This is a genomic window from Cytobacillus sp. Bac17 (assembly GCF_024519925.1).
Classification (GTDB): domain Bacteria; phylum Bacillota; class Bacilli; order Bacillales; family Cytobacillaceae; genus Cytobacillus; species Cytobacillus pseudoceanisediminis.
The window spans coordinates 57672-115342 of sequence record NZ_JALJRC010000015.1 but is presented as its reverse complement, the minus strand read 5'-3'; the positions used below and the strand labels follow the sequence as shown (position 1 = coordinate 115342).

At 44.0% G+C, this 57671-nt stretch carries 49 protein-coding genes (2 of these 49 cut by a window edge); 41 read left to right on the top strand and 8 right to left on the bottom strand.

What is annotated here, in order from left to right:
• From NR125_RS17555 to NR125_RS17500, 12 genes are all read left to right on the top strand, one after another.
• On the top strand, window positions 1-47 hold the 3' portion of the coding sequence (locus tag NR125_RS17555; protein ID WP_009332153.1) for a PRD domain-containing protein. The gene continues 328 nt to the left of window position 1, outside the view; only the last 47 of its 375 coding nucleotides appear in the window; its start codon lies off the left edge, out of view; the stop codon is at window positions 45-47.
• Between the two features lies 1 nt (window position 48).
• Window positions 49-408, top strand: a complete 360-nt coding sequence (locus tag NR125_RS17550) for a DUF2620 domain-containing protein (RefSeq protein ID WP_071156324.1) — start codon at window positions 49-51, stop codon at window positions 406-408.
• A 27-nt stretch (window positions 409-435) separates the two neighbouring features.
• A complete protein-coding gene (locus NR125_RS17545; RefSeq protein WP_071156322.1) occupies window positions 436-1728 on the top strand; it encodes a YhfT family protein in 1293 nt (430 codons plus the stop codon).
• Window positions 1729-1761: 33 nt separating this feature from the next.
• The gene (locus NR125_RS17540) at window positions 1762-2679 is read left to right on the top strand and encodes a phosphotriesterase family protein (protein WP_009332150.1); all 918 of its coding nucleotides are present in this window, start codon (window positions 1762-1764) and stop codon (window positions 2677-2679) included.
• The gene (locus NR125_RS17535; RefSeq protein ID WP_009332149.1) at window positions 2679-3821 is read left to right on the top strand and encodes an aminotransferase class V-fold PLP-dependent enzyme; all 1143 of its coding nucleotides are present in this window, start codon (window positions 2679-2681) and stop codon (window positions 3819-3821) included. Before NR125_RS17540 ends, NR125_RS17535 begins: the two co-directional genes overlap by 1 nt.
• 34 nt (window positions 3822-3855) lie before the next feature.
• Window positions 3856-5016 carry a YhfX family PLP-dependent enzyme gene (locus NR125_RS17530; RefSeq protein ID WP_009332148.1) on the top strand — a complete coding sequence of 387 codons (1161 nt, stop codon included), beginning with the start codon at window positions 3856-3858 and terminating at the stop codon, window positions 5014-5016.
• Window positions 5017-5018: 2 nt separating this feature from the next.
• Window positions 5019-6212, top strand: a complete 1194-nt coding sequence (locus NR125_RS17525; protein WP_009332147.1) for a phosphopentomutase — start codon at window positions 5019-5021, stop codon at window positions 6210-6212.
• 123 nt (window positions 6213-6335) lie between these two features.
• Complete coding sequence (locus tag NR125_RS17520; RefSeq protein WP_071156318.1) at window positions 6336-8072, top strand: methyl-accepting chemotaxis protein; 1737 nt, start codon at window positions 6336-6338, stop codon at window positions 8070-8072.
• Between the two features lie 241 nt (window positions 8073-8313).
• Window positions 8314-8931, top strand: coding sequence for a cell wall hydrolase (locus tag NR125_RS17515; RefSeq protein WP_071156316.1), 618 nt, complete (start codon window positions 8314-8316; stop codon window positions 8929-8931).
• Window positions 8932-9126: 195 nt separating this feature from the next.
• Window positions 9127-9693, top strand: coding sequence for a LysM peptidoglycan-binding domain-containing protein (locus NR125_RS17510; RefSeq protein WP_009332144.1), 567 nt, complete (start codon window positions 9127-9129; stop codon window positions 9691-9693).
• A 226-nt stretch (window positions 9694-9919) separates the two neighbouring features.
• The gene (locus NR125_RS17505) at window positions 9920-12700 is read left to right on the top strand and encodes a DUF6359 domain-containing protein (RefSeq protein WP_256815834.1); all 2781 of its coding nucleotides are present in this window, start codon (window positions 9920-9922) and stop codon (window positions 12698-12700) included.
• 81 nt (window positions 12701-12781) lie between these two features.
• Complete coding sequence (locus NR125_RS17500) at window positions 12782-14764, top strand: bifunctional metallophosphatase/5'-nucleotidase (protein WP_071156335.1); 1983 nt, start codon at window positions 12782-12784, stop codon at window positions 14762-14764.
• Between the two features lie 62 nt (window positions 14765-14826).
• On the opposite strand, the gene NR125_RS17495 is transcribed toward NR125_RS17500, so the two are convergent.
• Window positions 14827-14982 (bottom strand): hypothetical protein, encoded by a 156-nt coding sequence (locus NR125_RS17495; RefSeq protein ID WP_009332136.1) that lies wholly within the window; start codon window positions 14980-14982, stop codon window positions 14827-14829.
• A gap of 42 nt (window positions 14983-15024) precedes the next feature.
• Between NR125_RS17495 and NR125_RS17490 the strand changes: the two genes are divergently transcribed.
• Window positions 15025-15597 (top strand): hypothetical protein, encoded by a 573-nt coding sequence (locus NR125_RS17490; RefSeq protein WP_071156313.1) that lies wholly within the window; start codon window positions 15025-15027, stop codon window positions 15595-15597.
• A gap of 101 nt (window positions 15598-15698) precedes the next feature.
• On the opposite strand, the gene NR125_RS17485 is transcribed toward NR125_RS17490, so the two are convergent.
• A complete protein-coding gene (locus NR125_RS17485) occupies window positions 15699-16742 on the bottom strand; it encodes a C40 family peptidase (protein WP_009332134.1) in 1044 nt (347 codons plus the stop codon).
• 330 nt (window positions 16743-17072) lie between these two features.
• On the opposite strand from NR125_RS17485, the gene NR125_RS17480 reads away from it, so the two are divergent.
• The 19 genes from NR125_RS17480 to NR125_RS17390 all read left to right on the top strand — a co-directional run bounded on the left by NR125_RS17480 (window position 17073) and on the right by NR125_RS17390 (window position 41312).
• Window positions 17073-17963, top strand: a complete 891-nt coding sequence (locus tag NR125_RS17480) for an acyl-ACP desaturase (RefSeq protein WP_009332133.1) — start codon at window positions 17073-17075, stop codon at window positions 17961-17963.
• Between the two features lie 264 nt (window positions 17964-18227).
• Complete coding sequence (locus NR125_RS17475) at window positions 18228-18584, top strand: SpoIIAA family protein (protein ID WP_009332132.1); 357 nt, start codon at window positions 18228-18230, stop codon at window positions 18582-18584.
• 441 nt (window positions 18585-19025) lie between these two features.
• Window positions 19026-19910, top strand: a complete 885-nt coding sequence (locus tag NR125_RS17470) for an alpha/beta hydrolase (protein WP_071156311.1) — start codon at window positions 19026-19028, stop codon at window positions 19908-19910.
• 156 nt (window positions 19911-20066) lie between these two features.
• A complete protein-coding gene (locus NR125_RS17465) occupies window positions 20067-20198 on the top strand; it encodes a hypothetical protein (protein WP_256815831.1) in 132 nt (43 codons plus the stop codon).
• A gap of 14 nt (window positions 20199-20212) precedes the next feature.
• Window positions 20213-21481 (top strand): cytosine permease, encoded by a 1269-nt coding sequence (codB, locus tag NR125_RS17460; protein WP_009332129.1) that lies wholly within the window; start codon window positions 20213-20215, stop codon window positions 21479-21481.
• Window positions 21471-22736 (top strand): cytosine deaminase, encoded by a 1266-nt coding sequence (locus NR125_RS17455; RefSeq protein ID WP_009332126.1) that lies wholly within the window; start codon window positions 21471-21473, stop codon window positions 22734-22736. The genes codB and NR125_RS17455 overlap by 11 nt, the downstream gene beginning before the upstream one ends.
• 355 nt (window positions 22737-23091) lie before the next feature.
• Complete coding sequence (locus NR125_RS17450) at window positions 23092-24708, top strand: ABC transporter substrate-binding protein (protein WP_009332124.1); 1617 nt, start codon at window positions 23092-23094, stop codon at window positions 24706-24708.
• 60 nt (window positions 24709-24768) lie between these two features.
• Window positions 24769-25836, top strand: coding sequence for a M42 family metallopeptidase (locus NR125_RS17445; protein WP_256815830.1), 1068 nt, complete (start codon window positions 24769-24771; stop codon window positions 25834-25836).
• A 427-nt stretch (window positions 25837-26263) separates the two neighbouring features.
• On the top strand, window positions 26264-27205 hold the full coding sequence (locus NR125_RS17440) for a 3-hydroxyacyl-CoA dehydrogenase family protein (RefSeq protein WP_256815829.1): 942 nt from the start codon (window positions 26264-26266) through the stop codon (window positions 27203-27205).
• Window positions 27206-27217: 12 nt separating this feature from the next.
• Window positions 27218-27979: an SDR family NAD(P)-dependent oxidoreductase gene (locus NR125_RS17435; RefSeq protein ID WP_071156308.1), complete on the top strand. Its 762-nt coding sequence runs from the start codon at window positions 27218-27220 to the stop codon at window positions 27977-27979.
• Window positions 27980-28036: 57 nt separating this feature from the next.
• Window positions 28037-29320, top strand: coding sequence for a histidinol dehydrogenase (hisD, locus tag NR125_RS17430; protein ID WP_071156306.1), 1284 nt, complete (start codon window positions 28037-28039; stop codon window positions 29318-29320).
• 51 nt (window positions 29321-29371) lie between these two features.
• On the top strand, window positions 29372-30376 hold the full coding sequence (locus NR125_RS17425; protein ID WP_192907932.1) for a LacI family DNA-binding transcriptional regulator: 1005 nt from the start codon (window positions 29372-29374) through the stop codon (window positions 30374-30376).
• Window positions 30377-30569: 193 nt separating this feature from the next.
• Window positions 30570-31880: a GntP family permease gene (locus NR125_RS17420; protein ID WP_217026472.1), complete on the top strand. Its 1311-nt coding sequence runs from the start codon at window positions 30570-30572 to the stop codon at window positions 31878-31880.
• Window positions 31881-32187: 307 nt separating this feature from the next.
• Window positions 32188-33972 carry a sigma-54-dependent Fis family transcriptional regulator gene (locus NR125_RS17415; protein WP_019380715.1) on the top strand — a complete coding sequence of 595 codons (1785 nt, stop codon included), beginning with the start codon at window positions 32188-32190 and terminating at the stop codon, window positions 33970-33972.
• Between the two features lie 151 nt (window positions 33973-34123).
• Window positions 34124-35320 carry an iron-containing alcohol dehydrogenase gene (locus NR125_RS17410; RefSeq protein WP_256815827.1) on the top strand — a complete coding sequence of 399 codons (1197 nt, stop codon included), beginning with the start codon at window positions 34124-34126 and terminating at the stop codon, window positions 35318-35320.
• 15 nt (window positions 35321-35335) lie between these two features.
• Window positions 35336-36688, top strand: coding sequence for a GntP family permease (locus NR125_RS17405; protein ID WP_256815826.1), 1353 nt, complete (start codon window positions 35336-35338; stop codon window positions 36686-36688).
• A gap of 37 nt (window positions 36689-36725) precedes the next feature.
• The gene (locus NR125_RS17400) at window positions 36726-38183 is read left to right on the top strand and encodes a CoA-acylating methylmalonate-semialdehyde dehydrogenase (RefSeq protein ID WP_071156298.1); all 1458 of its coding nucleotides are present in this window, start codon (window positions 36726-36728) and stop codon (window positions 38181-38183) included.
• 142 nt (window positions 38184-38325) lie between these two features.
• Window positions 38326-39294: a methyl-accepting chemotaxis protein gene (locus NR125_RS17395; RefSeq protein ID WP_285838757.1), complete on the top strand. Its 969-nt coding sequence runs from the start codon at window positions 38326-38328 to the stop codon at window positions 39292-39294.
• A 20-nt stretch (window positions 39295-39314) separates the two neighbouring features.
• Complete coding sequence (locus tag NR125_RS17390) at window positions 39315-41312, top strand: methyl-accepting chemotaxis protein (protein ID WP_071156295.1); 1998 nt, start codon at window positions 39315-39317, stop codon at window positions 41310-41312.
• A 504-nt stretch (window positions 41313-41816) separates the two neighbouring features.
• On the opposite strand, the gene NR125_RS17385 is transcribed toward NR125_RS17390, so the two are convergent.
• The 6 genes from NR125_RS17385 to NR125_RS17365 form a co-directional block, all read right to left on the bottom strand.
• On the bottom strand, window positions 41817-42092 hold the full coding sequence (locus tag NR125_RS17385) for a hypothetical protein (protein ID WP_019380720.1): 276 nt from the start codon (window positions 42090-42092) through the stop codon (window positions 41817-41819).
• Window positions 42077-42220 (bottom strand): hypothetical protein, encoded by a 144-nt coding sequence (locus NR125_RS30235; protein WP_483863889.1) that lies wholly within the window; start codon window positions 42218-42220, stop codon window positions 42077-42079. The genes NR125_RS17385 and NR125_RS30235 overlap by 16 nt, the downstream gene beginning before the upstream one ends.
• Complete coding sequence (locus NR125_RS30230) at window positions 42204-42338, bottom strand: hypothetical protein (RefSeq protein ID WP_483863888.1); 135 nt, start codon at window positions 42336-42338, stop codon at window positions 42204-42206. The genes NR125_RS30235 and NR125_RS30230 overlap by 17 nt, the downstream gene beginning before the upstream one ends.
• A gap of 63 nt (window positions 42339-42401) precedes the next feature.
• On the bottom strand, window positions 42402-43367 hold the full coding sequence (locus tag NR125_RS17375; RefSeq protein ID WP_256815825.1) for a nuclease-related domain-containing protein: 966 nt from the start codon (window positions 43365-43367) through the stop codon (window positions 42402-42404).
• 103 nt (window positions 43368-43470) lie between these two features.
• On the bottom strand, window positions 43471-43857 hold the full coding sequence (locus NR125_RS17370) for a hypothetical protein (RefSeq protein ID WP_256815824.1): 387 nt from the start codon (window positions 43855-43857) through the stop codon (window positions 43471-43473).
• Window positions 43858-43968: 111 nt separating this feature from the next.
• On the bottom strand, window positions 43969-46476 hold the full coding sequence (locus NR125_RS17365) for an NEW3 domain-containing protein (RefSeq protein WP_256815823.1): 2508 nt from the start codon (window positions 46474-46476) through the stop codon (window positions 43969-43971).
• Window positions 46477-46787: 311 nt separating this feature from the next.
• On the opposite strand from NR125_RS17365, the gene NR125_RS17360 reads away from it, so the two are divergent.
• The 9 genes from NR125_RS17360 to NR125_RS17320 all read left to right on the top strand — a co-directional run.
• Window positions 46788-47999: an ROK family transcriptional regulator gene (locus tag NR125_RS17360; RefSeq protein WP_232292475.1), complete on the top strand. Its 1212-nt coding sequence runs from the start codon at window positions 46788-46790 to the stop codon at window positions 47997-47999.
• Between the two features lie 17 nt (window positions 48000-48016).
• On the top strand, window positions 48017-49111 hold the full coding sequence (locus tag NR125_RS17355; RefSeq protein ID WP_256815822.1) for an extracellular solute-binding protein: 1095 nt from the start codon (window positions 48017-48019) through the stop codon (window positions 49109-49111).
• A gap of 14 nt (window positions 49112-49125) precedes the next feature.
• Window positions 49126-50232, top strand: a complete 1107-nt coding sequence (locus NR125_RS17350; RefSeq protein ID WP_256815821.1) for an ABC transporter ATP-binding protein — start codon at window positions 49126-49128, stop codon at window positions 50230-50232.
• The gene (locus NR125_RS17345) at window positions 50229-51920 is read left to right on the top strand and encodes an ABC transporter permease (protein WP_019380725.1); all 1692 of its coding nucleotides are present in this window, start codon (window positions 50229-50231) and stop codon (window positions 51918-51920) included. Before NR125_RS17350 ends, NR125_RS17345 begins: the two co-directional genes overlap by 4 nt.
• A gap of 15 nt (window positions 51921-51935) precedes the next feature.
• Window positions 51936-53426 (top strand): argininosuccinate lyase, encoded by a 1491-nt coding sequence (argH, locus tag NR125_RS17340; protein ID WP_256815820.1) that lies wholly within the window; start codon window positions 51936-51938, stop codon window positions 53424-53426.
• A gap of 224 nt (window positions 53427-53650) precedes the next feature.
• On the top strand, window positions 53651-55768 hold the full coding sequence (locus NR125_RS17335; protein ID WP_256815819.1) for a BglG family transcription antiterminator: 2118 nt from the start codon (window positions 53651-53653) through the stop codon (window positions 55766-55768).
• Between the two features lie 13 nt (window positions 55769-55781).
• A complete protein-coding gene (locus NR125_RS17330; protein WP_009332100.1) occupies window positions 55782-56051 on the top strand; it encodes a PTS sugar transporter subunit IIB in 270 nt (89 codons plus the stop codon).
• Window positions 56052-56172: 121 nt separating this feature from the next.
• A complete protein-coding gene (locus NR125_RS17325) occupies window positions 56173-57435 on the top strand; it encodes a PTS ascorbate transporter subunit IIC (protein WP_009332099.1) in 1263 nt (420 codons plus the stop codon).
• A 119-nt stretch (window positions 57436-57554) separates the two neighbouring features.
• Window positions 57555-57671: the 5' portion of a penicillin-binding transpeptidase domain-containing protein gene (locus tag NR125_RS17320; protein ID WP_009332098.1), read on the top strand. The gene runs 1890 nt beyond the window's last position; the window shows 117 of its 2007 coding nt (coding positions 1-117); the start codon lies at window positions 57555-57557; the stop codon falls past the right edge of the window.

Sequence of the window (57671 nt, the reverse complement as noted above, 5' to 3'; positions counted from 1 at the left end):
TCATACATTACACAAATGTACTGCAAATCAACAAAGGAGGAAATTAAGATGAAAATTGTAGTTGGCGGACAGGTTGATAAAAAAGAGATTGAGAGCTTGATAAAAGAGATTGATAGCAGCATAACGACGATGGTCAAGTCGGATTTGGAGGCTGCGATGGCTGTTAAGACGGGACAGGCAGATTATTATGTGGGAGCCTGCCACACAGGAGGCGGCGGAGCTTTGGCCATGGCGATTGCACTACTCGGCAAGCCAAATTGCGAGACCGTCTCCATGCCAGGAAAAAAGCCTGTTGAGGAGAAAATTGTAATCGCTGTCAATGAGGGGAAGAAAGCGTTTGGATTTACAGCTGACCACAAAGAGACCGCAGTGCCTATGATTATCAAAGCTTTAAAGAATAAAAGTTAATCCATTTTATCTGAGGGGGAAAAAGAAATGGAAATGACGTTAATTATCCTGATTGGTGCCGTTGCTGCTGTTTTGGCCAATATGAATATTGCGGTTTTCAATGATGGGCTTCGTCCAATTGTTTCCGAACATGTGGAAGGCAGGATGACGAGAAGGGATCTTGCCTTCACTGCCTTTGCGATGAGCTTCGGCCTTGTAATCGGATTTGGAATACCTTTTACACTCTCGGCCAGTATCATCCTCGTTCACAGTATCCTGCTGGGAACAGATATTATCGGTTTGCTGACACCGAAAAATAAATGGGGAACACCGCTTGCGGCTGTGATTGGCGGTGCTTATGGAGCAGGGCTGTTAATCGGACTCGAAGGCTTTGTGAAGCTGTTTGATTATCTGCCTCTTAATTTCCTTGAAGCTATGGGAGCGGTTGGAACACCGGTTGTCGTAACGTTTATGGCATTCCCGGCGCTTGCGGTTGCCATGCAGTTCAGCGTGAAAAAAGGGGTTATTACGTTTATCGTATCAGCATTGATCCGCCAGCTCGCTGTCTGGCTGAATGAAAGCGGAGTCCTTACGATTTCAGGAACCACTGTAACACTGAACCAGGAAGGAATGGCCCTTATTACAGGAATGATTTTCCTTCTTGTATTTGCCATGAAGGAAAAGGCAGAAGAAGGCTCTTCCATCGACCTTGCCGCAGTATTCAGTGACAAAGTGGCGAAAATCAGAAAAAATGTCGTGTTCTTTATGATTATTGGCGGTCTTATTGCTGCTGCTACGAATCTATGGATCATGGCAGGAGATCCGATTTCTCTAAATCTATTAGCGGAAGGCAAAGCAACAGATGCCGGAATTGCAGCAGCTGCCCGTGCACTCGGTTTTATTCCGCTTGTAGCCAGTACAGCAATTGCAACAGGCGTATACAGCCCGGTCGGATTTACGCTCATTTTCGTCGTCGGATTTTTCTCCCCGAATGTTTGGGTGGCTTTAATCGGCGGGGTCATTATTATTTTCATTGAAGTTATGCTATTAAGTTCAATTGCGAGATTCCTTGATAAATATCCCGGTGTCCGTAATTCCGGAGAAAATATCCGCAGTGCGATGACCAAGCTTCTGGAAGTAGCCCTATTAATCGGCGGAGCAAATGCCGCCAATGCGATTGCGCCGGGGTTCGGATTCTTCTTCATCGCCGGATTCTATTTGCTGAATGAAGCGGCAGGACGTCCGATTGTCCGCATTGCGGTCGGCCCTGTGGGTGCCATTGCAGTCGGAATCATTGCCAATATCCTGGTTGCACTTGGAATCATGAACATACCTCAGTAAAGGAACCAAATAAAGAGAACGGAGTGGACAGCCATGATACAAACCGTACTTGGAAAAATTGCTCCGGAAGAATTGGGGATTTGCTCGGCTCACGAGCATCTCTCCATTGACCTTTCGCGAGTGAAAAAAGATCCGGATACCATACTGGATGATGAACAGGGCATGCGTGAGGAACTGGAGGACTTCTATCGTCTCGGCGGAAGGTCAATGGTGGAAGTGACGAATGACGGCATGGGCCGGGATGCTCATGTGCTAAAAAGGCTGAGCGAGGCAACAGGGGTTCACCTTATTACATGCACAGGCTTCTATAAAGATCCTTATATCCCCCATTTTGCAGACGGCTGGAATGCGGAGCAGTTTGCACAGCATTTTATAAAAGAAGCCAAGGAAGGGATTGCCGAAACGGGCATTCTCCCGGGTGTCATCGGGGAAGTGGGCACTAGCAAAAATGAAATGAAGCCGATTGAACGTGAGCTCTTAATTGGTGCCGCTATGGCCGGAGCCGAAACCGGCCTTCCGGTGACCACTCATACAACGCTCGGAACACTCGGGCTTGAGCAGGTGCAGCTGCTGACAAAGCATGGCCTTCCGGCTGATCAGATCATCATCGGCCATCAGGACCTTAACCCGAATAAAGACGAGGTTCTCTCTGTTTTGGAAACGGGAGCCTATATCGCTTTTGATACGATCGGAAAAAATAATTACCGCCCTGATGAAGAAAGAGCTGCTTTTCTCCTTGAATTCATAAACCGCGGCTTTGAAAAGCAAATTCTTCTTTCAGCAGACTTAACCCGCAAGTCGCATTGGAAAAAGCACGGAGGACCGGGATATGGACTTGTGCTGGAGACCTTTATTCCAAGATTGAAAGAATCAGGAGTTCCGGAAAGCATTCTTCATCAATTCCTGACCGTTAATCCATCCAGAGCTTTTTCAATAAGGGAGCGATCATAGTGTCCACATATAACCGAGCTGAATTAAAGTACGCAAAATCAGTTTTGCCAAGCCTATCGATACAGGAAGCACAGGAAAAACAATTCAAATTGGTAGACAGAATGAGCCGCTATTTCAAAGGCAGGCAATTTCTTTCAATGGGAGACCTTGGTGTTTCTCCAGCTTATAAGCGTCCGGAACAGACGTATCTTGTGGAAAGAGTTCTGGCGGATTTCTTTGAAGCAGAAGACTGCGCCCTTGTCAGGGGAGCCGGAACAGGCGCGATCCGCAATATTCTAAGCATGCTTTTGTCTCCTGGAGATGAAATGTTCATTCATACTGCACCTGTTTATACGACGACAAAGGAAACGTTAAGGATATTGGGCATTAAAACCGTCCAGGCAGATTACAACCATCTTGAGGAGGTCAGAATGACCATCAGAAGTAATCAAAATCCTAAAGTTTTCTACATTCAGCATGCACGCCAGCAGCCGACAGACCATTATCAATTAGCCGAAGTCATCAAAGCCGTGAAGGAAGAACGCCCGGATCTTCCAATCGTCGTGGATGACAATTATTGCGCGTTGAAGACAAAGGGAATTGGCGTGGAATTAGGAGCGGATTACTCAACCTTTTCCGGATTTAAGCTTCTCGGGCCGGAAGGAATTGCGGTCATTGCCGGCAAAAAAGAGGCCATCGAACGGGTGCATCACTATAACTACTCGGGCGGCGGCCAGGTTCAGGGCTACGAAGCCATGGAGCTTTTAAGAATGATGACATTTGCACCTGTATCGCTGGCTATTCAAAACGAACAGGTGGAAGAGCTCTGCCGCCGTCTGAATGAAGGGACTGTGAACGGGATTCGCGCCGCCTACATGACGAATGCCCAATCCAAAAATGTCATTGTAGAACTCGAAGATCCGATTGCCCAAAGAGTGATCAGCATCAGTGATGAGCATGGGGCGGCCACTCATCCGGTTGGGGCGGAATCAAAATATGAAATTATCCCGATGATTTACCGAGTTTCCGGCAGCTTTTTGGAAGCACAGCCCGAGCTGAAGGAATATGGACTGCGCATTAATCCGATGAAATCAGGAGCGGGCACGATCATCGGCATTCTGGAAAAAGTGATACCTCTTGCAAAAGAAGTGCAGCATCGTTGATACCCGTAAATAAAGGGGGAAGGGGGAAGCTTCAATGTTTTTAGATGTAACAAAGCGCAGAAATCCTAAGCTTATTCAATCAGGTGTCACTTTGCACCAAAGCGGGCAAATACCCCCGAATACGTACGTGATTGACCTCGATATACTCGGAGAGAATGTAGAAGCTCTGGCAGAAACGGCAAAAAATCATGACTTTACGCTTTATTTCATGAGCAAGCAGCTTGGAAGGCTTCCGTTTATAGGCCAGTTTATTGCAGAGCACGGAATCGAAAGAGCGGTTGCTGTTGAATTCGACGAAGCCAAAACATTGGCAGAAGGCGGCGTTAAACTAGGAAATGTCGGCCACCTGGTTCAGCCGGGGAAAAATCAGTGGCCGGAAGTGCTGTCGTGGAATCCGGAAGTCATTACCCTATTTTCCCTTGCGCGTGCCAGACAGCTTTCTGATGCAGCTGTTCAATCAGGCATGGTGCAGGATGTACTTCTCAGGGTGTATGCAGAAGGCGATATGATTTATCCCGGACAGCAGGGCGGCTTTCGATTGGAAAGGCTGGATGAAGAGCTTCTCGAACTGGCCGGGCTTCCAGGGATTAACATAGCAGGCGTCACGACCTTCCCGAACCTTCAGATATCTCAGGACAGGAGAAGCATGGAGCCGACTCCTAACTTTAAAACCCTCCTAAAAGCAAAAGAGGTTCTGGAGAAAAAGGGCATTATTGTAAAGCAGGTAAACGGTCCAAGTGCGACCAGCTGTGAAACCATACCGTTCCTGGCAGAACAGGGTGTAACACATGGAGAACCGGGACATGCCCTCACCGGAACGACCCCGCTGCATGCTTACCGGAATCTCCCTGAGAAACCTGCCATTGTATATGTAACGGAAGTGTCCCACCAGGATCAGGAGCATTATTACGTCATTGGCGGCGGCTATTACGGACGCTCCCATTTAACCGGGTGTCTGGTCGGAAACAATGAAAAAGACATATTAAGGCAGTATGTAAAAGCAATCGAACCGGCTCCTGAAGCGATTGATTACTATGGCGCGATTGAGAAACCGAACGGCTGTAAGATTTCTGAAGGTGATACAGCTGTTTTCTCTTTCCGTACCCAGGTGTTTGTCACGAGGGCCCATATTGCCCTGGTAAAAGGAATTCAGAGCGGAAAGCCGGAATTGGTTCACTTTGAGAGGAAGTGGTAAGGATGGCAAAAGCAATTCTGCTGGTGATTGACAGCTTTGGCATCGGGGCAATGGAGGATTGTGGAGAGTACAGCCCTGGTGACTGCAGGGCCAATACCTATAAGCATATCCGGGAATCGGTTGATTTCTTAAACATACCAACTCTATATCAGCTTGGGCTGGGAACGCTTGTCGATGGCAAGGCAGCCCCTGCCAATGCTTACGGATGCTCGGCACTGGCCCATCACGGGGCAGATACGTACCTCGGGCATCAGGAAATTGCCGGAAGCTGCCCGAAGCGCTCAAATAAAAGGTTGATGAAGGATATTCATCCGGATTTGGCACAAGCATTAACAGAAGCAGGCTGCCAGGTTGAATACCCATGGGAAGACAGGCCGGTGCTGCTTGTAAACGGTGCCTGTGTCATTGGGGATAATCTTGAATCTTCATTAGGAAATATCATCAATTTAACCGCTGATTTTAATAAAATGCCTTTCCAGGAGTTAAAGAAAGTCGGAAAGATTGTCCGCCAGAACGTAGACACCAGCCGTGTGATTGCTTTTGGAGGACCCTATACAACCATCGAACATATCCTGTCAGTTGTTCATGAAAAAAATTCCGGCCAGTGGGGAGTGGATGCCCCGAAGGCCAAGGTGTACGGCAAAGGCTATGAAGTCTATCACATGGGCTACGGTGTAAACATAGACGGACAATTTCCGATGATAGCTGCCAGACATGGCCTTAAAGTACATCGGATTGGCAAAACGGCAGATGTTTTGCATGGAGAAGGACCTGCAGATCCGATTGTGGATACCGAAATGGTTTTGCGAGTTTTAGAGAAGTCTTATTTGGAAGAAAAAGAGGACGCGGCGTTTCTGGTTAATGTACAGGAGACAGACCTGGCCGGACATGCTGAGGATGCTGAATGGTATGCCAGACTGCTGAATACAACCGACCAGTGGCTCGCAGAATTCCTGCCCAAGATGGCAGAGGAGGATCTAATAATTATTATGGCCGACCATGGCAACGACCCGACCATTGGACATTCCAACCATACAAGGGAATACGTTCCAATACTCGCTGCCGGGAAGCGGGTAAAATCGGTGAACATAGGGAAGCGTAATTCGATGGCTGACGTTGGGGCGACATTTAGCGAGTTTTTTAGATTGCCTGCGACTGAGGAAGGCGATAGTTTTTTGGAAATGATTATGGATTGAGAGAAATGCTGGAGCCAAAATGGTTTCAGTATTTTTTGTGTATTTCCTGATTTTACTAGTGCTATTTTACTGGGTTAAAAGTTATAATCCATTTATGAAATATTTACTAATGGAGTGAAATATATGAAAAAGCTCAGCACTAGAATTGCAATGGTTATGGCACTTGGAATGGCAGTTGTTTTACTCGGTAATATTACCATGCTTTATTTAAGCACGAAAAATTCAGTAGAGTCCTCTATTGAAAATTTTAGTTTAAATATTGCAGATAATATAGCTTCAAAAATGGAAACAGAAAAATATGAAGAATTTTTGAAGAAACCCGATCAGACAGAAACCTATTGGGAACTTCGGGAACAGCTGAATGATTTTCGTGATAAGACAGGTGCATTATACGTTTATACATTGATGGCTGATCCCGAAAAGGAAGAAGTCCTTATCATGGTTGATGGGATGCCGAAAGGATCGGAAATGGCAGCAGATATTAAGACACTGACGACGGCTGCAAAATTTGAAGATATTTCTTCTGTACTTGATGGAAAAACATCAAGCTCACCGATCGTTCACGATCCGGAATATGGAGATTATCTTTCTGCCTTTGTGCCAATTAAAAACGATGGAAAAGTAATCGGGATATTAGGTGTCGACATCAATGCCGATGATGTAAATGGCATTGCAGATCAAGTACTGCAAAAAGAGCTCCCAATGAACCTGGTGATAAATATACTGTTAATCCTTGCAGTTGTTGCCGTTCTGGCCTGGTTTGTCAAAAAAAGACTGCACCCGCTGCAAAATATCAGTTCAGCAGCTCAATTGATGGCTAATGGAGATCTTCGCGGAGCAGAAGAGAAGGCTAATTCCATTAATGTAAAAGGGAAGGACGAAATTAGCTTTGTTACAGAGTCATTCAAAAAAATGACACATCACACAAAAGAAATGGTTGAAGATATAAAAGCATCTTCAGAAGCCCTCTTGGTCTCCTCGGGTAAGATAGAAAACAAGATGGAAGAAATCAGCCAGGCCAGCAGCCTGATTGTCAGAGGGATTCAGGAAGTGGCAGGGGCTACTGATACACAGCTGATCAGAAGTGAGGAATCTGCAAAAGCAATAGAAGAAATGGCCATAGGCATACAGCGTATTGCGGAAGCTTCGACAGATGTGAGCGAACAATCCAATACAGTTACACAGCAGGTAAAAGAAGGATTTGATGAAATTCAATCCATCATCCGGCAGATAAATGAGATTAAAAAGACTGTAAATGATTCTTCCTTATTTATAGAAGAGCTGGGTACGCAGGCTATTGAAATTGAGGATATTGTGAACCTGATTTCAGGCATAGCAGAGCAAACCAATCTGCTTGCATTAAATGCAGCCATTGAAGCAGCCAGAGCAGGCGAACATGGCAAAGGTTTCGCGGTTGTATCCCAGGAGGTTAAAAAGCTGGCAGAAGGCTCAAAAGCATCTGCTGCACAAATTGCCGAAAAGCTAAATCACTTTAGATCGTCCATTGAACAGGCAGTCGGAAATATGCATGCGAGCTCAGGTAAAGTGGAAGAAGGCACCGTTCTGGTCAATAGTGCCGGAGAGAAATTCAATCAGATTCTGCATGCTGTTGAAGGTGTTACTGGGGAAATTCAGGAGGTTTCTGCTGTAACAGAAGAGCTCTCTGCCGGATCAGAAGAGATTTCTGCATCCATTGATGAATTTGCGGGTCTGTCTAAAGACACAGCACAAATTTCCCGCGAAGTCGCAGCCTCAACAGACCAGCAGGAGGATGCGGTAGAAAAGATTTCAGAGCTGACCGTTCAGCTGAGTATGCTTTCTAAACAGCTGGAACAGTCGGTGGAGAAGTTTAGATTATAAGATGGAAGCCGTTCTCTATAGAGAGCGGTTTTTTATTTAGTTACTAAAATTGAATGATATTTGAAAGAGAATTTCTAGAAGTGACACCAAAAATGTCCCCTTTGTCCCGTTTGAAAAAATAAACCATTTGACTGAGTTTTCTCACGGACCATCTAGGGAAACAAGCAAAGGTGAACTTATTACCTTATCAAAAGGAGGGCAGCCCAGCTTTCGACATATCTACATAAAGAGGAGTGTTCAAATGAATTACATAAAGTGGATCGCGGCAGCAGCCGCAATGGTATTTGTGCTGAGCTTCAGCCAGCCCAAGGCAGATGCTGCTGTTCTAAAGAATGGCTCAGCAGGCCCGGAAGTTACATATATTCAATCAGCATTGCAAAAGCTTGGTTATTTTAATACAGACAATACAGGATATTATGGAACGGTAACAGAGAATGCAGTAAGAAACTTTCAATATGATTTCGGTTTAGCAGCTGATGGCATTGTAGGAGTTAACACAGCAGAAATGCTTAGAAATGTGGACATGCTGGCTCATGTGGTTTATGGGGAAGCGCGCGGGGAAAGCTATGAAGGCCAAGTGGCAGTTGCGGCTGTCGTTCTTAATCGTATGGAGTCCAATGAATTCCCGGATACTCTCTCCAATGTTATTTTTCAAAAGAATGCCATTACAGCTGTGAATGACGGTCAGTACTGGCTGCAGCCCGATGCTGAAGCTTATCAGGCAGTAAGAGATGCTTTTGATGGATGGGATCCAACGGGCGGTGCAATCTATTATTACAATCCTTATACAGCTACAGATCAATGGATATTTACTAGAACAGTCATTAAACAAATCGGCAGTCACAATTTTGCCTACTAAATTGAGGCACCTTTCCTGATCAAGCGGGGAAGGTGCCTTATTTAGTTCTTCTAATAATTAGAAGAAAATCTGGTAATTTATATTACAAAAATATTAAAAGCGTTTTAATTTGTAACAAAAAAAGAGTTTTACTGAAATCTCTCTGTTATCTTATGGTGTTAATATGTTCCTATCAAGGGACATAAAGGAGATATCATGAAAAAACTAGTAATTTATCTGGTAACAGCTGTTTTTCTATCGTTTGGATTTTCCAATGTCACTTCAGCCGCTGGAAATACGTATACTGTTAAACAAGGAGATACGCTTTGGGCCATCTCTAAAAAACATAAAGTTACTGTACAGCAAATTAAATCATGGAATAAACTGACTTCAGATAATATCAAACCAAAGCAGGTTCTAAAGGTTTCTGGAGCTTCAGCAAAAGCTGCAGCACCTAAAAAGACAGCTGTAAAGGCTGCATCAACGAAAGCCTATAAAGAAATTAAAGTGAAAGCGACTGCCTACACTGCCAGCTGCAAAGGGTGCAGCGGCATTACTTATACAGGAATCAACCTGAAAAAGAACCCGAACGCCAAGGTGATTTCGGTGGATCCGAAGGTTATTCCACTGGGATCAAAAGTTTATGTACCTGGATATGGAGAGGCAATTGCAGGGGACAAAGGCTCTGCAGTAAGAGGCAATAAGATTGACGTCTTCATTCCAAACAAACAGAAAGCCCTGCAATGGGGCAGCAAAACGGTAACTATTAAAGTTTATAAATAATAGAAATGAAGAGAATTCCTGTCGGGGATTCTCTTTTTGTTTGGGAAAAAATATCTCCAGTGCGTATCTGGGTTTTTAGGCTTATTTATGAAACAGGAGTATTTTCTCATTTTTACTTATTTACTCAATTTTTACAAATATCAGATTGTATACCAAAAAGAAGAGTGATTTACTAGAATGGTAGTGTCATGTAAACGTTTAAAATAAGGAAATAGGAGTGGATTACATGATTGGAAAGCAGCGGAAAAAGTTGCTTAGTTTTATTAGTGTCTTTGCTTTGATTCTTAGTCTTTTTAGTCCTTTTGCCACGGCAAGTGCAGAAGAAGTGAAGTCTGTGGCAGAAGCTATTGCGAATAATAACGGAGTTGCCACAGTCGAAGGTTATATTGTAGGAGTTACAAAGAGTACTTCAAGCTATAGCCATAGCGGTCCGTTTACAATGGCAACCAATATTGCCATGGCAGACTCACCCGATGAAAGAGATCCCGGTAAAATACTGCCGGTTCAGCTTCCGAGCGGGTATGTGAGATCAGGATTAAACCTGGTGGACAACCCTGATAATCTTGGAAAGAAAGTTCAAATTACCGGTTCACTGGAAGCCTACTTTAGTGTTCCAGGATTAAAGAACTCATCGGCTTATTCTTGGGTGGAAGAAACAGACCCAACAAAAGTTTCAGCTGTAACAGCTTCCCCTGAAGCAGGTCCAGTTAAGCAGGGAACAGGTATTGTTTTATCGACAGAAACGGAAGGAGCAGTCATTCATTACACGGTGGATGGATCAGAGCCAACTTCTCAAAGTGATACATATACTGATCCGATTGTCATTAATGAAAGAACAACCATTAAAGCCTTTGCTGTTAAAGAAGGCTTAACAGACAGCAGAGTAGCTGAATTTACTTATACGCCTGCATTAGGCGGACTTCGCATTCATGATATTCAAGGTGCAGGGCATTATTCAGAATATGCCAACCAATATGCTGCGGATGTGGAAGGCATCGTCACAAAAGTGGCAGATGCAAACAATTTCTATATGCAGGACCTGCAGCCTGACCAGGATCCTAATACTTCTGAAGGAATTCTCGTTTACAAGAAAAATCACGGAGCACAAGCGGGCGATGTGGTTACAGTAACAGGACAGATTAAAGAATGGGTACTTGACGGCTATGCTGAAAAACTGGAGACAGATTTGCCTGTAACCGAAATTAATGCTTCAGCAATTAATAAAATAGCGTCAGGCCAGGAGCTTCCGGCTCCAGTCATTCTCAGTAAAGAAAACCTGCCAACTGAAGTGATCGATAATGACAGCTTTGGTGAGTTTGATCCGGAGCAGGATGGAATCGATTTTTATGAAAGCCTGGAAGGCATGCTTGTTCAGGTGGACAACCCTAAAGTAGTTGCGCCTCAAAAATACGGTGAGCTTGTGGTTGTTCCAGGAGATGTTGAAACAAACACGGCGGCAGGCGGACTGCGCATTTCAGAAAATGATTATAATCCTGAGAGAATCACATTGGATATTAACGATGAAGATTTTGTTGCCAAAATGGGCGACAGCTTTAAAGGCAGCGTCCAGGGTGTCGTCAGCTACGGATTCAGCAACTATAAAGTATTAAGTGATGCAGATTCATTGCCGGAATTTGAGGAAGGCCCTGCGGCAAGAGAAGAAACAAGTCTTATCCCTGAAGAAGATCAATTAACCATCGCGTCTTATAATGTTGAAAACTTCTCAACAAAAACGGATGCGGAAAAGGTTACGAGATTAGCAGAAGCAATCGTTAAAAATATGAAGCACCCGGATATCATTGGTCTGACAGAGGTTCAGGATAATGACGGACCAACAGATAGCGGCACAACAGAAGCCGATCTAAGTGCAGCATTATTAATTGAAAAAATAAAAGAACTGGGCGGTCCAGCTTACACATACACAGATATCGCTCCAGAAGATAAACAGGATGGCGGCCAGCCGGGAGGAAACATCCGTGTCGGCTTCCTTTATAACGCTGAAAGGGTAACATTATCGGAAGGCGAAAAAGGGTCAGCAACGGATGCGGTTGATTTTGAAGACGGCAAATTAACGCTAAACCCAGGACGCATTGATCCCGCCAATGAAGCATTTGAAGATAGCCGCAAAGCATTGGCGGCCCAGTTCGAATTCAAGGGCGAAAGCGTTATTGTCGTAGCTAACCATTTTAACTCGAAAGGCGGGGATCTTCCGTTATTCGGCAAAGTGCAGCCTCCCGTCTTAAACAGTGAAATTCAGCGCATGAAAATCGCTAACGTGGTTAACGGTTTCGTAAGGGATGTAAAAGCAGAAGACCCTAATGCCAATATCGTCCTGCTTGGCGACTTTAATGATTTTGAATTCTCCAATCCTTTAAAGGCATTAAAGGGCGATGAATTAACCAACATGATTGAAAAGGTTCGGGCAGAAGAACGCTATACGTACAACTACCAGGGAAATGCACAGGTGCTGGATCATATTTTAGTATCCAACAACCTTGCCAAGAAAACAGAGGTTGATATTCTTCATATTAACTCTGGCTTCATGGAAGAACACGGCCGTGCAAGTGACCATGACCCTGTCATGATTCAGACAAGCTTAAAGCCGGCAGTTAAACCGGAAGAGCCTAAATATGATCATGTTTTTAATCTAGTAAACTACCACGCGAAGAAATTCGTTGTTGGACCACATAATGCCTTGGTGATTATGGATGGAACATCCAGCCTCTCGCAAGGATTGTGGCTGAAGAAATCCGCCGCGGTTAAAGGCGAAGGCCTGAGAAATACAAAAGTGGTTATCAGCTCTGCCAACAAAGGAGCAATTGTCGATTTAACAGGATCAGATATAAAGGAAGTCATGGTCGAAAGCAGCAAAGTTGTGGAAATCCGCGGTGCCGAAAATGTCCAAAAATGGACACTTGGGAAAAAAGCGGATACGTCTCATATTATTTTCAAAGATTCGGAGGGGGAAGAAATAGATTCTCCGTATGAGGAAGAGGAAGCAGCATAGCAGTTGAAGCCGGAGTTTAATACTCCGGCTTTCAATCTCTCACTTTATAAAACAAATCAACTTCTGAAAGGAGCAGTATTCATGAAATTGCCTATTAAAGTATTATCAGTTTTAACCTTATCATCAGCATTAACCATCTCTACAGCCGTTCCGGCAGGCCTGGTTTCAGCAAATGAATCATCAGCTGCAGATTTTACACTTTCCTTAATGCATACCAATGACTCACATGCCAATATGGACAGCGCCGCTAAAAAAGTGACAGCTGTAAAGGAAGTAAGAGAAGCAAATCCGGACGCCTTGCTTGTTGATGCAGGAGATGTTTTTTCCGGAACATTATATTTTAATAAATTCCTTGGACAAGCTGACCTGGAATTCATGAATCTGATGGGCTATGATATTATGACTTTCGGAAATCATGAGTTCGACTTGGGTTCAAGTGCAGAAGGGCATAAAGCACTGGCTGACTTTGTAAAAGGTGCACAATTCCCATTTGTCAGTTCGAACGTAGATTTTTCTAAGGATGCAAACCTGCAGGGATTATTCAGTGATGTGATATCAAGCGAACCTGCTAATGGAAAAATATATAATGGCATCATCAAAGAAGTTAATGGAGAAAAAGTAGGATTTTTTGGTTTGACTACAGCTGAGACGGCGAGTATTTCCAGTCCTGGTGATGTTACATTCGAGGACTATATCGAAGAAGCAGAAAAAGCAGTAAAAGCTTTCGAGGGTATGGGAATCAATAAAATTGTGGCTGTAACTCATATTGGTTATGATGATAATCCGAATGTGGATAATGATTTAACTTTGGCTGCTCAGGTAGATGGGATTGATGTGATTGTGGGAGGACACAGCCATACGCAATTAAATGAGCCAGTGGTTGTGGCAGCTGATGAAACAGGAGCAGCAAAGGACCCTACTGTCATTGTTCAAGCCGGCCAGTACAATAATTATCTCGGAACACTGGATGTACAATTTGATGAGGCAGGAACAGTAATTGGGCAAGCTGGTAAGCTTGTTAAAATATCGGATAAAGCAGAGGATCCTGAAGCTGCAGTGCTTCTTGAAAAATACTCCTCACAAATACAGGAATTAAAGAACACTGAAATTGGCGCAGAAACGGTGACTGCACTCGAGAATCCGCGGACAAGCGGAGATAGCACAGGACCAAGTGTACGGAAAAATGAAACAGCGCTAGGCAACCTAATTACAGACGGCATGCTTGCAAAAGCCAAGCAGTATAACAGCAATGTCATCATGGCTCTTCAAAATGGAGGCGGTATTCGTGCAGGGATTGACGCAGGACCAATCACTGTTGGAGAAGTGATAACTGTTCTCCCATTTGGCAACACATTAGCAACTATGGAGCTGACGGGAGCTGAACTAAAAGAGGCTTTTGAAATCAGTATGGGTCAGTATCCGGCAGAAAACGGCGGCTTCCTGCATGTGTCCGGTGCAAAAGTAGAATTTGACTCCACAAAGCCTGCCGATGAGCGAATCGTTTCGATCGCTTATAAAAATGATCAGGGCACATACACAGAAATCCAGGATAATCAAACATACACAATCGCTACCAATGCTTTCACAGCCAAAGGCGGAGATGGTTATACAGTTTTCGCAAAAGCATACCAGGAGGGACGGGTAACAGATCTTGGACTTTCCGACTGGGAAAACTTTGCGGAACACCTATCCAGCCTGGGTACTATCACACCAGCAGTGGAGGGCAGAATTGTAGATGTTGACAGTCTGCCGCCAGTAACAGAGCTGGATTTTGAAAAGAAATATAATCTTACTGATGATAAAAAGAAGAAGCTAGTAGTGAACAAGGTTTCTTTTATTAATGTAGAAGAATCCGCAGAAATCAAAAACGGCATCTGGCTCAAAAACTCTGCTGTATTGCAGGGCAAAGGACTTAAGAACGTGAGTGTCCGTGTAACACCAAAGAAAGAGCCGATCATCGTAGACTTTAGCGGTGCAGAAGTGAAGGAATTAGTTGTTGAGCAAAGTGAATTGGTAGAACTTAGAGGTATAGAAAATATTCAGAAGCTTATCGTACAGAACTAGTAATAAATTTACCCGATCTAACATTAGATCGGGTTTTTTTGTCTAAAAGAAGCTTTTCTACATTATTTTTTTCTTGAAATAAAATACAAAATCAGTACAAAAATAAACAAAACAATACCTACAATACCAGTGATAGATTCATTTGGCGCAGTAAAATTTGTAATTGTTAAGATTAATAAACACAAAGCGCCAATTAATGGAAGTCTCTCTTTCAACAATTATTTCACCCCCCTTTTTAAAACTTCATTTAATTTACATAAATGGGTTTTTTAGTATTTTTGTTTAGTTCTTTAACTACAGGACTAGCTTTAGCCGAGGAACCTGCCATTACAGAAGAAGAGGTAGCTATTGATAATGAAATGTTTGAACAAACTGAATTAATCCTGGGTGCAATAGAAAAGATTCCTAATGGAATAGTTAAGCAAGGTCCACAAAAAACAGCACAATGGTTAGAAAATAAGACTGGCTTATACGTCACGGTGGATTCTGAGGAAAATCTTTTTTTTAGTGAGACAGCTCCACCTGAAGAAGGTACAATTCAGGCATTAAGTGTTTCTGGCTGTGTTGCCGCTGTAGGTATTGCACTGGTCAGCAACGGACTGCCATTCTCGAAAATATTAAAAGTGAAGGATGCAATTAAGGCTCTTGGAGGAGTCACAAAGGCTGTTTCTAAAATTAAGAGCTATTATGATAAGTATCGCTACAATGGATTTTCAAGAAGTGATTCTATTAGAAAGGCCTTAAATAGTGCTTCTGATGGTTTAGCAGCTAGTACAAAATCTGCCTTACTGGACTTTTTTAACCTTACAAATGTGGTTGCAAACTGTTTTTAAAAAAGTAAATGATGTTGGAAGACTTAAACTTTAATAGGAAACCGCCGTTTTTTTCCATCGGCGGTTTTTTTAAATGAAAAAAAGACACCTGCTTAAGGTGCCTAATAAAATCTCTTAAATCCATCAAAATGTTTCTTATAATAAGAATTCTCCAGACTTGTAACTTCAACCCCATTGGAACTGGCATGAATAAACTGATTGTTCCCTATATAAAAGCCCATATGTGAAATGCCAGGTCTGTATGTATTCTCAAAAAATACTAAATCACCGGGCTGAGGCTGATTAATATAATACGAGCGGCTGTAGTAGCCGTCGGTTGAATACCTTCCCAGGGCGGATCCGGTTTTATTTAGTACATAATAGATAAATCCGCTGCAGTCAAACCCATCAGGTGCAGTGCCTGCCCACTTGTACGGGACGCCGATATATTTTTGAGCTTCAGCCAGAACAGTAGACGCAGAACTATTTCCTTCATTTACTTCTTCTGCAGGTTTTTCTGTTGACGGCTTCTGGCCTGCCTTGATTAATGTGAGCTTTTGCCCTATAAAAATCAGGTCAGAACTGAGTTTGTTCCATTCTTTAATCTGCTGGACAGTTATATTATTCCTGCTGGCGATTAGACTCAGCGTATCACCTTTAACGACGGTATAATTGCCAGAACTCCCAGAAGGAGCTGAGGCTGGCGGAGGTGCAGGGTCCGCAGAATGCTCCTTATCATTATTGCCTGAAGCTGTTTTTGAAACCCTCAAGACCTGTCCAGGGTGAATAATATGGTGAGTAAGCTGATTCCAGCTCATTAAATCTCTTAAACTGATCTTATGATTCAGGGCAATTTTAGACAAAGAATCGCCTGATTTGACAGTATATGTATTGACTGCACTGGGATTAGCTGGAGCCGGGGCTGGCGGTTTAACAGATGGAGCACTATTTGCTGTGCCAGGCACTTGGAGTGATTGATTAATATAAATGGAATCTGAACTTAATTTGTTAATAGATTTAAGCTCTGTCACAGTGGTTTTGTATTTTATGGCTAACTGGTATAAAGTATCTCCCTTCTTCACCACATGGGTATCAGCCGAAGCCTTAGCTGCAAAACCAGAAGAAAGCATAGCCGCGGCTGCTATTGTGACAATCTGTTTTTTCACTTTTCCGATCCACTCCTGTCGACATATTTTAAATAATTTTACCATAATTATCGTCCAAAAGGATTATATTTTTACATTCTTATACAATATATTCGTAAAAACCGATGACTGTCGACCTATGTCGATGCGAATGCAGTCAACAGTTGAGAGCTGATGTCGAAATACCGGTAAATATGTATAAAAATAGAAACAAATAGTATTTAAAGTACTAATTTGCTGAAAATTCATTATTTATATTAGTTAGTTAAAGAAAGAATGTGATATAGTAAATTTAGTAACAGGTCATACAATTTAGTCATAAATACTATCATTTGTAATGGAGGTCTGTACTTGTTAACAAATCATCTCGATTTTCGTCTGGAGCCTAAGGTAAGGGAATTGTATGACGAGCATAAAAAACGTGCTGAAAAAATAGACTGGGGCTATCACGAATTTCTCCCATGGGATAAAGCGCAGGATTTCCGACGCGTTCCCTGGGATGAGAGTCAGGTGACACTTCCGGAGTCCGTCATTACGGCTGTGGAGACAGCTCTATTAACAGAAGTGAATCTCCCATGGTTCACCTCTTATTTGGACCAGACATTTAAAGGTTCATTGAGTGTCATAAAGGAATTTGTGCATACATGGACAGCGGAAGAGGATCAGCACTCCAATCTGCTTGAAACCTATCTATTAATCACGCGCAATGTCCATCCGGGCAGGCTTCACCAGCTTCATAAGCAAACAGTGGAAAATGGCTGGAATCCTGATTTCCATACGCCATTTGAAACGATGGTTTATACCTCCATGCAGGAGCTGGCCACCATGGTGTTTTACTATAATGTGGCGAAGGTGGCAGGGCCTCATGATAAGGAATTATCCAGCTTGCTGAGGCGATTGGCTAAAGATGAGACCCTTCATTATGCTTTTTACAGGGACGTTATTAAATATCACCTGCAATTGGAACCTAATTATTGCTACTATCTGGGGAACGTCATCATGAACTTTAAAATGCCAGGTGCAGTCATGCCGGACTTTGAGGATCGGATGGCTATCATCGCAAAAGAGGCCAATTATGGCCCGCTTGAATATTTTGATCAGGTCCTGGATGTCATTATAGAGTATTGGGAAATTGAGAAGCTGAGGCCGATTGCACCTGAAGCTGAGAAAGCAAGACTTGATATCCTGAACTATCATGCTCGCTTAAAAAGGGTGAGAGATCGGTTTTACAGCAAGAAATAATTTGTAGAACCGGCGGGGCTGGTTCTTTTTTTGTTTGAAAAGAACCGAATTGTGAACGCTACAAATTGAGTTTTCCAATCTGCAAATAGAAGGCAAATCTTGCAAATAAAGTATTCAATTCTGCAAATAGAATAACAGTCTTGCAAATAAAGAGCAAAAACCTGCAAATAGTACCCTATTTCCAACAAAAAGCTCCTCACCGATAGTTTTGCATTCCTATGAACCGGGAAATTACCTCAATAAAACAAACTGGAGGTAATCATTATGCTGCAATTCATAGAATCCCGTTCTCCTTCTACCATCGCCCTCGCCTTTAATGGCAATGCAACCAAGGAAGATGCTGAAAAACTGGATCAATACGTGAGAGAAAATTTTAAAGATGACCAGAAGTTCAATATTCTGGCCATTATGACTGATGTAGACGGGACCACTTTCCAAGGTGCCACGGAAGGAATGGAATTTGATATAAAAAGGTGGAAACAGTTTAATAAATTTGCTGTGGTCAGTGATAAAGACTGGATAGGCACTGTATCAAAGCTCACGAACTACCTGCCTGGGATCAAGGTCGAATATTTTGAAGGCCATCAGCTGGAGGAAGCCTGGTTGTGGATCAAAGAATAGCTTCAAGTATAACCCGAAAATTTTCTTATTTCATAATAATGCGTCCCACAGCGATTTGAATAAATTGTAAATTTAGAGAGCTGCCGTAATTTATCCGGCAGCTCTGTTTTTTTTTAATGTTGTTGTAATGATCAACTTCTTACTTACCTCTGTAACCCTCTTATAGCTCGATCGGCTGGAGATCTATTACTATTTTCATATTCGCAGTGAAAAGGATTGCTTCTTTTTACTTATTTTTCCTTTTGATAAAGGGTGAATAGTTAATAAGGTAGAATAAAGCCAAATGTACATATTTTCTATAAATTCAGAATAATGTGATTAACAACGAAAAGGGGGAATATTACGCGGATAAAATTCACTTTGTTTATAGGAATTGATGGGTTTAGGATTATTTTAAGGCTGTAATAACTTTTGTAAGAAAAAACTTTAGGAGGCATAGGCATGCTCAATCGAAAAACTTTGTATATTTTTGTTTTATTGTTAGCCATGTTTATTCCCAGTCTTTCTTTTGCCGATAATATTACAACGCCAAAATCGAGCAACAGCCAGATTATCCATCAAAGCTTTAGTTCAGAAACCTTGGGGCGGGATTATAATTACAATATCTATTTGCCAGTTGAATATAAAAATTCAGGTGAAGAATATCCTGTTCTGTATCTTCTCCATGGATCTGGGGGAAACGAATATGATTGGGTACAAAACGGGAATGTAAAGAAAACAGCTGATAAATTGATTTCGAAAGGAGTCATACCTCCATCGATTATTGTCATGCCGGGCAGCAAAAGCTGGTGGGTTGATGGCAACAATGAAGCTGCAGAAACTGCATTCATGAATGACTTGATCCCTCATATTGATGAAACCTGGAGAACGATTGAGGAAAAAGAAGGCCGGTTGGTTGCGGGTCTATCAGCCGGAGGTTATGGAACGGTTAACTTTGTTTTAAAATATCCTGAAAGGTTTGCTGCAGGAGCAGCTTTAAGCCCTGCGGTTTATGTACCTGAGCCTCCAAGCCATTCATCAGGAAGAACGCACCCCACCTTCCAAAAGGATGGTCAGTTTGACTCTGAGAAATGGGCTGAATTGAACTATACACAATATATCGATGCCTACAAGCAAAAGGGTATAAAGGTTCCTTTATACATCAACTCCGGAGACCATGATACATTTGATATCGCTTACCATGCTGCTGTTCTTTACCAGAATCTAAGAGAGCACCAGCCTGAGCTGGTTGAGTTTAGAGTGGTAGATGGCGACCATGAATGGAAGGTATGGAAAGAAACCTTGCCTGATGCGATGGAGTACATGTATCAATTTATAGAAAAGTAATAAAAATAATGATAACAGTGTCACCCCCTTTGTTAATTATCCATTTATTTATAATTGACACCTGTCTATATTTCTGAAATAATAATAGACAATTAAATACTGGTACCTTTAAATCAGTCCCGTGAGGCTGACAAGGACAGCGGAAGTATGATGCCAATGGGTGAGGTGCAGCCTGCCCATGGGTTCTTCATGCAGGAAAAAGGCTTCTTGTCGGAAAACGGCGAGAAGCCTTTTTCTTTTTCCATCCACTACTATCGAAAATCCTTCGGTACCAGTCCAAAAAAATGAATGGAGGAATTGGTATGAAAAAAATAGATTTGGATTTTTCGTTAGAGGCGGTACCCCAGGGGCATCGCAACGGTTTTTGGAAAATGCTTGTGGTGATGCTCGGTCTGACCTTCTTCTCAGCCAGCATGTGGTCAGGCGGAACGCTTGGAACAGGATTAACGTTCATTCAATTTATAGGAATCGTTCTGGCAGGCAACTTGATTTTAGGTGCATATACAGGAGCCCTTGCTTATATTGCCGCAAAGACAGGCTTATCAACGCACCTGCTTACCCGCTATGCCTTCGGTGAAAAAGGATCTTACCTATCATCCTTTTTGCTGGCTGCGACTCAGGTTGGGTGGTTTGGCGTTGGGGTAGCGATGTTTGCGCTGCCGGTTCAGAAAGTAACGGGAATTGATGCGTACCTCCTGATTGCAGCAGCAGGTCTGCTGATGACAGGCACAGCCTTCTTCGGCATGAAGGCACTGGCAATCCTGAGCTTCGTAGCTGTCCCTTTAATCACTATTCTAGGAAGCTTCTCGGTTTTTAAAGCGACAGAAACAGCAGGCGGCCTGGAGGGGCTTATGCAATATCAGCCAACAGAGGCCATTAGTCTGGCAGCAGCTTTAACGATTTGCGTAGGTTCGTTTATCAGTGCAGGTACGCTGACTCCGGACTTCGCGCGATTCTCAAATACAAAACGTTCAGCAGTAGTATCAACAGTCATCGCCTTCTTCATCGGAAACTCTATCATGTTCCTCTTCGGTGCAATTGGTGCAATCGCAACAGGGCAATCTGATATTTCAGAAGTCATGTTCATCCAAAAGCTGATTTTCCCGGCGATACTGGTCCTTGGTTTAAATATCTGGACAACGAACGATAACGCTTTATATGCATCAGGCTTAGGGTTTGCGAGCATTTTGAAGATCCGAAAAGGAAAGGTTGTCATCTTCAACGGGATTATCGGAACGATTGCGGCCATGTGGCTGTACAACAACTTTGTCGGGTTCCTGACAATTCTGGGATCGACGCTGCCATCCATCGGGGCTATCATCTTAGCAGATTACTTTATCGTGAATCGCGGAGAGTATAAGAAGTTTGCAGATATGAAGTTTAAGGCTGTTAACTGGATCGCCATCCTAGCATGGGCAGCCGGCGTGGCCATTGCAAATTTTGTGCCGGGAATCCCGCCAATCAACTCGCTGTTAGGATCAGCCGTAACATTTGTCCTAGTATCAAAATTGGCTGCTGCTTTACAAGGTAAGAAGACAGTCAGGGAAGGGGAATTAAGAAGTGATTATTAAAAATGTGAAACTAAGAGGCCGTGAAGGCTTTTGGAATATAACGATTAAAGAGGGAAAGATTCATAGCTTATCACAAGGGGAAGCGGAAGCGGGCCACGAAATCCTTGATGCTGCAGGATCCCTTGCTTCGTCACCCTTCATCGAGCCCCATATTCATCTGGATACAACCCTGACAGCCGGAGAGCCGGAATGGAACCAGAGCGGAACGTTATTTGAAGGCATTCAAAGATGGGCACAAAGAAAAGAAACCCTCACACATGAAGATGTAAAAACAAGGGCAAAAACAGCATTGAAATGGCAGATCGCCCAGGGGATTCAGCATGTCCGCACTCATGTGGATGTAACAGATCCCACTCTGACTGCTTTAAAAGCCCTTTTAGAAGTTAAAGAAGAAATGTCTGACTATGTGGACCTCCAGCTTGTAGCCTTCCCGCAGGAGGGGATCAATTCTTATCCAAGCGGTGCGGAGCTCATGGAGGAAGCACTGAAAATGGGCGCAGATGTGGTAGGAGGCATTCCTCATTTCGAATTCACAAGAGAATACGGCGTTGCTTCTATGAAAACTGCCTTTGACCTTGCTGAAAAATATGACCGCCTTGTCGACATCCATTGCGATGAAATCGATGATGAGCAGTCGCGTTTTGTGGAAGTAGTGGCTGCGGAAGCCTATGAACGCGGATTGGGCAGCCGGGTAACAGCCAGCCATACAACGGCAATGGGCTCGTATAATGATGCTTATACCTACAAGCTGTTCAGACTGTTAAAGCTATCAAATATTAATTTTGTCGCCAACCCGCTCGTAAACATCCATCTACAGGGCCGCTTTGATACGTATCCGAAGCGCAGAGGGATTACAAGAGTAAAAGAACTGCTTGAAGCAGGGCTAAATGTAAGCTTCGGCCATGACGATATCTTTGATCCATGGTATCCGCTTGGCACCGGCAATATGCTGCAGGTGCTCCACATGGGGATCCATGTGTCACAGCTGATGGGCTATGAGCAAATTGTTAACTCCTTTGACCTGATTACAAATAACAGTGCCAAAACATTAAATATTGAAGATAAATATGGAATTGAAGAGGGGAAACCGGCCAACCTGATCATTCTTGATTCGGAAAATGAGTATGAAGCGATCAGGCGTCAGGCGGCTGTCAAGTATTCCATAAGAAATGGAAAAGTAATTGCTGAAACGAAACCAAGCGAGACATCTGTGATGTTTGGGGAGATAAAAGAGAAAGTAAACTTTCATAAATGATAGCTAGAAGACTGGCTCAGGCTGACTGGGTCAGTCTTTTTATGTTGTGAGGGAAATGAATATATTTTTATATTAATAGTTTTCTTTTACTATTAAATGTAAAAAAAATTATTATAAAACACAGGAATTGAATGTAAACGTTTACAAATGGATTAACAAAGGATAAATCCCGATACTATATATTTCGACTCTAAAAATATAGTAGAATATTTCGTTAATCTAAGATATACTAATTTTTATTAAAAAATATGAAAAATCAAAATATATAAAATTTAGTCAGTCATTTTTACTTTGGAAATAGCGGCATCTGATTTTCAGCTCCGCTTACATAAAAAACACAAGGGGGAAAATAACGATGAAAGGCAAATCTTCACTAGCATTAAGCATTTTACTGATTCTTTCATTGCTGCTTTCAGCATGTTCCGGAGGCGGTGAAGAAGCATCAGGCAACAGCAGTGAACCAAAAGAGGGAGGTTCATTAATTTATGCCCGGGGTGCTGACGCTATTGGGCTGGACCCAATCAATGTAACAGATGGAGAGTCCATCCGTGTAACAAGCAATATCTTTGAAACCTTGTTTGTATATGACGAAAATCTTGAAGTCCAGCCAGGATTGGCGGAGTCTTACAAAGTCTCTGATGATGGAATGACCTGGACCATTACCCTTAAAAAGGGCATTAAGTTCCAGGATGGAACAGATTTTAATGCAGATGCCGTCGTGTTTAACTTCGACCGGTGGATGGATCCCGAAAACCCCTACCATAAAGGGGATTTTCCATACTATCCGTTCTTATATGGGGGCTTTAAAGGCGATCCAAACCATAAAATCGAGTATGTAAAAGCAGTGGATGAATCCACAGTTGAGTTTAAATTAACTGAAAAGACAGCTCCGTTTATCAGCTACTTAGCTATTCCTATGTTTGGAATTGCCAGTCCGGCCGCGATTGAAAAGCACGGTGACAAGTTTTCTGAAAATCCAGTAGGAACAGGTCCTTTCGTATTTGATAGCTGGAAGCACAATGACAAAATAGTACTGAAGAAAAATGAAAATTATGCAGGTGAAGGGCCATATCTTGATGAGCTGATCTTCAGGGTTATTCCTGAAAATTCTTCACGCCTGACTGCACTTCAAGCTGGTGAAGTGGATATCATCGATGGCTTAAACCCCGATGATGCAACAACTATAGAAGCCGATTCACAGCTTAGTCTTGTAAAGCGCCCAAGCTTTAACATTGGCTATATGGTTCTCAATACGCAAATGGCACCTTTCGATGATGTAAAAGTACGTCAGGCGGTCAATATGGCAATTGATAAACAAGCCATTGTGGATGCTTTCTATAATGGTTATGCAGAGGTAGCAAAAAATCCATTCCCATCTGTGCTGTGGGGTTATAATGACAGCATTGAAGACTACAAATTCAATGTGGAAGAAGCGAAAAAACTATTGGCAGAAGCAGGATATCCAGATGGATTTAAAACCCAGCTTTGGGCAATGAGCAATCCAAGACCATATATGCCGCAGCCAATGAAGGTGGCGGAAGCTATTCAGGCAGACCTGAAGAAAATCGGAATTGAAGCGGAAATCGTTACCTATGAATGGGCAACGTACCTTCAAAAGTCAGGAAACGGGGAACACCCAATGGGATTATACGGCTGGACAGGCGTTATGGCCGATCCGGATAACTTCCTTTTCCCGAACCTGAGTGCAACGAATACTGCTAAACCTGCCAGCAACCGTGCGTTCTATGAAAACGAAGAATTCACGAAGCTTTTGCAGGATGCCCGTGTAACATTTGATCAGGACGAACGTGCAAAGCTTTACGAGCAGGCTCAGGAAATTTTCCACAAGGATGCCCCATGGGTGACTCTTGCACATACAACACCGCCAATCGCAATGGCAGGCTATGTCCAGGGATTCACTGCACACCCAATGGAGGATGATGATTTTACGAAGGTTTACCTGACGAATTAACAGCAAGAAGCCCCTGCAAACGCGGGGGATTTCTTTTCAAATTAAAGGGAGGGTTTCACTGTGTATGAATTATTGAAAGGCCTATGTGATATTGTGGGTCCCAGCGGTTTTGAACAGGATGTTCAAAGATTTATCTTAAATGAAGTGAAGGATTATGTAGATGAATACCACGTCGATCCGGTAGGAAACCTGATTGTGAAAAAGAAAGGGAACAGCGCGGATTTCCCTTCTTTAGTCATTGCAACTCACACCGATGAAATTGGATTTATTGTAAAAAAGATTGAAGACAATGGGTTAATCCGATTTGAAAAACTAGGCGGATTCGATGACCGGATCCTTTTATCATTGCCAATTAAGATCCGTTCTGAAAATGGCACTGTGGATGGAGTGATCGGAACCATTTCAGCCCACTATGTGAAATGGGATGATCCAAAACGCATTTCCAGCCACCGTGATCTTTATATTGATATTGGAGCCCGCACAGCAGAAGAAGCCGCGGAAATGGGAATAAAGGTTGGACAGCCCATCAGCTATGGCACAGAGTTCAAAAAAATAGGAAATAACCGTGTTATTGGCAAAGCCTTGGACGACCGGGCAGGCTGCGCACTACTGATCCGCTTACTTCAAAACATCGGAGGAAATGGGACACAGCATGGCGACATCTACGGAGCATTTACGGTTCAGGAGGAAGTAGGATTGAGAGGGGCTTCCGTTGTATCTGCTGCCGTAGATCCTGACTTTGCGCTGGCACTTGACACAACCCCAACCAGCGACACATTTGATGTCCTAATGACAGGCACGAGAAGCCTTGGCAGCGGACCTTGCATCAAAATTGCTGATAAATCACTGATTGCCCATCCGCTTATCACGCAGCACCTCGAAAAAGTGGCGGCAGAAGGGAATATTCCTTTTCAGCATGAAGTTTTCATGGGAATTGGAACTGATGCCGGAGCCATACATATGACAAATAAAGGCGTCACAACGGGTGTTATCTCAATCCCATCCCGTTATACTCATACTCCTATTGAAGTAGTCGACCTGGATGATATGGAAAACTCCTACAAACTGCTGCACGACTTTGTTGTGACATTGGATCAGCTGAAGGGAAAGACGTTTTTAGATACATAATCATATAAGAGAAGACAGGGGGATCAAGCTCTCTGTCTTTTTTTTATAAAAGCAGTCGTGCGAAACGGCCTATTTGCGGAATTCTCCCCTCTATATGCAGGTTTGGTCATTCTATATGCAGATTCAAGCAATCTATTTGCAAAATGAGCTATTCTATTTGCGGGTTTCCCGTTTCTATTAGTAATGTTCACATTCACGGGAAAGGGGACAGTCAACCTGTCCCCCAAGCAGCGGCCTGGCAGGGATTGATCTTAAAATCAATCAAACGTTTGATTGAACCCGGGAAACCCCTGTAAACACTGCATTCCCGGATGAGACAAACACAAAATAATTTCATAATTTAGTATTTCAACTTGAAATTATAGCGCTTACATAGTATATTGAATACGTATTCAAAAAGTAGAAATTTCAGAAAGTTGGTGAGCGATTGGAGAGAATAGCTGTACTTGGGTGCGGCACGATGGGCTATTCCATTGCGCTTAATGCGGCCTGGGCCGGACTGAGTGTGAAAATGCAAGGCATTAGTGACGCCGACCTGGAACAGGGCTGGACCAATATGCTGAAGAAGCTTGAGGTTATGCTCAATAACGGTATTTTATCCGATTCGGAAGCTGCCCAAATTCAGGAAAATATTAAAATGACCGTATCTGTTGAGGAAGCGGTCACGGATGCTACTTTTGTAATTGAAGCTGTACCGGAAAACATTCAATTAAAGATTGACTTATTTAAGCGTCTTGACGCTCTTTGTGCTCCAGATGTCATTCTGGCCAGCAATACTTCCGGCCTCAGTCCAACGGAGATTGCCTCCGAGACAGCATTTCCGGAACGGACAGTGGTGACGCACTTCTGGAACCCGGCTCATCTGATTCCTCTCGTAGAGGTCGTACGGGGTGAGAAGACTGGCGATGAAGCTGTGGAAAGATCTTTTCAGCTTTTAAAGCAAATGAAGAAAAAGCCGATTGAAGTGAAAAAAGAAATTCCCGGTTTTGTCGGCAATCGCCTTCAATATGCACTCTTCCGCGAAGCCCAGTATCTTCTGGAGGAAGGCATCGCGAGTAAAGAAGATATTGATGATGCAGTTACTTACGGCATTGGACGCAGGCTGCCGGTTTCTGGCCCGCTGATGACGGCCGATATGGGCGGACTGGATGTCTTCTCGGCCATCTCTGATTATCTGTTCCAGCATTTATCCAGTGCTGAGGAATCCCTGCCGATTTTAAAGAAGCTTGTAGAAGAACAGAAGCTCGGCGATAAATCGGGTGAAGGCTACTACAAGTGGGATGAGGATTTTTCCAAACAATACAACCAGAAGAGGGAAGAAGAGCTGATCCGCTTTTTGAAAAAGGATCTGGGAATCCAATTAATCTGATGGAGGAATGGTATGAAGAACTTTCCCGATCTGGAGAATAAATCGGTGCTTGTGACGGGCGGAAGCAAAGGAATCGGAAGGGATATCGCCCTTTCCTTTGCCAAAAACGGAGCGAAGGTTGTAATCGTGGGGAGAAATGAAGAGGCTCTGCAGCAGACAACCGAAGAACTGAGAAAATTCAATCGCAGCAGTTTCTATGTTTCCGCTGATTTAAACAATGTTTCAGAGATTCAAAGAATGACAGAAGCGGCCGCAGATTATATGGGCTCTCTCGATGTGCTGGTCAATAACGCTGGAATTAACCGGGCCAAGCCTGCCATGGAAGTGACGGAAGAGGATTGGGATCTGACGCTTGATACCAATTTGAAAGCGGCTTTCTTCTGCAGCCAGAAAGCAGCCGAATATATGATCCCGAATCAATCCGGCAAAATTGTCAACATTGCTTCCCAGATGGCATTTGTCGGCTATTACAAGCGGGCGGCTTATTGTGCCAGCAAAGGCGGCATGGTACAGCTGACGAAAGCACTTGCGGTGGAATGGGCCTCCCATGGGATTAATGTCAACGCAGTGGCTCCGACCTTTATTGAAACGGAGCTGACTTCAAAAATGTTCGAAGACAAGGAATTCGAAAAGGAAGTCTACAGCAGGATTCCGCTTGGAAAGCTTGCGGATGCAGGTGATGTTTCGGCAGCCACACTATTCCTTTCTTCCAATCTATCAAAGTTTATTACGGGTGATACGATAAAAGTAGATGGCGGATGGACAGCCATTTAATTTTTTACAGATTTTTTGCATACGTATTCAAAAATATATAACTTGGAGTGATATCAAATGGTAACTTTCTTAAAACAGGGGAAAAATGATCAAGAAGTACAGGAAGCAGACGTAAAAGTAAGGGAAGCGGTAAGCGCGGTTCTTAAAAATATTGAAGAGAACGGCGATTCAGAGGTCCGCAAGCTTTCTGAGCAGTTTGATAAATGGTCACCGGAACAATTCAGATTAAGTGATGAGCAAATTCAGGAGATTGTGGCATCTGTACCTGAGCAAACGATCAATGACATTAAATTTGCTCAGGAGCAAATCCGCAATTTTGCCGAGCACCAGAAAGCAGCATTACAGGATATTGAAGTAGAAACATTGCCTGGCGTGTTCCTTGGCCATAAAAACATTCCGGTAAACAGTGTAGGATGCTATATTCCCGGCGGACGCTACCCGATGGTTGCTTCCTCCCACATGAGTGTTTTGACAGCGAAAGTGGCAGGCGTTAAGCGCGTAATTGCATGTACACCTCCGATTAAAGGAGAAATTCCTTCCGCAACCGTAGCCGCGATGCATCTTGCAGGCGCTGACGAGATTTACCTTCTTGGCGGAATCCAGGCGATGGGTGCAATGGCAATCGGAACGGAAACAATCGAGCCGGTTGATATGCTGGTTGGCCCTGGTAATGCATTTGTTGCAGAAGCAAAGCGTCAACTATATGGCAGAGTGGGAATCGACCTGTTTGCAGGACCAACCGAAGTTCTTGTCATTGCGGATGAAACATCCGATGCCGAAATAATTGCAACCGATTTATTAGGACAGGCTGAGCATGGACCTAACTCTCCGGCATGCCTGATTACAACTTCAGAGAAACTGGCGAACGAAACAGTGGCAGAAATTGAACGCCAGCTGGAGACTCTTCCAACAGCAGATGTTGCAGGCGCGGCATGGAAAGATTACGGTTCTATCATTCTTGTTGACAGCCTGGAAGAAGCCGTAGTGGAAGCGGATAAATTGGCTTATGAGCACGTGGAGGTATTAACTGAGGATCCAAACTACTTCCTTGAAAACATGACCAACTATGGAGCGCTTTTCCTTGGGCCGGAAACGAATGTTGCTTACGGGGATAAAGTCATTGGTACAAACCACACGCTTCCTACCAAAAAGGCAGCACGCTACACTGGCGGCCTATGGGTTGGCAAGTTCCTGAAAACATGCACATACCAGAGAACAACGCCTGAAGCAAGTGCAAAAATCGGTGAATATGCATCCCGTCTATGCGACCTTGAAGGCTTTAAAGGACACCAGGCACAAGCTGACCTTCGTGTGAAGCGATATGGCAGCCTCGTGAAGTAAGCAAAATCTGTTATAATTTCTCTGTCTAGATTCAGGCAGGAGGAACATGCGTTGAAAAATAAAAAAGTGACAGCCATGGATGTCGCTCGGCTGGCAGGCGTTTCGCAATCGAGCGTGTCCAGGGCTTTTAGTGAAAATTCAAGTATCTCATCAAAAAAGAAAAAGCTTATTCTGGAGGCTGCTGAACAGCTGGGATATCAGCCGAATGCCATTGCCCGCGGCCTGATCACGAATCAGTCCCGCATCATTGGGATTGTCATGCGGAATATCCAGAACCCTTTTTATCCGGAAATCCTCGATAAGTTTTACAGCAGGCTGGCTGAAAAAGGGTACAAGGTAATGTTTATCAACTCCCAGAATAACGAAATCCAAGAGGATGAAGTGAGCCATTTAATAGAGTACAGCGTGGAGGGAGCCATCATCACAGATGCGCTTTTGACCTCTTCGACTGTACAGAAGTTTACCCGCAATGGCATCTCGGTCGTCCTGTTTAACCGATATGTGAACGATTCCTTAAGCAGTGCTGTTGTGTGCGATAACTTTGCTGCCGGTAAAAGGATAGGGCACTACTTGATAGAAAAAGGACATGAAAATCTCGCCTTTATCTCCGGACCGATGAATACATCAACAACAGTGGATCGGAAAAATGGGTTCCAGGAAGCTTTGAAGGAACACGGCATTTCTTCCTTTTTAACCGAAAATGGCCTTTATTCGTATGAAGGAGGATTTGCAGCAGCGGAAAAGCTGCTGGAGCAGGATAAAAAGATAGATGCCATCTTCTGTGCAAATGATATATCCGCTTTTGGCGCAATGGATTATCTGAAGAAACAGGGTATCAGAATCCCTGAGGATATTTCGGTCATAGGCTTTGACAATGTGGCTATGTCGGATTGGTCATCCTATGAATTAACCACCTGGCATCAGCCGGTCGATGAAATGGTCGATTATTCGATTAACCTTCTTTTAGAGCACATTAACGGGGATATGGACACCCCTGAAATTCAAAGAATAGAAGGGCATTTGGTGGAAAGAGGATCGGTAGCGGACAGAAGGTGATGGAGAGAAGGCAGGGGTTTTAGTAAAACCAATTTTACATCTTTGAAGTTCGATAAGTGTCTAGCTCCAGGCGCCATCGGCTCGAGGTCATAAGCCAATCCGTCCAAAAGGTTAAAGAACAACCTTTCAGCCGGCTTGTCTTATGCTTGTAGCCGAAAGCGGGCGCCTTGCGCTTTTCTGATAGGAGGATCTTATGCTAAGTATGATTGGATTGCTTGGGGGGATTGGGCTTCTCATCTATTTAACGATGAGAGGGATGAACCTGCTGCTTGCTGCCCCTCTTGCTGCATTTATTGTTGCAATATTCAGTGGATTACCGATTTTTCCTCAGCTGGCAGGCGAGGGTGAAGTCAATTTTCTAACCAACTATATGAACGGGTTTGCCGGGTTTATTACATCCTGGTATTTGATGTTCTTATTCGGTGCCATTTTTGGAAAACTAATGGAGGATAGCGGAGCAGCAGATAGTGTTTCCAAATGGATTATCGACAAGATTGGCATGAAACGGGCAGCGTTGGCTGTTGTCATTGCCTGTGCGGTCTTAACCTATGGCGGTGTAAGTCTGTTTGTTGTTGCATTTTCCGTCTATCCAATGGCCTTGAGCCTATTTAAGGAAGCCAACCTGCCAAGAAGGTTCATACCGGCAGCTCTTGCCTTCGGTTCGACTACATTTACCATGACATCAGCGGGTTCACCGGAAATCCAGAACTGGATTCCGATTGAATTCCTGGGAACTTCCCCGTATGCTGCCTGGGAAGTCAGCTTTATTGTTGCTGTCTTTATGATGGCATTTGGATACTGGTGGCTGAAGAAAATGATTAACAAGGCGATCCGCAATGGAGAAAAATTTGAGGCAAGAGAAACGGATTCTGCGTTGATCCGCGAAAACCTGCCAAGCCCGATGTTAAGTATGATTCCGCTCTTGGTCGTCCTTGTGATTTCATTTATCTTCCATGATTCATTGGCACAGTCAGCCCTTATTATCGCGTTATTGAGCGGCTGCTTTGCAACCTATTTTCTTAACCGCAAGTATTTTACAAATGTATGGGGAGCCGTGTCTGAAGGAACGATTGGCGCATTGATTGCCATTGCCAATACATCTGCGGTTGTAGGCTTTGGCGGTGTGGCTAAAGCAACACCTGCCTTTGCAAGTGCAGTTGATGCCATGACAAGCATTCCGGGAAGCCCATTAATCGGCGGAGCTCTGGCTGTTGCTGTCATTGCCGGACTGACCGGCTCTGCTTCAGGTGGCCAATCCATCGCACTGCCGCTGCTTGCCCCGCATTATCTGGATATGGGTGTCAATGCAAGTGAACTCCATCGTGTTGTGGCGATATCATCCGGATCGATTGATTCCTTGCCGCATGGCGGCTACGTTGTGACAACCATCCGTGCCATCTGCGGTGAATCGCATAAGGATGCCTATCCGGCATTTGGTGCATTGACAGTAATTATTCCGATACTTGGTGTGATTTTAGCGGTCATTTTATTTTCGATTTTCTAAATGGCTTTAGCGGAAAGACAGAGGGGTTTAGTCTCTCTGTCTTTCTTTTTATAAAAAGCCGCTGTGTGCAGTGGTTTATTTGCCAGAATCCCACCTTTATTTGCAGCATTGGCCATTGATTTGCAGGTTCTAACAGTTTATTTGCAAATTAACAACTTTATTTGCAGGTTACCCGCTTTTATTTGCAAAGTTCACAATCGGCAACACAGAAAGCTACGCTCCTGCGCAGTTCGCAATTGACCTAACCCCTTTATTTTTTCTAATAATGATATAATTTAGAAAATTACGATAGAAGGAGGAATCCTTTGTGCCGCAATTACATATTGATGAGCTTCTCTATGTGAAAAACTGGATGACACCCAGCCCTTTTTGTATTCAGCCGGGGCAAACACTGGGTGAAGCTGCAAAAATGATGGTGGATCTTCATCTGGAAAGCCTGCCAGTATTGGATGAGCAGAATGGGTTAGTCGGTATGATTACATCAAGAAAGCTGCTTAACTACTTTGCCCAGGGCAACTCAGGGGACACTTTGATTGGCAGTATCCCCAAATCGAATCTGGCTGCTGTCCGGCCAGATGATTTGATCCTTGATATTTTGTCGCTTCCATATGATCAGCTTCCTGTCATAGGTGAAAATGGCAAATTGCTTGGAATCCTGACAACCAGGGATATGCTTGACGGGCTTTCCAAATACCTGCATAACCTGAGGCAAAAGCAAAATTCAGATGGTGCTCTTGGAGCAATTTTGGAAAGTGCCTATGAGGGGATAGCCGTTGTTGATCAAAACGGCATCCTGCAGGAATTCAATGAAGCATACAGCCGTTTTACCGGAGTTAACCGGGAGGATGCGATTGGCAGGCATGTGACAGAAGTAATCGATAACACCCATCTTCATGAGACGGTAAAGACCGGAATAGCCGAACGCGGGGTTCTCCAGAACATCCAGGGGCATGACATGGTGGTGCACCGGATTCCGCTCAGGAAAGAAGGCAAGATTGTCGGGGCGATAGGAATGCTGATTTTTGAAGGGGTCTCGGAGGTTTATAAAATCTATGAAAGACTGCAGGAAAATCAAACGGCTAAGCCAGATCTTTTCACAAAGAAAAAGGAAAGCGATAGCCGGATTACAATTGATCAGATCATTGGGACAAGCGAAGGCATTGCAGATGTAAAGCGGCTGGCACGGAAGGCGGCAAGGACTGCGGCAACTGTTCTGATTACGGGTGAGAGCGGGACGGGTAAAGAGATGTTCGCAAAAAGCATCCACCATCTCAGCCCCTTTTCGACCGGGCCGTTCATCAGTGTAAACTGCGGGGCCATTCCAGAGCACTTATTCGAATCTGAACTGTTCGGCTATGAAGAAGGTGCATTTACCGGCGCGAAAAAGGGAGGCAAGCCCGGAAAATTCGAACTGGCAGACAACGGTACTATTTTTCTCGATGAAATCGGGGAGATGCCGCTTGTCATGCAGACCAAACTCCTGCGGGTTCTGCAGGAAAAAGAAGCCGAACGTGTCGGCGGGGTGAAGAAGTATCGGATCAATGTCAGAGTAGTCGCAGCGACAAACCGTGACCTTATGCAAATGATCGAAACAGGGGAGTTCCGGGAGGATCTATACTACCGGCTGAACATTATCCAGCTTCACATCCCGCCGCTGCGTGAACGGAAAAAGGATATCCCCGTCCTGCTGATCCATTATCTGAGAGAGATTTGTGAGAGGTATCAGGTACCGGGGAAAATCTTCACCTCTGAAGCGGTGAATGCATTTGTACGGCATCCATGGAGGGGAAATATTCGCGAGATGGTCAATACCGTGGAGCAGCTGGTTACCCTGGTGGATGGGAAGATTATTGACTATCACCATTTGCCGGAGATGTTGAAAAGGCCTGAACCTTCCACTAAAAAAGGGAAAGCTTCCTCATTAGCTGTCGGATCCATAGAGGAAGCCAGGTTTCTGGGAAATCAAAGAGAATCGGAATTAATTCTTGATGCTTTAAGAAAGGCAGGCGGGAATAAATCGAAGGCTGCTGATTTACTGGGAATACATCGGACGACCCTCTACCAAAAGCTGAAGAAGCATGGAATAACGTGAATGTAGTGTAGTGGTTTCGCTACAAAATATCTACAGTTGTAGTGTAGCAGCTACACTTTGGCAGAAATAGAACACTGACTTTACTGGGTTTCATAGTTGGCACACTCCTTGCAAGTATAGTAGTAACGAAGCAAAAGGGGTGGAATGTTCAATGGAGAAACCAGCAGTTTTCCGTGTGCCGGAAGCGATCTTTTATGGAAGGGGATCTTCCGAAAAAGTTGGTGCTGAAGCGGCGCTTAGAGGGAAAAAGGCATTAATAATCAGTGACAAAATAATGGATCAGCTCGGTTATGTAAGCGAATGCAGAACTCTTCTTCAGGAAGCCGGAGTAAATAGCGAGGTATACCTTGGGGTAACCTCTGAACCAACTGATGAGTATGTAGTAGAAGCATTGACGCTTTTTCAAAAAGAGCAATGCGACATGGTCATCTCAGTAGGAGGCGGCAGCTGTATTGATACGGCGAAAGCCATCGCCGTTCTCGCAACGAATGGCGGCTATATCGGCGATTATATGGGAGGAAGGAAACTGGCTAAGAATGCGCCTGTACCTCACATTGCCATTCCGACGACAGCCGGGACAGGCTCAGAGGCAACTGATGTAACAGTCATTACGAACTCATCCAATGATGTAAAAATGATGATTAAGCAGCCTGCCTTCATGCCGAGTGTAGCAATTGTGGATCCTTTGCTCACGATATCCTCACCGAAGAATGTTACATCTGCAACAGGGGTGGATGCATTAAGCCATGCCATTGAAGCATATCTGTCTAAAAAAGCACATCCAATGACCGATACGATAGCGGTATCAGCTATGAAACTGATCGTGGAAAATATTTTAACCGCTTACAATGAGGGGGAAAACGTCGATGCCCGTGAGGCGATGAGCCTTGGTTCTCTCCAGGCTGGAATGGCGTTCTCAAACGCATCCGTATGCCTTGTGCACGGAATGAGCCGTCCCATTGGAGCTTTATTCCATGTACCGCATGGAATCTCGAATGCCATGCTCTTGCCGGCCGTATTGGAATTCAGCCAGGAAGCATGTATTGATCGCTTAGCAGATATCGGACGAATTTTTCAGCCTGATAATGAAAGCCTTACCAGAGAAGAAGCAGCTGAAATCGCTGTTCAATCTGTTAAGGATTTGTGTTTGAAATTAAATATTCCTAACTTAAGAGGATGGGGAATTGACGAAGAAGCGTTTAAGGCTGCGATAAGTAAAATGGCAACTGATGCGATTGACAGCGGCAGCCCTGGCAACAATCCAAGAGTCCCGACTCAGAGCGAGCTGGAAGAGCTATACCATGTTTGCTATGAATATCAGTTTTCCTCTGAAACAGAAAAAGTGTAACAGGGGGACAATCAGATGCTTGGAATGCTGGGCTTAATCGCTTCACTGATTCTATTAATGTATTTAACAATGAAAGGCGTAAATATAATTATTGCCGCCATCATCAGCGCCGTTGTGGTTGCTCTTTCAGGAGGACTTAATCTTGAGACTGCCCTGACAGAGCATTATATGACAGGCTTTACAAATTATTTTTACTCATGGTTTCTAATCTTCCTGCTTGGGGCAGTTTTCGGAAAAATTATGCAGGTAACCAAGGCGGCTGACAGTATTGCGAATTGGGTTAAGGATACACTGGGCCCATCGAGAGCTGTATTTGCTGTCGTGGCCGCAGCAGCGATTATGACATATGGCGGCGTCAGCTTGTTTGTCGTAGGCTTCGCAGTGTACCCAATCGCTGTCTCCTTATTTAAAGTGGCCAATCTGCCGCATCGCTTTATCCCGGCTGCTTTGGTGTTCGGGTCGATTTCGTATACGATGACAGCACCGGGCTCGCCGGAAATCCAAAACCTGATTCCAACTGAGTTTTTCGGAACAAAGCCGACTGCAGGTGGAATCATTGGAGTGTTAATGGCATTAATCATAATGGTAACAGGCGGTATATTACTAAGCCGGATGGTGAAAAAAGCGGTTCAAAATGGAGAGGTATTTTCTTTGCCGAATCAGCAGTCCGGTGCTCCAAATGAGTCGGCGGCTGCTCTGGAAACGGAGCTGTCCCTGCAAAGGCCTGATGCTGCCCCTGCAGGGAAGGACTTCCCGAATGTATTGATGGCGATATTGCCGCTGGCTTCCGTTATTGCCATTTTAAACACAGCAGCCAACTTTACTTCGTCAACGGCGGCCGCTTTAATTTCCCTGACGAGCGGGATCATTTTGGCATGTGTATTGATGATTAAATATCTGGTTGGATTTTGGGAGGCTTTGGCAAAAGGTGCCCAGGATGCTTTAGTCGCTGCGGCTAATACGTGTGCGGTTGTGGGCTTCGGAAGTGTTGCCGCCCAGGTTGCTGCCTTTGATACATTCGTCGATGCTCTGGTCAATATTCCTGGACCTCCCTTAATGGGACTGGCGATAGCCGTTACGCTGATTTGCGGGATTACAGGCTCGGCTTCAGGCGGTTTGGGGATTGCCCTTCCGATTCTGGCGCCTATGTATATGGCCCAAGGCCTCGATCCTGGGGCGATGCACAGGATTTCAGCACTTGCTTCGGGCGGTCTGGATTCACTTCCGCATAATGGCTATGTCGTTACGACGATCCGGGCAATATGCGGGGAAACCCATAAGCGTTCCTACTGGCCAATTTTTATCCTGAGTGCAGCAATGCCAACGGCTGTGTTATTCCTGGCTGTGATCTTATATTCAATTTTTTAAAATAATAGACTTCTAATTTTGAAAGGGGATTTTACTTATGACAGCGACAACAACAAAGGTATTAAAGAACTTTATCAATGGCGAATGGGTGGATGCAAACACGGATAAATTCGAATTGGTGCCAAACCCGGCAACGGGCGAGGAGCTTGCACGCACTCCGATCTCAACCCGCGAAGATGTCGATAAAGCTGTTCAGGCTGCCAAAGAAGCGTTTAAAACCTGGAGCAAAACGCCGGTTCCAAAAAGAGCTAGAATTCTATTTAAATATCAGCAGCTTTTAGTAGATAACTGGGACGAGCTGGCAAAGCTGATTACACAGGAAAATGGCAAAAACTATAAAGAAGCATACGGTGAGGTTCAGCGCGGAATTGAATGTGTGGAATTTGCTGCAGGCGCGCCATCTCTTATGATGGGTAAGCAGCTTCCTGACATTGCAACGAATATAGAATCGGGCATGTACCGCTACCCGGTTGGGGTCATCGGCGGCATCACGCCTTTCAACTTCCCGATGATGGTACCTTGCTGGATGTTCCCGCTTGCGATTGCGTGCGGAAACACATTCGTCTTAAAGCCGTCAGAGAGAACGCCAATCCTGGCTAACCGCCTGGCAGAGCTGTTCACAGAAGCAGGTCTGCCGGCAGGGGTATTCAATATCGTCCATGGTGCGCATGATGTGGTGAACAGCCTGATCGACCATAAGGATGTACCGGCTATTTCTTTCGTTGGCTCCCAGCCTGTTGCCGAGTATATATACAAGTCAGCAACAGCGAACGGCAAACGCGTACAGGCGCTTGCTGGTGCGAAAAATCACTCTATCGTTATGCCTGATGCAGACCTTGATGGAGCTGTTAAAGAAATAATTGCTGCTGCTTACGGGTCAGCAGGTGAAAGGTGCATGGCCTGCTCTGTAGTAGTAGCTGTGGATTCTGTTGCCGACGAGCTGGTAGCGAAATTGAATGAGCAAGCGGGCCAGCTGACAATCGGAAACGGGCTGGACGAAGAAGTTTTCTTAGGGCCAGTCATTCGCCAGGAAAACAAGGAGCGTACAAGCGGTTATATTGAAATTGGCGAAAAAGAAGGAGCAACCCTTGTCCGCGATGGCCGCAAAGACGAAGCATATCACGAAAATGGCTATTTCATTGGACCAACTATCTTTGACAATGTAAACCCATCCATGAAAATCTGGAAAGAAGAAATTTTCGCACCAGTTTTATCCATCGTACGTGTGAAGAGCCTGGAAGAAGCAATCGAGCTCACCAACAAATCCGACTTTGGTAATGGCGCCTGCCTGTTTACTCAAAATGGAAGCAGCGTCCGCTACTTCAGAGAAAACATTGAAGTAGGCATGCTCGGCGTCAACATCGGCGTACCGGCTCCAATGGCCTTCTTCCCATTCTCCGGCTGGAAGAATTCGTTCTATGGAGACCTTCACGCCAACGGAACAGATGGTGTGGAATTCTATACGAGGAGAAAGATGCTGACTGCACGCTGGTAAAAATAAGAGAGATGAGGCACCTGCAATGAAATGCAGGTGCCTCTTTTTGTTAATCACATAGACCCATATATTTTAAAAAAAGAGTGCAAAAGGTCACAAAATTTCACGTTTTCTGTCGATATAATAAAGGAGTATAAATGAGATGGGGAGATCAATGATGTTCGGAAAAGGAAAGTTGAAGCGGCTGGAGGAAGAAAAGAGGGAATTGGAATCAAGCATTCAGGCTGCTGAAGAAGAATTTCAGCGCAGGGAAAAGTATTATCAGACACTGATTCATTCTTTTAATGAAGATTTGACGAATACGGTAAGCCAGCATGAGATTGTTAATGGACAGCATTACATGCTGGGAGATTTGGTTTTGAAAATTAAAGACGGTTTTGAAAACGTAAAAAGACATAGTGAAGCTACTTTTACAAACAGCCTCACTTTATCTGATAAGGGGGAAAATCTGATCCAGTCTGCAAAAGAGATGGTAAAAAGCTCGGAGGAAGGCCGTGGATCCGTGAGCAAGTCTGAACAGCTTATTAAGCAGCTGGGTGAGCAATTAGAAGTGAATTCACAGAAGATGGAGGCGCTGAGCAAAAGGTCAAAAGAAATTGAGATGATTGTTCAGGTCATAAAAGATATCGCGGAACAAACAAATCTCCTGGCTTTGAATGCATCCATCGAAGCGGCACGCGCAGGCGAGCAGGGCAAAGGATTTGCTGTCGTTGCGGATGAGGTCCGGAAACTGGCTGAAAGTACAGCGACGAGTACGGCTAATATTAGTTCCCTGACGAAAAATATTCAGGACGATATTGAAGCAACACTGAACTCCACAGTCGCAAGCACCGAATTAATTAAAGATGGCATGTCCCTCAGCGGTCAAACTACCAGCAAAATTGATTCGATCACAAGCCTTATCCATACGGTTGAAACAGAAGTCAGTGAAGTGATAGAAATGATAAACGCTCAGAAGGGATATTCCCAGGAGGTGGCCGATGAGATTTCGGAAACGAAGTCTGTTTTTGATCAAGTGAACGAGCTGATCCAGAGGCATATTGACGATGCAAGGGTAGTTGACGAGAAGCTCGAAGGTGCCATCTCGCAGGTTAAGGCGGTAAATTACTAACTTTTCAAAAGGGGTCAATTATGAAAAAGAAAAAACAGAAAGAAAAAGGGTCGCTGTTTTCATTTACTATTAGAAAGAAATTATTGCTCTCATTTATTATTATTCTATTAATTCCATCCACCTCAATTGGATACATTTCCTATCAGAAGGCTCAAGACGAAATAACAGGCCAGATTGAAATGAGTGCGGATGACAATGTAAAAATCCTTGACCAATTTATCATGGATTTTATTAAAACAAAAATGGAAGATACGAATTACTTTTCAAAGCGGATACAGAAGAATTTTTATACTGCGGAAGAATTAGACGAGACGAATAAAGCCTTTAGTCAATATAAAGAGCTGAATCCGGAGGCAGTTGCCATTTATGCAGGCTCTGAAAATGGAGATTTAGTTATTTATCCGCGTGCAGATTTGCCGGCTGACTTTGATGCAACCACACGCCCATGGTACCAGGGTGCCATGGAGGCAAAGGGAAAAGCCTTCATCACGGAGCCATATGTTGATGCTGTAAGCGGAAATATCCTAATCACAGTAGCCCAAAAGCTCGGCGACAGCTCCGGTGTTATCGGGATTGACTTAAGTCTCTCTGCTCTAAGTGAACTATCCAATAACATTAAGATTGGGAAAGAAGGCTATCCCGCTATCTTAAGTGCGGAGGGAAGCTTTTTAGTGCACCCGCAGGAGAAGCCAGGCACAGAGGCAGAGGGAAGCTGGCTGCCGGAAGTCCTGGAAAAGGAAAAAGGGCAGGTAGAATACACTCTTGATGGCGAAAAGAAAGAAATGCACTTTACCACCAATGGGCTGACAGGCATGAAGGTGCTTGGCACAATGAATCTGGAAGAAGTAACATCAGCCGTACAGCCTATCTTAATGTCGACGATTATATTCATCGCCATTTTCGTACTTATTGGTGCACTTATTTCTTATTTTATTGTCCGTTCGATTACCCGTCCGCTCAATCAGCTGATCGCTGCAACTGATAAAGTCAGCGAGGGAGACCTGACTCAGAAATTTGAGGTTAAAAATAACGATGAAATCAGCAAACTGGGCATCAGCTTCAATAAGATGGTCGCCTCCCTTCAGCAATTAATCAACCAGGTAGGTGAAAAAGCGGTTCACCTTGCTTCATCATCGGAGCAGCTGACGGCAAGCTCCGAACAGAATAACATGGCAACAGAGCAGGTGGCCAACTCCATCCAGGAAGTAGCAACAGCTACTGAGCAGCAGACGGAGAAGGTGAAAGAAAGCACTTCTGTCGTAAAAGAGATGTCCGGCCGCATTCAGAGAATTATGCTCAACACAAATGTCGTTGCCCAAACAGCTAATGAAACAAATGAAGTGGTTGTAAAAGGAAATGAAGCGATCGACCTTTCAACAAACCAGATGAAAAATATTAATCTAACAGTCTCTGAACTAGGTTCAATTGTTCATACATTAGGGAAGCGATCAGAGGAAATTGGCCAGATTGTCAATGTCATTTCTGAAATTGCCGATCAGACGAATCTGCTCGCACTGAACGCAGCGATTGAAGCAGCAAGGGCAGGTGAGCACGGGAGAGGCTTCGCCGTTGTAGCTGATGAAGTCCGCAAGCTGGCGGAACAATCATCCAAATCGACGGAAAGCATCCGCGAACTGATCTCAACGATTCAAACGGACACAAGCAAGGCCATCACTTCAATGGAAAAAGGAACAGCGGAAGTGGAAAAAGGAATTGACCTGGTTAACAATGCAGGAGATGCCTTCAGCCACATCCAGCAATTTGCCGACACCGTTTCGGGCCAGATCGCGGAAGTTTCCTCATCCATCAAGGACATGGCCGAAGGTGCCGACCAGGTGGTGGAACTCGTAAGCGCAATCGAAGAAATTGCTGCTGTCACCACAGCTGAAAGCCAGGACGTATCCGCTGCTACAGAAGAGCAGCTGGCGTCCATGGAAGAAATTGCGGCATCTGCTGCTTCGCTTTCGGGGATGGCGGAGGAGCTGCTGGATTCTATTAAGAAGTTTAAAGTGAATTAAATTAAAGGACCCGCCGGTTTGGCGGGTCTGTTTTTATGTGGCGGCAGGTTCAGAATGTGAACCCTGCAAAAAGAGCACGGAAACATACAAATAGATGCTTAACCCTGCAAATTGGGCTGGAAATTCTGCAAATAGAATAGGTAATTTACAAATAGTTAGCTGGATTCTGCAAATAGGTAAACTGCATAAGAACGGGAAACGGCTCGCTTAGTTGATTTGCAAATAGAACCGGGGATTCTGCAAATAAACCGGAGTATGCTGCAAATAGCAGGATGAATTCTGCAAATAGAACGGGAAAAGTACAAATACCAGGCTACTACCTGCAAATAGACGAGCAGCAATTGATCGGGGATCAGTCTAGGATGATCAAATTGCAAATAGAATCTTAGATTTTGGAAAAAGAACTGGGAGCTCGCAAATAAATTCAGGCTTCTTGCAAATAGATATATTCCTCCCAAATTAAAAAAAGCTGCAAAAGCGTATCCAGCGCTTTCGCAGCTCCGTTTAAGGAAAATAGATATCAAGACGATTTTTATCTCTCCGCATAATATAGTAATTTTGAAAATCCTCGCCTATCAATATATTACGATACTTCTTCGAGTTGATGGTTACGATCCGCTTTCTGTTTTTGATAAAATATATCGTCCCCTCGTGGACGTAAATCTCATTAAAGCTGATACCATCCCGATCAATAAGCCCCTCTTCATAATAATAATTCAAGATGACATGCCTGTTCTTATAATCACACAAAATCGTCAGGTCCCTCACTTGTTTTTCCATACCCTCAAAACATACCCCCCGCATCCGCATTGATCGATAAATTGAGTGTCTGCTTTATTTCCGAAGTATATGAGCAGTGCTTCAGTTAGATAGTTATCGGGATTACCTAACTCAGCTGGTGTGACTATATTGACATAATATCCCTTTAGCTGTCTGGCTTACTGCCGCCATCGCATCGTTGATCAGAAGTTCCAAATCACTAGCGTAATTACCATGCTCAAGTGAAATAGACCAGTTCTGTTCCATATTAGCACCTCAATTCAGCCTGATTATAAAATAATTGATTAGAAATATTTGTGCAGTTAATCACTATTCAGGGGATTTTTGATAAATTCGGTGTCTTTTATTTCTTTTAAAAGAAAGGTTCATTCTGGAGAGTAATCTTGAAGCCGTATAGGGGGAGGATATATGGGTAAATGAGCGGAATTCCCAGTTGGTAATTGACGGCTTAATAAGCCGGAAGTAGTCTTGGATAGCCGCTTCATGTGCCAGAGGGGAGGAAAACATACACATTGGGCAGTGCCATTTCCCCCAATGGAAAATCATCGGAAGGGAAGTGCATTTAGGACAGCTAACACCAGTGAGAACTTCCTCAGCTGAGACATTGAAGTGCTCGAGAATCTCGGATGGTGAAGGATTATGTTTTTTTAACAAAGTTCGGCACAGCTTCCGTATCTCTTTAGGGTCAGTTTTTTCTTGAGGGTACTTATTTTCAATCTCATTAATTCTGTATAAAAGATGATGGGAGTGTAGAACTTTGTTAGATATACTCAGTGGATCTTTATCGGTTTTAATTATGGTGGAAGGATGGCTGATCACAACTAAGAATTCTACAGGAATCCCGGGAAATCCATTAAAATTGAGCCACGTTCTAAACTGATTCGTCTGATGTCGGGCTTGTGAAATGGGGTCGTGAAACCCTTCCTCTTTGTCATTGTGAATGCGGAGGAGCTGCTGAAAATGAGGGTCGAAAATCAAAGTTCCTGTCCAATTTTTAACTTCTAAAATGAGAGCGAAGTTCGTAGTTATCAGCAATGCATCGATCTGGAAGAAGTGTGTTCCGCTTGATAGCCGCAGGTTATGAAAAATCCAATATTTTTTAGGATCTAGAAAGCTTAAGTAATAAAATAATCTTTCTTCTCCCTTAAAGCCAGCGCTTCTCATTTTATAATCTGAGGTCATTTTTTCTCGCGCGGGATGCTGTTCGGGCGTTCTTCTTAACAACGCTTCAAGCTGTAGGTTAATTTCGGGGACTTTCAGGCTTTTAATAATCAAGTATGTCTCTCCTTTCTATGATAATAAGTTATTTTCGATAGTAATCTTAATTTATTTTTTTATACTGGAGTTTATTTGCAGGTTTTTGTGCTCTATTTGCATATTATCCAACTCTATATGCAAGTATTAGACAATGGCTGTTTCCCGAATATTTTATTAGCAGAAAGTAGGCTGCTATATGCAAATTCCCATTTTTATTTGCAGAAAGTAGGCTGCTGTTTGCAAAACGACCCTTGCTATTTGCAGCTTTCCCACTTAATTTGCACAGTCCACATGTCCCACCCTCAGAACATACCCTCCACATCCACTTTATTTCCGAAGTGCCATCTGTTAAGTAGTCATCTGGATTTTCCAGCTTACCCGGTGTGACAATATTGACATAGTATCCCTTTGCCGTCTGGCTGACAGCTTCCATAGCATCATTGATCAGCAGCCCTAGGTTATTTACATACTCACCATGCTCCAGGGAAACAGACCAGTTCTTTTCCATGATGGCACCTCTCTTCAGCTATATTTTACAATACATGGAAAATGAATGATGTGAGTTGAATCACATGGGCATAAAAAAAGAACAGCCGCATCCGCAGCTGCCCATAATAAATTATTCATTTTGACCATAGCTGATCAAGTTTGTAAAAATGCGGTAGCCTCCCGGGACCTGGCCTTGAATCTGGCGATAGAATACCAGGTTGGTATAAAGGTAGGTGCCTTCTCCGTAATCGGCCATGAGAATGCCGCCATCAAATGGCTCCTCGTTCGGATCCCCCATGCGCACGAAGGTTTCAAAGCGGTCATCCCACTGCATTGGATAGTATAATCCTCTTTCCTGTATCCAGTTGGCCCAGTCGTCTTCAGTAATGTTATTTGGATAGTTGAAGAGCGGCGATTCAGGCTGCAGAACGGTAACAGGTGCATTTTCATCGGTTACCCTCCACCTGATGGATGGGTTTCCGATAGTCAGCGGGTATGGGGCAGTGTCTTCCGTCACCCAGCCATCGTTCGGCTTATGGTATTGGACCACCATATGCCCGCCATTTGCGACGTATTCCTTTAAACGCTCATTATTTGCTGTTAAGTCTTCACGTGACAGGTAGGCACGGATACCAACCACGATTGTATCGTATTGGCTTAAGTCCCCTGAAGAAAGATCGGTCTCAGTAAGCTTCGTCACATCAAGTCCTGCATTGGACAAGTAATCTGCCACTTTATCAAAACCGCTTTCAATGTAGCCGACCTTTAGGCCTTCTGGTGCCAGCAATTCAAAGGCGACCCCATTGACCTGGGCTGGATACAGGTAATAAAATGTTCCGATATGGTCATATTGAATTTCCTGAACTGTTGAATCAAAGGTCTTTCCATTTACGGCTGCCTCGGCGGATAGTTTAAAGTCACCTTCTTGAATATCCGCAGGCGGGCTCAGTGTAAAGGTGACCTCTTTTTCCTCCAATGAGGCTTCGAAGTTAACTTCAGCCTTTTCCGGGCTTACTGACCATCCTTCCGGAACATTTAAGGATACGGAAGCCTGTGCAGCTCCTTCACGGTAATTTTTTACTTTTACATTTACAGGCACTTCTTCCTGAACGTCAGCGGTATTTATAACCAGATCTTCAGGAGAAAGGGTAAGGCCAACGTCCGGCAGAACGGCAATGGTGCCATTCAGTTCAGAGACAGTCACTGTCTTTGCGCCGGCTGATTCATAGCTGACCTTTGCCTGTATGGCAGGGGTTTCGTATGCGTGATAATACGCTGCATCAGCTGGAACTTGGACCTTAAAAGTAACTTCAGCCGTTTTACCGGGTGCAAGGTCAGCAGCCTTGGACTTATTAGAAACCTTCCAGCCCTCAGGAGTGATCAGTTCAACATAAGCTTTCTTCAGCTTCTGACTGCCATTGTTCGTTAAGGTAATAGTAACAGCCGTTTTCTGTCCTTTTGTCAGGATATTGGTCTCCGCCTGTGCGTTAATCTCAAGGTCGGAGGATACCAGGCTCACGTTCAGCAGCTGTTCTTTTTTAACTTCAAGCTTATGAAGAAGATCAGACTTCAGCTGGGAATCAAGCTTGGATTTCTCCGTTTTCTTTACTAAACGTTCTGCTTCTTTTAATGCTTGCTGCGTTTTGCTGAATACCTGGCTATGGCTGGGATAGCTGGAGATAATTCTATCCAGGCTTTTCTGGAATTTTGTAAAGTGCACCTGCAATGCTTTTTCTTTCTTAGGAAACGTTTTTGCCCATTCGTTAAAATCATATGGGATACCGGCAAAAAGATCATTGCTGCTATTTGTTTCAACCGCACTATCTACTAACTCCAGATGCGTTTGTCTTGGCGCGACAGGGATGTCATTGCCCATTCCCTGGCTTTTGTGCATATAGCGTGATTCCTCGCCGATTTGCGGATAGGACATGCCGTAGATAGGATCAAGCATGCCTATTTCAATTGATGTATCTGCTGTATCTTTACTGTCTGCCGGCAAATAGAACTTCTTTGTCTGCCAGACGGATAATCCCTCTTTTAATTGTTCAGGGTAAATGTTAGGATCTGCGGCATCTTTGAAGGCTTCCTGGCTGAGAATGGTCATTGTGCGGTGGTGTCCGTGCTGGGTATCCGAGTCTCTGAAGGATGGCATGACAATATCTGGCTGGTAAGTACGAATAAAACGGATTAATCTTTCATAAGTAAGGTCCTTGCCCCAGTGGCTTAAGGTTTCATCCTTTGTTTTGGAAAAGCCGAAATCATAGATGGTATCAGAGGTTGTTTCACTCAAATGGTAGGCTTTAACTCCGGTGATCTTTGCTGCTTCAATCATTTCCCGGGAGCGGATAATTCCAAGGCCGTTCCCAAGCTCCTGCCCGATTTCATTCTGGCCGCCCTCGCCGCGGTTGGCAATCAGGCTTGAGGTTTTAACACCAAGTCCTCTTGATAAGTAAGCAAGAAAGTCACTGCGCTCATCGTCAGGATGTGCTCCTGTATTCAAAAAGCTGACTGTTGTGTCCAGCGGCTTCACTGCACTCCATAGGTCGGGGTCATGCTCTTCTGACTGGGCACTTCCGCTGAGAGGCAGAAGGGAGAGAATTAACGCTAAGGACAAAAAATAAATAAAGATTTTTTTCAATTTGTGTAACCCCTTTCAAAATGGTTTAACAGCGCTACTCTTACACTCCTTTCATCATGGGTCTAAAGCAGGTTAGTTAAACATCCTAACTAACTACCTGCAGCTACCCGCCTAATAAATTTCATAATAGGGTAAATTTGCTAATAATTCAATATTCTAAAAATTAATTTAATTAAAATCCTCCTTTAGTCATATAAATAATCGCAATTATCATAAAATTAAAAATGATGGGTTGTAAACGATTACCAGGTAGGTTATATTGAAGTTAATTAGTAATATTTACTAACCAAATCAATTAAGGCCGTGATGTGATGAATTTTAATGGGACACCGATGCAAATGAAATCAATCAATAAAAAGAGAGTACTTCAATGGATTCAGGAAAATTCACCGACTTCAAGGGCCGAGATTGCTGCGAAGATTTCCATAAGCAAGCCGACTGTTTCTTTACTGGTAGATGAATTGATAGGGGAAAAGTGGGTGTATGAAAAGGGGATAGGCGAATCGTCTTCACAAGGCGGAAGGAGACCGATACATCTTTATTTCAATGAAAAAGCGGCTTATGTAATCGGAACAGATATCGGCGGCACGAAAGTAAAGACAGTCATTAGCGATCTCGGAGGCAACATCGTCCATTCCAGCAGTTTTTCAACCTGTCAATTTTTAGAATCTGGACTTTTAAAACAAATCGCCAAAGAAGTGCAGTCCATGCTGGAGGAATGCCAAATCTCCCTGGATCAGGTGCTTGGAATGGGAGCGGGGGTTCCGGGGATTACACAAACATCCAGCGGAGTCGTCTTGGAAGCACCAAGCCTCAACTGGATTCGATACCCGTTCTTAGCGGAAGCCAACAAATACTTCTCTTTCCCGGTTCATGTGGACAATGATGTGAATGTTGGAGCACTTGGGGAGCAATGGCTCGGAAATGCAAAAAATAAACAGAATGTTCTGTTTATGGCGGTCGGAACAGGTGTTGGAAGCGGAATTATTATCAATAATCAGCTGTACCGCGGGTATGCAAATGCTGCTGGCGAGATGGGCTATATGGTGACGGATAAAACAGACATGAAAAAAGACTTTAAGCCAATCTTTCACCGCTACGGTTATTTGGAAAGCGTCGCCGGCGGAAAATCAATCGGAAAAAAACTGACGGAAGTCATTCAGCAGGATCCGGACCACCCTGCCTACTCTCAGGCAATAAAGGGAGAACTGCCGGGGGAAATGGCCTTTGCGCTTGCGAAAAAAGGCGACAAATTAGCCATTACGGTCATTGAAGAAGCCATTGAACATCTGGCCTATGGAATCATTAATGCCGCGAGCTTATTGAATCCTGAAGTCATTATTTTAGGAGGTGGTGTTCTAAAATCATCTGATTACATTTTGCCTAAATTGGACAGGATCGTGAATCACTATCTTCCAAGTTCAGTAGAATTAAAGATTTCAAGATTAGGTGATAATGCGGGAGTCCTGGGTGCTGTTTCACTCTTTTTGCGGGAGCATGATAGTATTATCAAATTTTCTTAAACGAGGGGGATTTTTCAATGAAAAATAAGAAAAGGGCATCGATTTTAACCACTTTATCCATTTCGGCTGCACTAATGCTTTCAGCTTGCAGTTCTGAACAGGGATCCAGCTCAAGCTCTGAGAATGAGCAGGGAGAGAAAGAGAATAAGCTGGAAGAAAAGGTAGTTATCTATTCACCGCATGGAAAGGATATTCTATCAAAGTTTGAACAGCAATTCGAGGAAAAATATCAGATTGATGTGGAATGGCTTGATATGGGATCACAGGAAATCCTGGACCGGATCCGCTCCGAGAAAAACAATCCGCAGGCTGATGTCTGGTGGGGAGCGCCATCTGTAAACTTCGATCAGGCAAAGGATGAAGGATTATTAAAGCCATATGAGCCTTCATATGCAGGAAGTCTGGCAGAAGGCTTCCATGATCCTGAGTGGCACTGGTCCGGAACAAGCCAAACACCGGAAGTCATTATGTATAACAGCAAAGAATTATCAGAAGATGAAGCGCCAAAAGACTGGGATGAGCTTCTCGATCCGAAATGGAAGGATGAAATCATCATCCGCTACCCGCTGGCATCCGGAACAATGAGAACGATTTTTTCAGCGATGATTTACCGTGACTTTAAGGACTCCAAGGATACAGCGGCCGGTTACGAATGGCTTAAGAAATTGGATGCCAACACGAAAGAATACGCAGCAAATCCTGAAATGATGTACAACAAGGTGGCCAAAGGGGAAGGAAAGCTATCTGTCTGGGCAATGCCTGACGTTGTCATGTTAAAAGAAAATAAAAATTATCCATTTGAATTCATCATTCCGGAAAGCGGAACACCCGTCCTGACAGAAGGGATTGCCGTTGTGAATGATGCTCCGCATCCGAAGGCGGCTGAAGCATTCTATGAGTTTGTCAACACGCCTGAAGCAGCCAAAATCCTTGCAGAGGAATTCTACCGCATTCCAACAAGGGATGACGTAGAGGGACTGCCTGAGTGGATTACAGAAACAGAGATTAAGAGCATGGATATCGACTGGAAGGTATTCCAGGAGAACAGCGACAGCTGGATGAAGTATTGGGATGAAAACATTAAGAGCGGAGAAAAAGAAATTAAAGAATAGGAAGTGTAATAGGTATGGCGTCCATAAACATAGATAATGTCCAAAAAGCCTTTGGAAAGGTTATTGCAGTCGATCATTTAAATCTGGATATAAAGGATGGGGAATTCTTTACCTTCCTTGGACCAAGTGGATGCGGCAAGACCACCACACTTCGGATGATTGCTGGATTCTATTATCCTACTAAAGGTGTTGTCCGTTTCGGCGATAAGGATATGACGCGTGTACCTCCTGAAAAGAGAAATACGGGCATGGTTTTCCAAAACTATGCCCTTTTTCCTCACATGACGGTGTTTGAGAATGTCGCTTTTGGATTAAGGGTTAGAAAACTTGGCTCCAAGGAGCTCAATATAAAAGTCAAGGCTGTATTGCAAAAGGTGAGGCTTAAGCAGTACGCCGATCGTCAGGTGAGCCAGTTAAGCGGAGGTCAGCAGCAGCGTGTCGCGCTGGCAAGGGCATTGGTGATTGAACCGGAGATTTTGCTCCTGGATGAGCCACTCAGTAACCTGGATGCCAAGCTGCGCGATGAAATGAGAAGCGAAATACTGAGATTGCAAAAAGATTATAATATCACCACCATCTATGTTACTCATGATCAGGCAGAAGCTCTATCCATGAGCGATCGGATTGCGGTATTTAACTTTGGGGTCTGCCACCAGGTGGGAACACCCTCGGAAATCTATAATGAACCAGCCAATGATTTCGTAGCGGGGTTTATCGGGGAAATCAATCTGCTTCCTGTGAAGATCAGCAGGATAGAAGATGAAAACATTCTTGTACAAGTGCAGAACGGTGAAAGTGCCAGTGAGCTTTCCGTCCGGAATGCCCCATTTAATTATAATCAGGAAAACAAAGGGAACCTGGCGTTATCCATTCGTCCTGAATCTATTAAAATACTGGAAAAAGAGACGGAAGGGAAAAATATCTTCAAAGGAATGGTTGAGGAAGTTCATTTCTTTGGCTCCCTCATCAATGTTGTGGTCAGGGCTGCAGGCCTTAAGCTCCAGGTGAATGCCCTGAATAGCGGCTTATCCAGAAACCTGCAGGCGGGTGCAGAGGTTTGGGTGGAATTGCCTGAAGAGCAGATGCGGATCATTCCTGTGGTGACTGGTGATGCATCATGATTAAGAATCGGGATACAAGGCTGACTCTGCTCCTCCTTATTCCGGTCCTGCTGGTTCTCATAGCTTATGTTCTATACCCCTCTTTACGCACCATAATGGAGAGCCTTCAAAAAGAAGGCAGCATGACGTTCGGGAATTACAGTGACTTCTTTACCCAGGAATCCAAGACCAATCTGGAAGCCCTGTGGAATTCTGTATATATTTCGGTATTAAGTGTCCTGGCCAGTGCACTGATCGGCATCCCGCTGGCATTCATTTTCAACCGGTATGATTTTCCGGGCAGAGGCTTCTTTGCATCGGCTGCCATTATGCCGATCGTCCTGCCGTCATTGGTAGGGGTAATGGCGTTCATGTTCCTGTATGGGGAAACCGGATTGATTCCCAATGCCATTAAAGACCTATTCGGGCTGGATGAAGTGCCTTTCAAAATAGGCGGTATATCAGGCATTTTGATCGTCCATGCATATACTATGTATGTGTATTTCTATATGACTGTTTCATCAGCCATTAATAAAATTGATCCATCTCTTGAAGAAGCTGCGTACAATCTGGGGGCCAATCGTTTTAAAGTGTTTTGGAAAGTAACCTTTCCATTATTGACACCGGCTATTGTAGCCGCATCTTTATTGGTGTTTATGATCTCAATGGCATCCTTCAGTGCGCCGTTTCTCCTGGCAGGAGGATTCAGGGTGCTGAGCCTGCAGATTTATTTTTCGAAGATTAATGGCGATATGGAAGTGGCCGCCACACAATCGGTTATATTATCGGTTGTATCGATCAGCTTCCTGCTGTTTATGCGCTGGTACCAAAACCGCAAGGATTACCGGATGGCATCTAAAGGAATTGGCGCCCATCGCAGTGAAGTCAATAATCCTGTTTTGAAGTGGATACTGGTCTTTACAGGAATCGTGGGAGTCATCATTCTGCTGCTTCCGCATTTCACGATTCTCCTTCTATCGCTCGTACCGGACGGAACTTGGACGTGGCAGACCTATCCATCGGTATTTAATTTTGAAAATTATCGTTTATTGTTCCAGGATCCGAACATATTCAGGCCATTGAAAAATAGCTTGATCCTGTCGGTTATCGCTACAGCAGGGAACCTGGTCTTTGGGGTATTGGCATCCTATGTGCTCGTTAAACGGAAATTTGTCGGAAAAAGCTTTGTGGATATTTTAGTTATGATTCCATGGGCTTTGCCGGCTACCGTTATCGGGATGAATTTGATTTTTGCTTTTAATGAGCCTACCATCTTCTCATTTGGCAACATTCTCGTCGGCACATTCTGGATTTTGCCTCTGGCCTATTTTATCCGCCATATTCCATTGGTCGTCAGATCCACCAATGCTGTACTGGAGCAATTGGATGATTCCATAGAAGAAGCCTCAAGAAGCCTTGGGGCAAAGTGGTTCTATACGTTCAGAAAAGTAATCCTTCCGATTATTATGCCAGGGGTTTTATCAGGAACATTACTGGCATTTGTTGAGTCAGTCGGTGAATTTCCGACTTCGGTATTGCTGTATACCCTTTCAAACCGCCCTATTTCCATCGAGATTATGAATCAGCTGAGAATGTTCAATATGGGCCAGGCGGCAGCTTACGGTATGATCCAGATTACTTTAATCGCACTGGTTCTGTTCATATCAAACAAGTTTTTTGGAGTTAAGGCTGAAAAATCATTGTCTTAAAACGGAGTTGAAAAAATGAGCAAATTAGAAGAGTTTATTAAAAATGAAGGCCTTGTCTTTCCCGGCAAAACATATGCAGAAGAACTGCTGATGCCCGTTTTTAATGACCAGCGGGACTATCTGTTCCATGTCATGTTCGATATTCATCGGGCACATGTGATCATGCTGGCAGAAAAGGGGATCATTCCTGAAGAAGAAGCAAGAACCATGCTGGAAGGAATTAATAAAGTGGCAATGTCAGACACCAGCTCATTATCCTACCAGCCTCAATTTGAAGATCTCTTTTTTATGATGGAAGCGAAAATAGGAGAAGAGATTGGCGATGAATTGGCCGGAAAAATCCACATTGCCCGGAGCCGGAATGATATGGGGATCGCGATGTACAGGCTGGTGCTTAGAGAACATTTGCTGCAGCTCCTTGGAAGTGCTTATCAGCTTAGTGAGGCATTGCTGGAGCAGGCTGAAGAGCATAAAGAGACCTATATGACCGGCTATACCCATACACAGCCGGCCCAGCCGACCACTTTGGGGCATTATCTCCTGGCCGTTTATGATGTTCTCCAAAGGGATATTAAACGGCTTTGGGCTGCTTATAAAACCGTTAACAAATCCTCGCTCGGTGCAGCGGCTCTTACGACGACCGGTTTTCCGATTTGCAGGGACCGCACCCGTGACCTATTGGGATTTGAAGGAATTATTGAAAACTCGTATGACTCGATTGCGGGAGCAGATTACCTGCTGGAAACCTCATCAGCCCTGATGACCTGCATGGTGAATACCGGCCGGTGGATCCAGGACTTCCTTCAGCATGTAACAAGAGAGTTTGGCACCTTCCAGGTGGCGGATCCTTACGTGCAGGTAAGCAGCATTATGCCTCAAAAAAGGAACCCGGTTTCCATTGAGCACTCCAGATCCATTGCCAGCAGCGCCTACGGTGAAGCATATGCAGCCATGAACATGGTTCATAATACGCCATTTGGGGATATCGTTGATACAGAGGATGATCTCCAGCCTCATCTGTATCGCGCTTTTACGAATGCCAATCGGGTATTAAAGCTGATGTACGCCGTGATTGCCACATTAAAAGTCAATAAAGACCATGCGAAAGAGATGGCGAAAAAGTCGTGCATCACAATCACAGAATTGGCCGACACCCTGGCAAGAGACTACAGCATTCCATTCAGGAAAGCCCACTCCATTGCCAGCTATATTTCAAAACAAACCGTGAAGGATCAGAAAGAACTGTGCGACTGGAAAGTGGCGGACGTAAATGAAGTCATTCAGGGATATGTCCCTGTTGCCCTGTCAGAGGAAGAGTGGAAGAAAATCATTTCTCCTGAATACTTTGTGCAGATCCGCAGCCTTCAGGGAGGACCGAATCCGGATGAGGTCTCGAGAATGATCAAGGATCGGAATGAAATCCTCACAGGGGATCTGCTGAGTTATGAGGGGACTGTGAGAGGACTTAAGGAGAAGCGGGAGAGCTTGATTAACTTTAGATTTTGACTATTGTTGTTTTTTAAAAGCGAAATTCGCCAATGGCGAGTTCGCTTTTTTTATTCCCTGCTAATATGAGTCCAATCCTTGCAAAAACCACATTACAGAATTCGGACTTCAATTTGTGTAATACAGGAGTATAATACGTAGTAAGCAGACAATTCGATGAATTTAGAGTCTGGCTTTTTGCAAACTTACTATTATAGAATCAGGTAAAGGAGGGAGCGCTCCCGATGATTCTTGACCAGCGCTGCATGACGATTTTGACGAAAATGGTCCATGCGCCTACACATGTTTCTCCACTGGAGCTTATGGAAGAATTACAGATTTCCAAGCGGACCGTTTATTATGATGTTGACAAAATTAATAGCTGGCTCAAAGACCAGGGGTTAGATGAGCTGAAGTATATCCGTGCTGCTGGATTTTTTCTCGATGAAGAAGAAAAGCAGCAGATTAAACAGCGGCTGCATTCGTTTGATAAAGCTGCCGGTTATGAGTTTTCACGAAAAGAAAGAATGGCCTGGACTGCCATACTCATCCTGACCCGCGAGAAAACCATTTATCTGCAGGATCTGATGGATAAGCTGGGTGTCAGCAGAAGTACGCTTCTGGCAGATATCAAGGAATTAAAAAAGCAGCTTAACCAGTTCCAGGTTCAGTTGAATTTCCATAAATCTTCTGGCTACTTTATTGCCGGTGAGGAGCAGGATAAGCGGAAAATGCTGATTTACTGCCTATCACAGGTTTTAACCAATCGCGGCTGGAATGATCTATTATCCGAAGTTCAGTTAACCATCCAGGACACGCCTGGACTGTCACCTGAAATGTTTCAGCGTATTGATTTAGAAACGATCTATGAAATTTTGAATGAAAGTGAATCATTTTCCGGTGTTCATTACACAGATGAAGTAATGGAGACGCTGAGTGCCCATATATTTATGCTCATCAAAAGGTTTAACCAGGAAAAATACATCAAGATGGATCCTGTTGAAAAACAGGTCATTAAAGAAACAAAAGAGTACACCGCTGCTCGATTTATTTGCCGGAAAATTGAAAGCGGTTTCCATCTTGAGGTTCCCGATGATGAAGCCTGCTATCTTGCAACCTACCTGTTAGGTGCGAAAATAAGCGACTATGATACACATGAGCTGGAAGACCAGGACCTTGATATCCTCAAATCAATGGCAGTAAGAATGGTCGATGATTTTCAAAAATATGCGTGCGTATTTTTTCAAAATCGGAAGGAGCTTGAACGGAATTTATTGATTCATTTAAAGCCGGCTTACTTCCGAATCAAATATGGGATCGAACTGGAGAATCCATTATCCAAATCTGTACAGGAGTCTTATCAGGATCTGTTTATCCTAACCAAAAAAGTGGTTCATCACTTTGAATACGTGCTGGGCAAAAAAGTATCTGATGATGAAGCGGCCTATATTGCGATGCACTTTGGAGGATGGATTGATAAAGAAGGCGTCAGGGTGGAAGCCCGCAAAAAAGCGGCTGTGGTGTGTGCCAGCGGAATCGGCACGTCCCGAATCCTTCAGAAACAAATTGAAGATCTCATGCCGTTTGTCGATGTGGCGAATGTATACACCGTCCGTGAATATGAGAAAGCGTCCCTGGCTGATTTGGACTTTGTCATTTCGACCACGCCAGTATCCCGGAAACATGTACCGGTGTTTATTGTAAATCCGATTCTTAACCCGTCTGAGAAGGAATCTCTGCTTAAGCAGGTTCAGGCATCAGAAAAAAGGCCGAAATCAGAAAACATCGACGCATTGATGGACATTATCCGGAAGCATGCAGATATAAATGACGAAAGCATGCTGATCCAGGAATTAAAAGTCTACTATCAATCAAATAAAGAAGCAAAAAGTGAGGTGGATCAAAAGCCAATGTTAAATGAAGTTCTAACCGCCGATAAAATTCAATTTGCAGATTCGGCTGCAAGCTGGCAGGAAGCACTGCAAATGGCGTCACAGCCGCTATTGGCCGATCAATCCATCAGCCAGCATTACATTGATGCCATGATTGAAAACGTGAATGAAATGGGACCATATATTGTCATCGCGCCTGGAATTGCCCTTCCTCATGCCCGCCCTGAAGCTGGCGTGAACAGGCTGGGAATGAGCTTTCTGCAATTAAAGGAAAGCTGTGCTTTTTCGGAAAAGCCGGAGCATCAGGTAAGATTATTCTTTGTGCTGGCAGCCATCGATAATGAAACCCATTTAAAAGCATTATCCCAGCTGTCTAAAATGCTGTCTGACAGCGATAACCTTGAAAAACTGCAGAATGCTGATACTCAAGCTGACGTATTAGAAATTATTAATCAATATTCACAAGACTAAGGAGGAAATTAAAATGAAAAAAATTCTAGTAGTATGCGGAAACGGACTTGGAAGCAGCTTTATCGTAGAAATGAATGTGAAAACAGTTTTAAGCCAACTGGGAGTGGAAGCAGATGTTTCACATACTGATTTAACTACGGCTAAATCTGAAAAAGCGGATATCTATCTGGGATCTAAAGACCTGATTTCCACTTTGGATGACGGAACAAGAACGATCATTGGTTTGACAAACATCCTTGACCAAAACGAGCTAAAAGCTGCATTGGAATCCCATTTATCATAATAGAGAAAAAAAGAGCAGGCGATAGACTCGCCCGCTGAAAAATAAAAAGAACAAATATAGTATAACCTGAAAAACTGTTAGATGAAAGATAGATACAGAGGATTTAAAAGGAGGGGTAAACATGTTTGATTTTATCATGAATGATATACTGGGCACGCCCGCCATTCTGGTTGGTTTATTCGCCTTGTTTGGCTTGCTTCTGCAGAAGAAGGGAATTGCCGATGTCATATCAGGTACGCTTAAAACGATTATGGGCTTTCTCATCCTGAATGGAGGAGCAAGCATCTTAATAGGCTCACTTGATATTTTCGGAAAAATGTTTGAAAAGGCTTTTCATATCCAGGGCGTTATTCCGAACAACGAAGCGATCGTAGCAATTGCCCAGCAGACATTTGGGAAAGAAACTGCGATGATCATGCTTTTCGGGATGGTCATGAACATAATAATTGCCCGTTTTACACCGTTTAAATATATTTTCCTTACCGGCCATCATACTTTATTCATGGCTTGCCTTATCTCAGCTGTATTTGCAACTGGCGGAGTAACAGGGCTTCCATTGATCATTATCGGTTCTATTATTCTAGGATTATTAATGGTATTCATGCCTGCGCTTGTCCAGCCGTATGTACGCGAAATCACTGGCAATGACAGCATAGCTGTCGGCCACTTTGGATCTTTCGGCTACTTTGTTTCCGGCTTTATTGGAAAGCGTGTAGGGGATAAATCCAAATCGACGGAGGATATCAAAGTGCCAAAATCACTTGGATTCCTGCGCGATACATCTGTTGCGATGTCTCTCACAATGACGATTCTCTTCCTGGTTGTGGCGCCGATCGCCGGAAAAGGCTATGTAGAATCTGAATTGAGCGGCGGAGTTAACTTCCTTGTATTCTCGCTCATGCAGGCCATTACGTTTGCAGCTGGTGTATATGTAGTCCTTGCCGGTGTGCGGATGCTGATTGCAGAAATCGTTCCAGCTTTTAAAGGAATCGCTGATAAAGTGGTAAAAGATGCGAAGCCTGCCCTTGATTGCCCGGCAGTGTTCCCTTTTGCTCCAAATGCAGTTATTATCGGATTCCTATTCAGCTTCGTAGCTGGTTTGCTTTCCATGTTCCTTCTTCCATTATTCGGCCTGAAAATAATTGTGCCAGGCCTGATTCCGCACTTCTTCACAGGTGCAGCGGCAGGGGTTTTCGGAAATGCCACTGGAGGCAGACGAGGAGCAATGATCGGAGCATTTGCTAACGGTCTATTAATCTCATTCCTTCCGGCCTTATTGCTGCCGGTTCTGGGATCTCTAGGGTTTGAAGGAACTACTTTTGGAGACTCGGACTTTGGGGTTGTGGGGATTTTATTGAGCTTCCTTATAAAACTTTTTTCTTAAACTATTAATTATTTGGACTTCACTTTGATGTGGAGTCCCCTTTTGTTTTTCGGCAAGTTCGCCTGTCGCTAGGAAATTTCTCCAATTAAATGATAATATAGTAATAGGGAGGGTGAGTTATGAGAAAGGTTTTGTTTTTTGTTTTTGCTGTCCTGGTTTTGGCCGCGTTGAGCGGGTGCAATAAGGAAATTAAGCCGCAGGATCGCTTTAAGCAGTATGTGGAGCATTGGAATAAG

Excerpts from the sequence above, each read along its gene's own strand:
- NR125_RS17515 (WP_071156316.1), top strand. The coding sequence starts at position 8,314 with ATGAATTACATAAAGTGGATCGCGGCAGCAGCCGCAATGGTATTTGTG.
- NR125_RS17355 (WP_256815822.1), top strand. The coding sequence starts at position 48,017 with ATGAAAAATAAGAAAAGGGCATCGATTTTAACCACTTTATCCATTTCG.
- NR125_RS30230 (WP_483863888.1), bottom strand. The coding sequence starts at position 42,338 with ATGGAACAGAACTGGTCTATTTCACTTGAGCATGGTAATTACGCTAGT.
- NR125_RS17465 (WP_256815831.1), top strand. The coding sequence starts at position 20,067 with ATGGGTGAGGTGCAGCCTGCCCATGGGTTCTTCATGCAGGAAAAAGGC.
- NR125_RS17405 (WP_256815826.1), top strand. The coding sequence starts at position 35,336 with ATGCTTGGAATGCTGGGCTTAATCGCTTCACTGATTCTATTAATGTAT.
- NR125_RS17435 (WP_071156308.1), top strand. The coding sequence starts at position 27,218 with ATGAAGAACTTTCCCGATCTGGAGAATAAATCGGTGCTTGTGACGGGC.
- NR125_RS17390 (WP_071156295.1), top strand. The coding sequence starts at position 39,315 with ATGAAAAAGAAAAAACAGAAAGAAAAAGGGTCGCTGTTTTCATTTACT.
- NR125_RS17550 (WP_071156324.1), top strand. The coding sequence starts at position 49 with ATGAAAATTGTAGTTGGCGGACAGGTTGATAAAAAAGAGATTGAGAGC.
- NR125_RS17420 (WP_217026472.1), top strand. The coding sequence starts at position 30,570 with ATGCTAAGTATGATTGGATTGCTTGGGGGGATTGGGCTTCTCATCTAT.
- NR125_RS17540 (WP_009332150.1), top strand. The coding sequence starts at position 1,762 with ATGATACAAACCGTACTTGGAAAAATTGCTCCGGAAGAATTGGGGATT.
- NR125_RS17530 (WP_009332148.1), top strand. The coding sequence starts at position 3,856 with ATGTTTTTAGATGTAACAAAGCGCAGAAATCCTAAGCTTATTCAATCA.
- NR125_RS17350 (WP_256815821.1), top strand. The coding sequence starts at position 49,126 with ATGGCGTCCATAAACATAGATAATGTCCAAAAAGCCTTTGGAAAGGTT.
- NR125_RS17360 (WP_232292475.1), top strand. The coding sequence starts at position 46,788 with ATGAATTTTAATGGGACACCGATGCAAATGAAATCAATCAATAAAAAG.
- NR125_RS17330 (WP_009332100.1), top strand. The coding sequence starts at position 55,782 with ATGAAAAAAATTCTAGTAGTATGCGGAAACGGACTTGGAAGCAGCTTT.
- NR125_RS17450 (WP_009332124.1), top strand. The coding sequence starts at position 23,092 with ATGAAAGGCAAATCTTCACTAGCATTAAGCATTTTACTGATTCTTTCA.
- NR125_RS17490 (WP_071156313.1), top strand. The coding sequence starts at position 15,025 with ATGGGTTTTTTAGTATTTTTGTTTAGTTCTTTAACTACAGGACTAGCT.
- NR125_RS17370 (WP_256815824.1), bottom strand. The coding sequence starts at position 43,857 with ATGGAAAAGAACTGGTCTGTTTCCCTGGAGCATGGTGAGTATGTAAAT.
- argH (WP_256815820.1), top strand. The coding sequence starts at position 51,936 with ATGAGCAAATTAGAAGAGTTTATTAAAAATGAAGGCCTTGTCTTTCCC.
- codB (WP_009332129.1), top strand. The coding sequence starts at position 20,213 with ATGAAAAAAATAGATTTGGATTTTTCGTTAGAGGCGGTACCCCAGGGG.
- NR125_RS17335 (WP_256815819.1), top strand. The coding sequence starts at position 53,651 with ATGATTCTTGACCAGCGCTGCATGACGATTTTGACGAAAATGGTCCAT.
- NR125_RS17400 (WP_071156298.1), top strand. The coding sequence starts at position 36,726 with ATGACAGCGACAACAACAAAGGTATTAAAGAACTTTATCAATGGCGAA.
- NR125_RS17385 (WP_019380720.1), bottom strand. The coding sequence starts at position 42,092 with ATGGAAAAACAAGTGAGGGACCTGACGATTTTGTGTGATTATAAGAAC.
- NR125_RS17500 (WP_071156335.1), top strand. The coding sequence starts at position 12,782 with ATGAAATTGCCTATTAAAGTATTATCAGTTTTAACCTTATCATCAGCA.
- NR125_RS17475 (WP_009332132.1), top strand. The coding sequence starts at position 18,228 with ATGCTGCAATTCATAGAATCCCGTTCTCCTTCTACCATCGCCCTCGCC.
- NR125_RS17545 (WP_071156322.1), top strand. The coding sequence starts at position 436 with ATGGAAATGACGTTAATTATCCTGATTGGTGCCGTTGCTGCTGTTTTG.
- NR125_RS17325 (WP_009332099.1), top strand. The coding sequence starts at position 56,173 with ATGTTTGATTTTATCATGAATGATATACTGGGCACGCCCGCCATTCTG.
- NR125_RS17525 (WP_009332147.1), top strand. The coding sequence starts at position 5,019 with ATGGCAAAAGCAATTCTGCTGGTGATTGACAGCTTTGGCATCGGGGCA.
- NR125_RS17395 (WP_285838757.1), top strand. The coding sequence starts at position 38,326 with ATGGGGAGATCAATGATGTTCGGAAAAGGAAAGTTGAAGCGGCTGGAG.
- NR125_RS17345 (WP_019380725.1), top strand. The coding sequence starts at position 50,229 with ATGATTAAGAATCGGGATACAAGGCTGACTCTGCTCCTCCTTATTCCG.
- hisD (WP_071156306.1), top strand. The coding sequence starts at position 28,037 with ATGGTAACTTTCTTAAAACAGGGGAAAAATGATCAAGAAGTACAGGAA.
- NR125_RS17470 (WP_071156311.1), top strand. The coding sequence starts at position 19,026 with ATGCTCAATCGAAAAACTTTGTATATTTTTGTTTTATTGTTAGCCATG.
- NR125_RS17520 (WP_071156318.1), top strand. The coding sequence starts at position 6,336 with ATGAAAAAGCTCAGCACTAGAATTGCAATGGTTATGGCACTTGGAATG.
- NR125_RS17410 (WP_256815827.1), top strand. The coding sequence starts at position 34,124 with ATGGAGAAACCAGCAGTTTTCCGTGTGCCGGAAGCGATCTTTTATGGA.
- NR125_RS17505 (WP_256815834.1), top strand. The coding sequence starts at position 9,920 with ATGATTGGAAAGCAGCGGAAAAAGTTGCTTAGTTTTATTAGTGTCTTT.
- NR125_RS17510 (WP_009332144.1), top strand. The coding sequence starts at position 9,127 with ATGAAAAAACTAGTAATTTATCTGGTAACAGCTGTTTTTCTATCGTTT.